Source organism: Rhodanobacter geophilus (assembly GCF_040812275.1).
Classification (GTDB): Bacteria; Pseudomonadota; Gammaproteobacteria; order Xanthomonadales; family Rhodanobacteraceae; genus Rhodanobacter_A; species Rhodanobacter_A geophilus.
This window is the reverse complement of sequence record NZ_JBFOHL010000003.1, coordinates 222,609-276,200: the sequence shown is the minus strand read 5'-3', so window position 1 is coordinate 276,200 and position 53,592 is coordinate 222,609. Positions and strand designations below refer to the sequence as shown.

Here is a 53,592-nt window from a genome sequence, read left to right as displayed (position 1 = left end):
TGGAGGCGCAAGATAAAGCAAACGAGAATGATTCGCAATATGAAATGGCGACAAAAGGAGGGCACGCCGACCAAGGTCGGCTCGGCAGCGGTTGCGGGTCGCGTTACCCTGACTGACGCACTGGCGAGGGTCGCCACGAGGAGAGAAGGCATGCGGATTCTGGTTGTCGGCGCCGGCGCCACCGGAGGCTATTTCGGCGGACGCCTGTTGCAGGCTGGACGGGATGTGACCTTCCTGGTGCGGGAAGCGCGTGCGGCCCTGCTGGCGCGGAACGGCCTGCATATCCGCAGCGCCTTGGGCAACGCCGACATCGCCGCGCCGCCCACCGTCACGGCGCCCATGTTGCGCGAGCCGTTCGACCTCGTGCTGCTGGGCTGCAAGGCCTGGGACCTGCCGCGGGCGATCGAGGACATCGCGCCGGCCATGGGCGGGCACAGCGCGGTGCTGACCATTCTCAACGGCATGCGCCAGCTCGACCTGCTCGATGCGCGCTTCGGCGCCGCGCGGGTGCTGGGCGGGCAATGCGTGATCGCTGCCACGCTGGATGCCGACGGCGTCGTGCACCACCTCAACCGCTCGCACAGCCTCGGTTTCGGCGAGCGCGACGGCAGTGATTCGGAGCGCGTGCGGCGCATCGCGCAGGCGATGGCCGGCGCGAACTTCGAGCCGCACGCCAGCACCGCCATCGTGCAGGACATGTGGGACAAGTGGGTGTTCCTCGCCAGCCTCGCCGGCATCACCTGCCTGATGCGCGCCCCGGTAGGCGACATCATGGCGGCCGCCGGCGGCCGCGAGGCCACGCTGGCCCTGCTCGACGACTGCCGCCGCGTCGCCGCCGCCTGCGGCCACGAACCGCATCCGGCGGTGCTGCAGCGCGCCCGCGAAGTGCTCACCGAAACCGGCTCCGCGCTCAGCGCCTCGATGATGCGCGACCTCGAGCGCGGCAATCGCATCGAGGCCGACCACGTGATCGGCGACCTGCTGGCGCGCGGGGAGGCGCATGGTGCGGAGACGCCGCTGCTGCGGCTGGCGCATGCGCACCTGAAGGCCTACGAGGCGCGTCGCGCGCACGCGTGATCATGCGTGACCGCGTGGAGAGGGCTTCCCGCCTTTCCCGCGTGCGGGAGAGGCTGCCCGCAGGATGCCCGGCATGGGCAGCCGGCACAAAAATCGTCAGGAACGATTTTTGACGCCGCATTGGCGATGGCCCGAAGGGTGGCCACAGGGATGGTGGTCGCAAAAAAACGCCGCGCTTGCGCGCGGCGTCGAGGAGACTGCGGGCCGCGACGGAATCCGTCGCGACCCGCAGGGACTTACCAGATCTTCACCTGCTTGTCGCCCGAGCGCACCATCGCGTCGCCCGGCTTGCACTGGAAGGCGGTGGCGAAGGCGGTCATGTCCGACGGCGAGGCGATCGCGCGGACCGCGATCGGCGAGTGCGGATCGATGTTGAGGTACAGCTCGGCCTGCTTGTCGCGCACGCTGCCGCGCCACACGCGCGCCCAGTTGAGGAAGAAGCGCTGGTCCTGGCTGTAGCCGTCGATCTTCTGGTCGGCCTCGGATGGATCCTTCTTCAGCGCGGCCTGCAGCGCGTCGTAGGCGATGTTGAGGCCGCCCAGGTCGGCGATGTTCTCGCCCAGGGTCAGCTTGCCGTTGACGTGCAGGTCGGGCTTGCCCGCGACCGGCACATAGCCGTCGTACTGGTCCACCAGCGCCTTGGCGCGCGCGTCGAACTGCTTCTTGTCCTGCGGCGTCCACCAGTTGGCGCGGTTGCCGTCGCCGTCGAACTGGCTGCCCTGGTCGTCGAAGCCGTGGCTGGACTCGTGGCCGATCACCGCCCCGATGCCGCCGTAGTTAATCGCGTCGTCGCCCTTTGCATAGAAGAACGGCGGCTGCAGGATCGCGGCCGGGAAGTTGATGGTGTTGGTGCTGGGGTCGTAGTAGGCGTTGACCGTCTGCGGGGTCATGCCCCATTCCTTGCGGTCGGTCTTCTTGCCGATGTGCGACAGGTCGTACTGGTAGTTGTACTTGCGCGCGGCCTGCAGGTTGGCGTACCAGTTGTCCGGGCTGATGGTCAGGCCGGACCAGTCGCGCCACTCGCCCGCGTCGGGGTAGCCGATCTTGGGCAGGAACTTGTTCCACTTGTCGATGGCCTTGGCCTTGGTGGCGTCGCTCATCCAGTCCAGGTGCTCGATGCGGTTCTTCAGCGCGTCGCGCACGTTGGTGACCAACTCCTCGGCGCGTTGCTTGGTTTCCGGCGTGAACACCTTGGCCACGTACAGCTGGCCCAGGCCCATGCCCATCGCGTGGTTGACGCCACCCAGCACCTGCTTCCAGCGCGCCTTCTGCTCGGGCTGGCCGGACAGGGTCTTGCCGTAGAAGTCGAACTTGTTGTCGCGGAACGCCTTGGACAACGCAGTCGAGGCGTCGTCGATGGTGTGGAAGCGCAGGTAGGCCTGCCACTCCGAGGCCGGCGCCGTGGCCAGCAGCTTGTCGAACTCGGCGAAGAACTTCGGCTGCGACAGCGAGAAGCCCTTGTCGATGGTCACGCCCTGGGCCTTGAAGAACTGCTCCCAGCTGAAGTGCGGGGTGACCTTGTCGGCTTCCTTGACGCTGACGAAGTGGTACTGGTTGTCGAGGTCGCGCATCTCGGTGGGCGCCAGCGAGGCGCCGGCCAGCGCGGTCTCGAACTTCATCACCGCGTCGGCCTGCTGCTTGGCATCGGCCTCGGACACGCCGGTCAGCTGCAGCGTCTTGGCGACGTAGGCGACGTATGCGGCGCGCAGGTCCTTGTACTCGGGCTTGGAGTAGTAGTCCCTGGTGGGCAGGCCCAGGCCGCCCTGCATGGCGAAGCCGATCTGCTGGGTGGCGTCCTTGAAGTCGGCGCCGGAGCCGAAGTTGAACACCTGGCCGTCGCCGTCGGCGGCGCTCTGGTCGAGGTAGTTCACGATGTCGGCGGTGTTCTTCAGGCCGTCGATGGCGGCGAGCTTCGGCCTGATCGGGTCGAAGCCGGCCTTCTCGATGGCGGCGTCGTCCATGCCGGACTTGTACAGCCAGCCGATCTTCTGATCGACCGAACCGGCCTTGGCGCTGTCGGCGTTCTTGGCGGCGTCTTCGACGATCTGGTGCTGGGTATCCAGGCTCTGCTCGGCCAGCTGGTTGAACGCACCCCAGCTGGTGTGGTCGGACGGGATCGGGTTGGCGGCGACCCACTTCGCGTTGACGAAGCTGTTGAAGTCCGTGCAGGCCTCGTTGCTCGCGCCCAGCTCGCTGACGTCGAACACGCTCTTCGGCGCGGCGGCCGCAGCGGTGGTGGCGGCCGCGGCTGGCGCGGCGGCGGTGGCCGCCGGCGCCGGGGCGGCGGCCTGCTCGCTCTTGCCGCAAGCGGTCAGCGCCAGCGCGACGGCGGCGGCCAGTGCCAGAGGCTTCAGATACTGCTGGGTCATGGACTTCCCTCTCTATGGTGTGTGTGGTTCCGCCGAGGCGGTGTTCTGCGCATGCCGACCGGCAGCGGGCCGATACCCCCGTACCGGCCATGACCGGCCACGCTAGGCCGATCGTCATGGTCGGCACAGTGTCAAAGGTCAGGGGGTGCGCCGGCAAGCGGCCGGCCTGTTCAACGTGCCGGCGGAGCCGGGCGCGGGGCGGGCAGGTTGTCCGGCGACACCGCGCCGCCGGAGATGATGAAGGCCATCGCCTGGTCCATCGTCCAGTCGGTGGGCGTGAGCTCGTCCATCGGCACCAGTTCCAGGTAACCGCCGGTAGGGTTGGGCGTGGTGGGGATGTACACCGCCGCCATCTCGCGGCCGCTGCCTTCCTCGATCAGGATGCGGGTGACGAAGCCCACCACCTTCATGCCCGGCCGCGGGAACTCCACCAGCACCACGCGCTGGGTGCCGCCAGGCTTGTTCTGCAGCACCGCCGTGAGCTTCTTGGTGCCGCCGTAGATCGTCTGCACCAGGGGGATGCGCTGCAGCAGGCCGTCAAAGGCGTCGAGCAGGCGCCGTCCGATCACCCGGTTCGCCAGCCAGCCCACCGCATACAGGCCACCCAGCGTCAGCAGCAGGGCGAGCACGAACACCAGCCCGCTCTTGTTGAGCGTGTCGGCGACGTGCGGCGCCACCAGCCCCAGTGCTTCCGTCAGCGCCACCACCAGCGGCGCGCCGATGCCGGCCAGCAGGCCCAGCACGAACTTGAACACCAGCACCGTCACCCACAGCGGCAGGAAGGTCAGCAGGCCGGTGATCAGATAGCGTTTGAGTCGCAGAGGGGGCATGGCGGCACGCACGGGGAAGGGCAGCCCATTGTAGGGAACGGCTCAGGGTTGCGGATGCATGCCGCGACGCCACCCCTTGCGGTACAGCCGGCGCAGCCCGATCAAGGCCACCAGCAACCACACCGCCAGGCTCACGTACACGCCCGCGGCGGGGATCGCCAGCAGGAAGTCCGCGTGCAGCGCGCGCGCCAGTTCGAACGTGCCCACGGTGTACATGCCGATCGGGAACACGATGTCCCAGTCGTCCGTCTCGTAGCGCAGCGGCACGTGGCGCCACACGTGCCGCCACACTTCCAGGATCACCAGCAGCGGAATCCACCAGGTGGCAGTGGCCCAGAAGAACAGGGTGAACCCCTTCACGAACGGCAGCAGCTCGGCCAGCGCGCCGTGCGCGGGCGCGTGGATCACGACCAGGCTGCCGGCGAGCGTGGTCACCGCCAGCGCGCCCATGTCGATCCAGTACGGCGGGGTGAACTCGCGCGCGCGCAGCGGGAAGAACACCATGCGGTACACCACCAGGGTGATGATGAGCAGGTACAGCGCCGCGCCCAGCATGTAGAGCGAGAGCGCCACGAACTGCAGGCGGTCCGGGTCGGCGCGGCTGGCCGCGACCAGGGTCAGCAGCGCCGACAATGCCTGGGTGGCCACCACCGCCACCAGCCAGCCGCCGTTGATGCTGCGGGTGAAACCGGGCTTGAAGCGCGCGGTGATGGTGGCGGCGAAGAACAGGTAGATCAGCACGACCCACAGCAGCGCGCCGGCCACCGCCAGCACCGTTGCCAGCACGGGCAGCAGCTGCACCAGCACGCACTGGCTGCCCAGTACGCAGGTGGCCGCGGCCAGGGTGAGGAAACCGGCGCCGCGCGAGGGATCGGTGAAGTCCGCCACCACCTCGCGGCGGAAGCGCGCCAGCCGCAACAGGCTCAGCGCCAGCAGCCACGCATAGGCCAGCAGGTTGAGCACGAACAGCGCCTGCGCCAGCCGTGGCAGGCCGTGCTGGCTGGCGTCCACCGACACGATGCCGGTGGCCATCACCAGCGCGAAGCAGCCCGGGTCGAGCCGGCGCACGCGGATCAGCAGGATTTCGGCCAGCGCCATGGATGGGTTCCATTCTGGAAGCACGATCGGGCCCGGGCACCGCTGCCGCTCGCGCCGAGCGTAGCCTGCGTCGGCAGGCGGAGTCGGAGCGCTTGCCACGACCCTTCGACTACGGCCCTGCGGGGCTGCGCCCAGGGCGAACGGTGCGATGCGACCGGCACCTTGCGGCGATTATGCGGACGCGCCATGTCGTTGCCCGGTGACGTCGTGTGACTTTTCCCGCGTTCTTGCGAATCATGCTGGCAACGACGGGGGAGTACGGCCGGCATGGGTGGCAAGGCGGACCAGCAACGCTTCGAGGCACTGTGGCGCGAACACCGCGGCATCGTGCTCAAGGTGGCCGGCGTCTACGCGCGCGGTGCCGAGGAACGACTGGACTTGGCGCAGGAGATCGGCGCGCAGCTGTGGCGTTCCTTCGCGTCGTTCGACGAGCGCAAGGCGAAGTTCAGCACCTGGCTGTACCGCATCGCGCTGAACGTGGCGATCTCGCATCTGCGCCGCGCGGGTGGCGAGGCCGGGCGCTTCGAGCCGCTGGACGAAGCGCATCTGGAAACCCTTGCGGGCGAACCCGCCGCGGAACCGGACGAACGCCTCGCCGCGCTGCACGCCTTCATCGGCGAGCTCGACGCACTCAACCGCGCGCTGATCCTGCTGTACCTCGAAGACCGGAGCTATGCCGAGATCGCCGACGTGCTCGGCATCAGCGCCACCAACGTGGCGACCAAGATCAACCGCATCAAGACCAGGCTGCGCGGCCGGATGACCGCCGCGGCCACCACCGGAGCATGAGCATGGAACTCGACGAGATGAAACTCGCCTGGCAGGCCCTGGGTGATCAGCTGGAGCGACAGCAGGCGTTGAACATGCAGTTGTTCCGGGACAGCCGCCTGGACAAGCTGCGCCGCGGCCTGCGGCCGCTGGTATGGGGGCAGATGCTGCAATTGGCGTTTGGCGTGATGTTTGCCGCGATGGCCGCCATGTTCTGGGTCGGCCACCGGCATACCGTCGACCTGCTGGTGTGCGGACTGCTGGTTCACGCTTACGGATTGCTGCTGATCGTGATGGCCGCGAAGGTGCTGCACCTGGTCAGCCGCATCGACCACGCATCGCCGGTGCTTGCCATCCAGCGCCAGGTGGCGGACTTGCGCGCATGGCGCGTCCGCGTCGAGTCACCGGTCAACGTTGTCATGGGCTGCTTCATCTGGATACCGGTGCTGTGGATGAATCTGGCCTGGTATGGCATCGACCTGTGGTCGCCCGGGTTCATGTCCTGGACGGTGTCCAGCGCCCTGGTGGGACTGGCCGGCTGCGTGCTGGTGGTGTGGCTGATGCGCCGTGCCGGCATGGGGCGCAAGCTCGATGACAGCGCGGCGGGGCGCAGCGTGCAACGGGCCGAGGCGGCACTGGAGGAGATCGCCCGTTTCGAGCAGGAATGAGCCCGCAGGAAACCGCTCCTACAACTGGCGGGCTTTGGGTTTCAATCGGACGTAGATCTGCTTGCGCACGCGGGCGATGACTTCGCCGGAGGCGGTGGTGATCTCGTTCTCGAACCAGCGCAGCACCTTCCCGCCGCCGGCCGCGGCCTGACGCAGTTCGTCCAGCGTGGCGTCGTCCAGGTGGAAATGCGCGTAGACATCCTCGCGCCCGGGCGCCACGAAGTCGATCATGCCGGCCTGGTCCCACACGTAGTAGTCGGGGCCGAGCCGGTGCATCGCCAGCAGCATCCAGAACGGGTCGACCATCGCGAACAGGTTGCCGCCGAATTGGCTGCCCACGTAGTTGCGGTTGCGGCGGCGCAGGCGCAACACCACTTTCGCCTCGGACCAGTCATCGCTCAGCGACTGCAGGCGGATGGCGTTGACCAGGAACGGCGGCCACAGGTTGAGCAGCCGCCGGAAGGTGGAAGCCTTCAAGGGATGGGCGCTCAGAACAGCAGCGAGGCCATGCGGCGGCGGTAGCGGCCGACCAGCTCGGCATCGTCCAGCGTGCCGAAGGCGGCGAGCAGGCGCTTCTTCGCGGCGCCGTCGTTCCAGTCGCGGGCCTTTTCGAGGATGGCGAGGAATTGTTCGAGGCCGGCGGCGGGATCGTCGCCCAGCAGCAGGCGCACGCCGAGCAGGTCGCGCGCCTGCCAGTCGGCGGCATCGGCGGCGATGCGTTGCTCCAGTTCGGCCTGGGCGGGCGCGTCCTTCAGCGCGCGCGCCAGTTCGAGCTGCTGGCGCAGGCGCACGGCGCGCGCGTCGGTGGCAAGGTTGGCGGGCAGGGCGTCGAGCTCGGTGGCGGCGGCATCGCTCTGGCCAGCCTGGGCCAGCGCCGCGGCGAGGTCGAGCTTGAGTTCGGCGTTGTCGGGTTCGGCGGCGATGGCCTGCTGCAGGCGGTTGATCGCCGCTTCCGGCGTTTCGGCGGGCGTCTCGACGACTTCGTCCCCGTCGCCTTCCGGCGGCTGCACATGGCGGTCGAGGAATTCGCGCAGCTGGCCCAGCGGCAACGCGCCGGCGAAGCCGTCGGCGATCTGGCCGTCCTTCACCAGCACCACGGTAGGCACGCTGCGGATGCCGAACATCGCGGCGAGCTGCTGGTTCTTGTCCACGTCCACCTTGCCGAGGCGGAACGCGCCCTTGTATTCGGCGGCAAGCTGTTCCAGCAGCGGGCCCAGCGTCTTGCACGGGCCGCACCAGGTGGCCCAGAAATCCACCAGCACCGGGGTATCCAGCGAGGCGTTGATGACCTCGGCCTCGAAGTTCTGTTCGGTGACGTCGAAGACGTGGTCGAGGGTGGCGTCGGTCACGGCGGATTCCAGCGGACGGGAAACTCCCCAGATCGGGGCGCCGGCGAGCATATCAAGGGAATCGGCGGGGCTTCAGCCGCAAGCCGGCCGGATTTGCGAGAATTGCCGCATGGACGCGTCATCCCCGCACTGCATCGACACGACCGCTCCGGCGCTGCTGGTCTGCGAGCACTGCGACACCGTGCATCGCCGCCGCCCGCTGGCGCGGGGCGAGGTGGCCGAGTGCGCACGCTGCGGCGCGGTGCTGGAGCGTTGCCGCGGCATGCCCGCGGGCACGATGCTGGCGCTGTTGCTGACCGGGCTGGTGCTGTTCGTGCAGGCCACGCTGTGGCCGATCGTGACGCTGGGCCTGAACGGCCAGTACGTGGCCGCCACGCTGTGGGACATGATCCACATGATGTGGGTCGACCACTCGCAGGTGGTGGCGGTGCTGGCGGCGGCCACGCTGTTCGTGTTCCCGCTGGGCAAGATCCTGATCCTGGGCTGGCTGCTGCTGTATGCACGCAGCGGCCGTCGCGCGCCGGGCTTCCGCCGGCTGATGGTGGCCTTGCATCACCTGGGGCCGTGGACGATGAGCGAGGTGTTCGTGCTGGGTGCGCTGGTGTCCATCGTCAAGGCGCACCTGTACTTCGACGTGATCCCGAATCCGGGCATCTATGCCTACGCTGCGCTGATGCTGCTGATCACCGTGTTCGCCGGCATCGACCTGACCCGGCTGTGGGACGAGACCCGCGACGAGGACGCGGAGGTGGCGTCGTGAGCGCCCTGCCGCGTGCCGACGAGCTCGGCCTGCTCGGCTGCCACGTCTGCGGCCAGGTCTGCCGGGCAACCGGCGGCGAGGACGGCGACGGCACTCTGGCCTGCCCGCGCTGCGGCTCGACGCTGCACCGGCGCAAGCAGGCGGTGTACACGCGCACCTGGGCGCTGCTGGTCGCCGCGTTCCTGATGTACATCCCCGCCAACGTGCTGCCGATCATGCGCACGGCGAGCCTGGGCGACATCGACGACAACACCATCCTCAGCGGCGTGGTGGAGCTGTGGGTGAAGGGCTCGCCGGGGCTGGCGGTGATCGTGTTCTGCGCCAGCATCATGGTGCCGATGCTGAAGTTCCTCGCGCTGGGCACCTTGCTGGTCACCTGCCGCCGCGGCAGCAACTGGGCGCGGCGGCAGCGCGCGCAGCTGTACCGGCTGGTGGAGCTGATCGGCTACTGGTCGATGCTGGACGTGTTCGTGGTGGCCCTGCTCACCGCGCTGGTACGCTTCGGCTACTTCAGCCTGGTGGAGCCGCTGCCTGGCGTGGTGTTCTTCGGCCTCACCGTGGTGCTGACCATGTTCGCCTCGATGTGCTTCGATCCCCGGCTGATCTGGGACGGCAAGGAAGATTCCGATGACTGACGAACAATCCGGCACGCCGCAGCCGCCAAACGGCGGCGCCTTGCCGCGCCCGGTGCTGCGCAAGCGGCGCACGAACGCCTCGCTGATCTGGCTGGTGCCGATCCTGGCGGCGATCGTGGGCGTGTCGCTGGTGGTGAGCAACTGGTTGCAGGCCGGCCCGGACATCACGATCAGCTTCCAGAGCGCGCAAGGCCTGGCCGCCAGCAAGACGCCGGTGAAGTACAAGGACGTGGTGATCGGCAAGGTGGACAAGATCCGCCTCAGCGGTGACCGCAGCCACGTGCTGGTGACGGTGGCGCTGGACAAGAGCGCGAAGGCGTTCGCCACCAAGGACACGCGCTACTGGGTGGTGCGCCCGCGCATCGGCCTGGGTGGGGTCTCCGGCGTGGACACGCTGTTCTCCGGGGCCTACATCGGTGCCGACACCGGCGATTCCAGCGAGCCGCAGGACGAGTTCAAGGGTCTGGAGAACCCGCCGGCGGTGACCCACGGTGAGCCGGGCAAGAGCTTTACCCTGCATGCCGACGACCTCGGTTCGCTGGACATCGGCTCGCCGGTGTACTTCCGCCGCATCCAGGTGGGGCGGGTGGTGTCCTACCAGTTGGACAAGGACGGCAAGGGCGTGTCGCTCGCGGTGTTCATCGACAGCCCGTACGACCGTTTCGTGGATGCCGCCACGCGCTTCTGGAACGCCAGCGGCGTGGACGTGTCGCTGGGCGCGAACGGGCTCAAGCTCAACGCGCAGTCGCTGGCCACCGTGCTGGCCGGCGGCGTGGCCTTCCAGGATCCGGCTGGCCCGCACGACACCACGCCGGCGCCCGACGGCGCCAGCTTCAGCCTGTTCGGCGACGAGACCACCGCGTTGGCGCCGCCGGACGGCGAGCCGCACTACATCCGCATGCGCTTCGACCAGTCGCTGCGCGGGCTGGCGGTGGGCGCGCCGGTGGAATTCCTCGGCGTGAACTTCGGCAGGGTGGTGTCGATCCGCATGGATTACGACGAGAAGACCCAGCGCTTCCCGTTGATCGTCGGTGCCGTCGTCTACCCCGACCGCCTTGGCCAGGCGCACGACAAGCTGGTGGCGCTGGCGAAGCGGCACGGCGACAACGCCGACATCTCGCACATGATCGGCAAGCTGGTCGAACACGGCCTGCGCGCGCAGGCGCGCACCGGCAACCTGCTCACCGGCCAGCTCTACATCGCGATGGACTTCCTGCCGCACGCGGCGCAGGTGCATTACGACCCCGATGCGCGGCCGCTGGAGATTCCCACCGCGCCCGGCAGCTTCGACAAGCTGCAGGAGCAGATGGCCGACATCGTCGACAAGCTGGACAAGATCCCGTTCGACCAGATCGGCAACCATCTCAACGACTCGCTGGCCAACCTCGATGCCACGCTGAAGCAGGTGAACGGCCAGACCCTGCCGTCGCTCAACGACACCCTGCATGACGCCCGCAAGACGCTGGGCACGGCCAACGACACGTTCTCCGCCGACTCGCCGCTGCAGCAGAACCTGGGCAGCACGCTGCAGGAGCTGCAGCGCACGATGCGCTCGCTGCGCGTGCTTACCGACTACCTCGGCGTGCATCCGGAGTCGCTGCTGCGCGGTCGCCAGGCCGACCCGGCGCCGGCCGCACCGAAGCCGGCCACCCCTGCTACCCCTGCGAACAGGAGCCGGCCATGAGCCGTCTGCATTCGTGTCTCCTTGCCGGCGCCGTCACGCTGGGCCTTGCCGGCTGCGCCTCGGCGCCGCTGCATTACTACACGCTGGTGGCGCCGCCCGGCAGCGCCGCCCTCGCGGCGCCGACGCCCGCGCCGTACCCGTTCGAACTGCTGCCGGTCAGCGTGCCGGCCCAGGTCGACGTGCCGCAACTGGTGGTGCGCGAAGGCGGCCAGGGCATGCTGCCGCTGCAGGACCAGCGCTGGATCGCGCCGCTGGGCGACGAGATCCGCGGCGCGCTGGCCGCCGACCTCGCCCGTGCCATGGGCGTGCCGGACATGAGCGGTCTGCCCGGCAACGGCCAGCCGCGGCTGCGCGTCACGGTGGATGTGCGCCGTTTCGAATCGGCACCTGGCGACCACGCGCTGATCGACGCGGCGTGGAGCCTGCGCCTGGTGGGCGGCTCCGGCGGGCAGGATGCGCTCACCTGCACCAGCCGCGTCAGCGAGCCGGTGGCGGCAGGCTACGACGCGCTGGTGGCCGGCCATCAGCAGGCGCTGTCCGCGCTGGCCGCCCGCATCGCCGCCGCCGCCCGCGCCTACGAGTCGGGCCAGGCACCGGCTTGCCCCGCAGATTGAAGGCATCGAATTCCTCCCGTGAGTGCATGGGAGGAGCGGGGCGCGGTGTTTTTCGGCCAGGCGTGGGCCGGGGTGCGGGCCCATTCTGCTAATCTGCCCCGTTCTCCCGGCAGCCCGCCATCCCGCGTCACGCTGCCTGCAAAGACCACGGTTACGGACCCATGCAAGACAGCCACGATCCCAGCAAGACCGAGCAGGACTACCAGCCTCAGGCGGTGGAAGCCGCCGCCCAGCAGTACTGGAGCGCGCGGCACGCCTACGAGGTGAAGGAAGACCCAGGCAGGCCGAAGTTCTACTGCCTCTCGATGCTGCCGTATCCGTCGGGCGCGCTGCACATGGGCCACGTGCGCAACTACACCATCGGCGACGTGATCAGCCGCTACCAGCGCATGCAGGGTCGGAACGTGCTGCAGCCGATGGGCTGGGACGCGTTCGGCCTGCCCGCCGAGAACGCCGCGATCAAGAACAGGACCGCGCCGGCCAAGTGGACCTACGCCAACATCGAGCACATGCGCAGCCAGCTCCAGTCGCTGGGCTACGCGATCGACTGGAGCCGCGAGTTCGCCACCTGCCGCCCCGAGTACTACCGCTGGGAACAGCTGATGTTCACCCGGCTGATGAAGCAGGGCCTGGCCTACCGCAAGAACAGCGTGGTGAACTGGGACCCGGTCGACCAGACCGTGCTGGCCAACGAGCAGGTGGTGGACGGCCGTGGCTGGCGCTCCGGCGCGGTGGTGGAGAAGCGCGAGATCCCGCAATGGTTCCTGCGCATCACCGACTACGCGCAGGAATTGCTGGACGGCCTGGACACGCTGCCCGGCTGGCCGGATGCGGTGAAGACCATGCAGCGCAACTGGATCGGCCGCAGCGAGGGCCTGGAGATCCATTTCGCCGTGGAAGGCGAGGACGCGCCGCTCAGCGTGTTCACCACGCGCCCCGACACGCTGATGGGCGTCACCTTCGTCTCCATCGCCGGAGAACATCCGCTGGCGCTGAAGGCCGCGCAACAGGATCCGCGGCTCGCCGCCTTCCTCGACGAGCTGAAACACGGCGGCGTGTCCGAAGCCGAGCTGGAGACCCAGGAAAAGCGCGGCATGGCCACGGGCCTGTACGCCATCCATCCGGTCACCGGCGACAGGCTGCCGGTGTGGGTGGCCAACTTCGTGCTGATGGGCTACGGCACCGGCGCGGTGATGGCGGTGCCGGGCCACGACGCGCGCGACTTCGAGTTCGCGCACAAGTACCACCTGCCGATCCGGCAGGTGATCGCCGCGGGCGACGAGGCCTACGACCCGGCGCAGTGGCAGGAGTGGTACGGCGACAAGACCCGCGCCGACATGCGCGTGATCAATTCCGGCGCGATGGACGGCAAGGACTACCGCGCCGCCTTCGACTACATCGCCGGCGTGCTCGAAGCGGACGGCAAGGGCCAGCGCCGCGTGAACTGGCGCCTGCGCGACTGGGGCGTCAGCCGCCAGCGCTACTGGGGCTGCCCGATCCCGGTGATCTACTGCCCGAAGTGCGATGCGGTGCCGGTGCCGGAAGACCAGCTGCCGGTGGTGCTGCCCGAGGACGTGGCCTTCAGCGGCGTGCAGTCGCCGATCAAGGCCGACCCCGAGTGGCGCAAGTGCGCCTGCCCGCAATGCGGCGGCCCGGCCGAGCGCGAGACCGACACCTTCGACACCTTCATGGAGTCGAGCTGGTACTACGCGCGCTACACCTCGCCGGGCGCGAACGGCCAGGTCGACGAACGCGCGAACTACTGGCTGCCGGTGGACCAGTACATCGGCGGCATCGAGCACGCGATCCTGCACCTGCTGTACTTCCGCTTCTATCACAAGCTGCTGCGCGACGCGGGGCTGGTGAAGTCGGACGAGCCGGCCACCAACCTGCTGTGCCAGGGCATGGTGATCGCCGAGACGTTCTACCGCGACCACGCCGACGGCTCGAAGGACTGGATCAACCCGGCCGACGTGGAAATCCAGCGCGACGACAAGGCGCGCGTGACCGGCGCGGTGCTCAAGGCCGACGGCCAGCCGGTGAAGATCGGCGGCACCGAGAAGATGTCGAAGTCCAAGAACAACGGCGTCGACCCGCAGGCGATGGTGGGCAAGTACGGTGCCGACACGGTGCGCCTGTTCTCCATGTTCGCCGCGCCGCCCGAGCAGTCGCTGGAGTGGAACGAGGCCGGCGTGGAAGGCATGGCGCGCTTCCTGCGCCGCTTCTGGCGCGAGGTGACCACGCACGCGGCGCAGCCCGACCATCCGGTGGTCGACCCCGCGCGGCTCGACGCCGGCCAGAAGGCGCTGCGCCGGCAGCTGCACGAGACCATCCAGAAGGTCAGCGACGACTTCGGTCGCCGCCACTCCTTCAACACCGCGATCGCCGCGCTGATGGAACTCTTGAACGCCGTGGGCAAGTTCGCCGACATGGGCGAGCAGGGCCGCGCGGTGCGCCACGAGGCGCTGGAAACCATGGTGCTGCTGCTGAACCCGGTGGTGCCGCACGTGAGCCACCACCTGTGGCAGGTGCTGGGTCATGCCGAAGCCGTGCTGGAGGACCAGCCCTGGCCGACCGTGGACGAAAGCGCGCTGGTGCGCGACAGTCTGACCCTCGCGGTGCAGGTCAACGGCAAGCTGCGCGGCACCATCGAGGTGCCGGCGAACGCCGGCAGGGAAGAGGCCGAGGCGCTGGCGCTGGCGCAACCGCAAGTCGCGGCCTTCCTCAAGGAGCTGACCGTGCGCAAGGTGATCGTGGTGCCGGGCAAGATCGTCAACATCGTCGCAGGATGAAAGTCATGAACCGCATGCTCCTTGTCGTGTTGCCGCTCGCCGCCACCCTCGTGCTCTCCGCCTGCGGCTTCCACCTGCGCCGCAATGCCGCCCTGCCGCCGTCGATGAGCCGCGTGCACCTCACTGTCTCCGGCGGCGGCGACCTGGAGCGCAAGCTGACGCGCGCGCTGGAAAACGCCAATGTCGACGTCGAGGACGCCGCCGGTCCCGGCGTCGCGGAACTGCGCGTGCCGGTGGCTTCGTTCGGCACCGAGTCGCTGACCCAGGGCGGTTACGTGCGCATCACCGAGTACGCGGTGCGCTACCAGGTCGAGTTCGACGTCACCGGCGCGGACGGCGCCACCCTGCTGCCGCATCAGAGCATCAACATGCAGCGCGAATACAGCTACGACTCCACCGACACCATCGGCAACGCCTCGCAGGTGCAGCAGATCGAGGGCAGCCTGATCGACGACATGGTGCAGGCGATCATGTTCCGCCTCGAAGCCGCCGGCCAGCACCCGCAGACCGCACCGGCGCCGGCATCCACCACCGGCAAGCCCTGATGCCGCTGGCCCCTGCGCAATGGCAGAAGGCGCTGGCCGCCGACAGCCTGGCGCCGGTCTACCTGCTCGCGGGCGAGGAGTTGCTGGTGCTGGAGGCGGCCGACGCGCTGCGCGCGCAGTCGAAGCGGCTCGGTTACACCGAGCGCGAAGTGCTGGAAGTCGAGCAGCGTTTCGACTGGGACGACCTTGCGCGCGCCGCCGCCGGCATGTCGCTGTTCGCCGCGCGCCGCCTGCTCGACCTGCGCCTGCCCACCGGCAGGCCCGGCGTGGAGGGCGCCAAGGCGATCGGCGAGTTCTGCGCCGACCCGCCGCCCGGCGTCACCTTGCTGATCACCGCGATGGAGTGGAGCAGCAAGCACGACGGCGCCTGGAGCAGGAAGCTCGACGCCGCCGGCACCATGGTGGTGTTCAATGCGCCCCGGCCCAACGAATGGGCGGCCTGGATAGGCGCCCGGCTCGCCGCGCGCGGCCTTGCCGCCACCCCTGAAGCCGCGGCGCTGCTGGCCGAACGCGTGGAAGGCAACCTGCTCGCTGCAGCGCAGGAAGTGGACAAGCTCGTCGTGCTGCGCGCGGGCGACGACAGCCGCATCGACGCCGACGCGATGGAAAGCCTGGTCGCCGACAGCGCCCGCTACGACGTGTTCAAGCTCGCCGACGCCGCGCTGGCGGGCGAAGGCGCCCGTGCGCTGCGCATCCTCGCCGGGCTGCGCGCCGAAGGCGACGAGCTGATCGCCCTGATGGGCTGGCTGGTGAACCAGTTGCAGCTCGCGCTGCGCCTCGCCAATGCGCCCGACCTCGCCGCGCAGGCGCGCGCCGAGCGCCTGTGGCCGGCGCGCGAGCAGCTGTTCCGCAAGGCGCTGCGCCGCGCGCCGCGCGAGCACTGGCTGGCCTGCCTGGCGCGGGCTTCGCGCATCGACCGCATCGCCAAGGGGCGCGAGCAGGGCGAGGCCTGGCGCGAGGCGGAACGGCTGATCGCGGCAATCGCCGAACCGCGGGCGGCGCGGGCGCTGGCATAAGGTCCCGCACATGAGCACGCGTCCGCTCGCCATCTTCGGCGGCACCTTCGATCCCATCCATATCGGCCATCTCACCGTGGCTTGGGAGGCGGCGGAGTTGCTGGATGCGGAAGTGCGGCTGATGCCGGCGAACGTGCCGCCGCACCGGTCGCCGCCGCTGGCCTCGGCTGCCGAGCGCGTGGCGATGCTGCGCGCGGCCCTGGCCGGGCAGTCGCGGCTGGTGCTGGACGCGCGCGAGCTGGAACGCGACGGCCCGTCGTACACCGTCGACACCTTGCACGAGCTGCGCGCGGAGCAGGGCGCGCGGCCGCTGGTGCTGCTGCTCGGCGCCGACGCCTTTGCGGGCCTGCCGACCTGGAACCGCTGGCGCGAGTTGTTCGACTTCGCGCATGTCGGCGTGTTGAGCCGGCCCGGCGCGGAGGTCGCGCGACCCGCGGTGCTGGCGGAGGAAGTCGCTGCTCGCCGCGTTGACAACGTGGCGGCGCTGCATGCGGAGCCCTGCGGCAAACTGGTCGAGCTCGCGGTGACGCCGCTGGAGGTCTCCGCCACCCGCATTCGCGAATTGCTCGCCGCGGGGCGTGATCCGCGCTATCTGTTGCCGGCAGGGTTGTTCGACGATCCGGTGCTGTTGGCGCCTTATCGTCGCTGAAGCGGTTTTGCTGGATGCAAGGCGGTTTCGAGCGCCTGGCGGCGCCCGAGTTAGTTTTCTCCGCGGGGCCAGAGAAAAGTAACCAAAAGAGAGGCCACCCCGATGGCGCGCCCTTCGGGCATCCTGCCTTCCGGGTGCGCGGGTGGGCTGCGGGGTTTTTCGACGGGACTCCTGTCCCGGCGAAAAACTGGCCCGCATCCCTGCGGGCCATCCTGCGGACTTTCCTTCGCCCACCCGCCGCGCCATAGGGGCCCCGGGTAGAGCAGCGCGCTCCCAGCGCGCAGAAGCAACAGCAGCAGCCACGAGCTTGCGGCGTCTTGGTTTCTGGCGTGCACGATGCGCGTCACCCCGTCCGCGCCACGAACCGCAACGCCACCGAGTTCATGCAGTAGCGCAACCCGGTCGGCGGCGGGCCGTCGTCGAACACGTGGCCGAGGTGGCTGTCGCAGCCGGCGCAGCTGATGGCGATGCGTTCCATGCCGAACTGGTCGTCGCGGCTTTCGATCACGTTCCGTTTCGCGATGAGCCGCCAGAAGCTGGGCCAGCCGGTGCCGGAGTCGAATTCGGTGGCGGCGTCGTAGAGCGCGGTGGCGCAGGCGATGCAGCGGAAGATGCCGGCTTGCGCCGAGCGTTCGTGCGGTCCGCTGAAGGCGCGCTCGGTGCCGTCGCGGCGCATCACCTCGTAGGCCAGGGGCGAGAGGCGCGAGCGCCATTGCGCGTCGCTGAGCACCAGCCGGTGCACCTTGCAGGCGCCGAGGTCGCGGCCGTCGTCGGCGTAGCACTCCAGCAGCGCGTCGCCGGGCATGCCGTGGACCAGTGCAGGCAAGCCGCCTTCGGCGCCGGCGGCGAGCAGGCGGGGCAGGGCGAAGCTGCCGCCGGCCGCGAGCAGGGCGCCGCCACTCAACGCGGCGCGCAGGAAACGGCGGCGATCCATCGCGAGGGTTTCGTCGATGCGGGACATGGCCAACCTCCAACGCTGATGTACACGAAGGGTTCGCATGTGTTCGCGGCACATGGCATGTGCCGCATGCCGCATGCGATCAAGTACGTCGTGCTTGATCGGCGGAGGCGGGTCCGGACATGCGCCGGACCCGCCGAGCCGGGTATCCAGGAAGCTCAGCCGAACGTGAACGCGTAGGCGCGCACGCCGGGATCGAGGAAGGTGATGGTGAACGTGCGTTCGCCGGTGCCGTGGGCCTGGCGCACCAGCTGGTACAGGCGCTGCGCGGTGACCGTGCCGTTGCCATCCGCGTCGGTGTCCATGCCGTGGTCGGCACCGGGCGCCTGGCCATCCAGCGTGACGCGGAAGCGCACCGGCTTGCCGTCGCTGCCGGGGCCCAGCACCAGGTGCAGGTCGCGGCCGCGGAAGCGGTAGGTGATGCTGCCGTCGGCGGCGTCCAGCGTGGCGTCCTGCGCATGCACGGTCCAGCGTCCGGCCAGCCCCCACTGGTTGGTGGCCAGCGTGGCGGGCGCGCGGTAGCCGAACGCGTCGTCGTGCGCGACCTGGCCGCTGGCGAAGTGGTCGGCGCGCGCGTAGCCCACGTAGGTTTCCGGCGAACGGTCGTAGTCGCCCGAACTGGCCGCCTCGGCGCCCTTCGCGCCGGGTTGCACGTAGCCGCCGGGGAGGTCCTTGTAGCCCGCCTCGGTGAGCAGCTGGCGGATCACGTCTTCGTCTTCGGCATAGCCGCCTTCGCCGAAGCTGTGGTGGCGGATGCGGCCCTGCGCGTCGATGAAGTATTCCGCCGGCCAGTATTCGTTGTTGAAGCCCTGCCAGATCGCATAGTCCGGATCCAGCGCCACAGGATAGCGCACGCCCAGCCGCTGCACCGCCGCGGCCACGTTGGCCGGATCCTTCTCGAACGCGAATTCGGGCGAGTGCACGCCGATGATGACCAGGCCGTGGTCCTTGTACTTGTCGTGCCAGGCTTCGACGAAGGGCAGCGAGCGCAGGCAGTTGATGCAGGAGTAGGTCCAGAAATCCACCAGCACCACCTTGCCGTGCAGCGCGGCGGGCGTGAGCGGCGTGCTGTTGAGCCAGCCGGTGGCGCCGGCCAGCGACGGCAGCGTGCCTTCCACCGGCAACGCCTCGCCGGGCTTCGGCGCGGGTGCCGCCACGGCGGCGGGCATCGGGCGCACGGCGTCGATCAGCTTCTGCTCGATGCGGTTGGTACTGGCCAGCGAGACGCGGGTGAGCACGCCGGTGTCCACGCCCGAGGCGATGGCGGCCACCCCGGCCAGCACCAGCGCGCCCAGCGCGCGGCGCACCCACTGGCCCGCGCCCAGCGAGCGCTTCATCAGCGCGAACACCTTGCCGCCGACCGCCAGCGCCAGTGCCAGCGAGGTGGCCGCGCCCAGCGCATAGGTGAGCAGCAGCAGGGTGGTGGTCACGCTGGCGCCCTTGAGCGCCGCGCCGGTCAGCAGCAGGCCGAGGATCGGCCCCGCGCACGGTGCCCACAGCAGGCCGGTGGCGATGCCCAGGCCCACCGCGCCCCAGATCGACTCGTGCTCACCGTCACTGTGCTGCGACAGCCGGTTGCCCAGTGCCACGAACGGCCGCGTCAGCCACTCGGCGACATGGCTGGAAAGCAGGGTGAGGCCGAGCAGGGCCAGCACCACCAGCGCCACGGCGCGGCCGTACTGGTTCGCGTGCACCGCCCAGCCGCCGCCCACCGCCGCCAGCGTGGCGACCAGGGCGAAGGTGGCGGCCATGCCGATCAGCATCGGCAGGCCGCTCTTCAGGAACGGGCGGTCGGCGCGGGCGAACACGAAGGGCAGCACCGGCAGGATGCAGGGGCTGAGGATGGTGAGCACGCCGCCGAGGTAGGCAAGGATCAGCAGGAGCATGGTGGTGGTCCGGGCTTGGGATGTGCTGGTGATTCGCCGCCATGGCGCCGCCGGTTACATCGGCGGATGCGGGGTAACCCGGGTGGCGGATGCGGCGAATCACCCGGCGGAACCCTTGCACAGGACAATACGCCCTTGACCGCGGATGGCAGCTTGGTATGGGATGGGGGCTTCGCCCCGCCACCGGATTGCCGCGCCCCCGTGTCCGCCGAACCTGCCAGTGCCAGTGAACAGGCCGACCACCGGCGTGCCGCGTGGATGGCGGCCGCGCAGGCGGGTGACCGGCGCGCCTACGAGCGCGTGCTGGCGGATTCGGTGGCGTTGATCCGTGCGGTGGCGCGGCGGCAGGGGGTGGCGACGGATGCGCTGGACGACGTGGTGCAGGAGACCCTGCTCACCGTGCACCGCGTGCGCCACACCTACGACCCGACGCGCTCGTACGATGCGTGGCTGGGCGCGATCGCCGGCCGCCGTGCGATCGACGCGTTGCGCAGCCGCGGCCGGCGCGATCGCCGCGAGCTGCACGACGAGGTCGCGCTGGACCGGCAGCCGGATCGCGACGACGCCAGTGCGGATGCCGAACGCCGCCAGCAGGCGCGGCAGTTGCGCGACGCGATCGCGCAGCTGCCGCCCGGCCAGCGCGAGGCAGTGGAACAGCTGGGCCTGCGCGAGCAGTCGCTGGCCGAGGCCGCCGCGCAGACCGGCCGCAACGCCGGCGCACTGAAAGTGAACCTGCACCGCGCACTGAAGGCCTTGCGCGGCCGCCTGCATGGAGAAGACTGAGTCATGGCCGATCCGCGTTCCAACGACAGCCTGATTGCCGCGCTCAGCGCCGAGCTGGTGCCGGTACGGCGCCTGCTGCCGCCGTGGCTGCGCACCGTGGGCTGGCTGGCGCTGGTGGCGACGTTTGCGGTGCTGCTGTTCGCGCACTATGGCGATGAACCCATGCTGCGTCGCTGGGCCGGTGCGCCGGATCTCGCGTGGGCCGCGCTGGGCGCGGCGGTTACCGCGATCACCGCGGCCTGGGCCGGGTTCGCGCTGGCCGTGCCGGGGCGTTCGCGCGCCTGGGCCTGGCTGCCGCTGCCGCCCGCGCTGCTGTGGATCGGCGCCAGCGGCCTGGGCTGCCTGCGCACCTGGCTGGCGCCCGGCACCAGCATTGCCACCGTGCATCAGTCGGCCGACTGCCTGGTCTTCATCATCGCCTTCTCGATTCCCCTGTCGGCGCTGCTGGTGTGGCTGCTGCGCCGCGCCTGTCCGTTGCGCCCGCTGCTGGCCGCGCTGCTGGTGGGCCTGGCCAGCGCCGCCGCCTCGGCCTGCCTGCTGGAGATATGCCACGCCTACGACGCGGCCGTCACCGACCTGCTCACGCATGCGCTGGCGGTAGGCATCGTGGTCGCGGCGAACGTGGCCATGGGCGGACGGCTGCTGTCGCGGCGTTGAAGTAACCGTTCGCGCGTTCGTGGCGAAGGAAGGAGCGGAAGCGCTGTGGCTGCTTCCGTCCCTTTCCTCACTCAAGGATCCACCCATGAACGCACGCACGCTTGCCGCCCTTGCGCTTTCCGCCGCCGTCGGCGCCTTCGCCTTTGCGCCCGCCTTCGCGCAGGACGCCATGCCCGCCAGTGCCGGCACGGCGATGTCGCACCAGGCCATGTCGTCCAAGGATGCGATGAAAGGCTCCATGCACAGGGACGACATGATGAAGAACGACGCGATGAAGCCTGGCGCGATGAAGTCCCGGGCCATGCAGCACGGGGACAAGATGAAGAAGGACGGCGCCATGAAGATGAAGCAGGACGCCGGTGGCGCCATGAGCAGCGGCGGCTGATGCCGCGGCGGCATGGCGGGTGCCGGCGCGTCCGCCATGCCGCGCTTCATGCCGCATGGACGCGACAGGTCGATAATGGCGGGGCTTTTCGCAACGGATGACGTGCATGGCCTCGCTGGCAGAACGGTTCGGCATCGAACTCCCGCTGGTCCAGGCGCCGATGGCCGGCGCCACCACGCCGGAGCTGGTCGCCGCGGTATCGAACGCCGGCGGCCTGGGTTCGCTGGGCGCGGGTTATACCGAGCCGCAGGCCATCCTCGACCAGGCGGCACGGGTTCGCGCGCTGACGGACAGGCCGTTCGCACTGAACCTGTTCGTGCTGCCCGACGATTTCGCTCCCGACATGGCCGCGGTGGCGCGGGCACGCGAGCGCCTTGATGCATTGATGGAGCGCGAAGGCCTGGCCGCGCGCAGCACCGTGCCGGCGCGCTGGGCGCCGCGCTACTCCGAACAGTTCGCCGCGCTGTGCGAGGCGCGGCCCGCGCTGGCCAGCTTCGCGTTCGGCCTGCCCACGCCCGCGCAGATGCAGGAACTCAGGCGGCGCGACATCCGCGTGATCGGCACCGCCACCACGGCGGCGGAGGCGCGCGCCTGGGCCGAGCATGGCGCCGACGCGGTATGCGTGCAGGGCGCCGAGGCCGGCGGCCACCGCGGCGGCTTCCTGCACGCGGGCGAAACGCCGCTGGTCGGCCTGTTCGCCCTGGTCCCGCTGGCCGTGCAGGCGGTTGCGGCCAGCGGCCGCGGGATTCCGGTGATCGCCGCGGGGGGCATCATGGACGGCGCCGGCATGCTCGCCGCCGAAGTGCTGGGTGCCGCGGCCAGCCAGCTCGGCACGGCCTTCCTCGCCTGCCCGGAATCGTCCGCGACGGCGGCGTGGAAGCACGACCTGGCGAGCGCAGAGGATCATCGCATCGCCACCATCCGCAGCTTCTCCGGCCGCGCCGCGCGCGGCCTGCGCAATCGTTACGTCGAGGCGATGGAAGATGCGGCGGACGAGCTGCCGCCCTATCCCGTGCTCAACGCGCTGACCGCGCCGCTGCGGCGCGCGGCCGCCGCGGCCGGCCGCGCCGACCTCATCTCCGAATGGTGCGGCCAGGCCGCCGCCCTGGCGCGCCCGCAGCCCGCCGCCGAACTGGTGGCGCGGCTGATGCACGAATACCGGCTGGCACGGCGGGCACTGGCGCATTGACTTGTGCCAGAGCATCCCTTGCGCCACGGGCGTTATACTGCCGCCGCGCCGCTCAGGCGCGTGATTCCGCACCGAGGCTCCCCCATCTTGAGCACTAGCCGCAAGACCAAGGCCGACTCCACGGCCGAACTGCGCAAGACCGTCGTCGCCGCGCTGGAAGAACTGAAGGCCAAGGACGTCCGCGAGATCGACGTCCGCGGCAAGACCTCCATCGCCGACCTGCTGGTGATCGCCTCCGGCACCTCCGCGCGCCATGTCAAATCCATCGCCGACGAAGTGGTGAAGTTCGCCAAGAAGGCGGGCGTGATGCCGCTGGGCGTGGAAGGCGAGCAGGAAGCCGAATGGGTGCTGGTGGACCTGGGCGACGTGATCGTCCACGTGATGCTGCCGCGCATCCGCGAGTTCTACGGCCTGGAGCGGCTGTGGACGGTAGGCGACCGCGAGCCGGACGCCGGCGCCGCGAGCGCGGGGTGAGCACTGGCTGGGCTTTACCCTCTCCCCAAGGGGGAGAAGGTTGGTTTCCTCCCTCTCCCCCTTGGGGAGAGGGTCAGGGTGAGGGGCCAACCTCGCGACGAACCGGCAACGAAGCGAAGCGCCGCCTTGCCGTATCCCATCGCGAGCCCCGACCCCTCACCTCAATCCTCTCCCCGCCGGGGAGAGGAGGCGAACGCAGGCGCTGCGCGCCGGCTTTTCCCGTTGAACCGCGATCATGCGCGCGCGCCTGATCGCGGTTGGCGAACGCATGCCTTCGTGGGTGGCGGAGGGCCTTGCCGAATACCGCAAGCGCCTTTCGCACGAATTGCCGCTGGAACTGGTCGAACTGAAGCCCGGCGCGCGCGGCAAGGGCCGCGATGACGCGAAGGCGATGCAAGACGAGGGCGCCGCGATCCTCGCCGCGCTGCCGCGCGATACGCACGTGGTCGCGCTGGACGGCGGCGGCAAGGCCTGGTCCAGCGAGGAACTGGCCGGGCAGCTGAAGGCATGGCGCATGGCCGGCCGCGACCTGGCCTTCCTGATCGGCGGTCCCGACGGCCATGCGCCCGAGGTCCTCGTGCGTGCCGACCAGCGCTGGTCGCTGGGCCCGCTGACCCTGCCGCACATGCTGGTGCGGCTGGTGCTGGCCGAACAGCTCTATCGCGCCGCTACCATCGTGGCGGGGCATCCCTACCACCGCGCCTGAAGCCGGCGCCGGAGCATCGTGCGAAGCCGGAGGAAAAGCCCATGTCGTTCGAGATACGCCGCGCCACGTTCCACGACATCGATGCGCTGGTGCCGCTGTTCGACGGCTACCGACGGTTCTACGGCAAGCCGTCCGACGAGGCGGGGGCGCGCGAATTCCTCACCGCCCGCCTGCGCCTCAACGAATCGATGATCCTGCTGGCGCACGATGCGCACCGCGCGGCATTGGGCTTCACCCAGCTCTATCCGCTGTTCTCCTCGGTGCGCATGGTGCGCACCTGGCTGCTCAACGACCTGTTCGTGGCCGCCGCGGCACGGCGGCAAGGCGTCGCGAAGGCCTTGCTGGAAGCTGCCGCCACGCAGGCGCGGAACCAGGGCGCGGCCAGCCTCTCGCTCTCCACCGCGCACGACAACCTGGCCGCGCAGGCGCTGTACGAATCGCTGGGCTGGCAGCGCGATACGCAGTTCCGCGAATACAGCCTCACGCTCTGAGGGGGCGCGCGCATGCTCCATCTCGCCTCGCAATCGCCGCGCCGCCGCGAACTGCTGACCCAGCTCGGCGTGGCGTTCCGGGTGGTCGACGTGGACGTGCCCGAGCTGCGCGCCGCGCAGGAATCGCCGCTGGAGTACGTGAGCCGGGTCGCCCGCGACAAGGCGCGCGCCGGCCTGGTCGCACTGGCCGGTGGTGCCGATGCGCAGGTGCTGGGGGCCGACACCGAAGTGGTGCTGGACGACGAGGTGTTCGGCAAGCCGCGCGACGCGAGCGATGCGGCGGCGATGCTGCGGCGCCTGTCCGCCCGCACGCATGCGGTGGTCTCGGTCGTGTGGCTGGTCGACGCGCGCGGCGAGCGCAGCGCCAGCTCCGTGTCGCGGGTGCGTTTCGCGGAACTCGACGAGGCTGCGATCGCTGCCTATGTCGCCACCGGCGAATCCTTCGGCAAGGCCGGCGCCTACGCGATCCAGGGCCGCGGCGCGGCCCTGGTCGAGCATCTGGAAGGCAGCTATTCCGGCGTGATGGGCTTGCCGCTGTTCGAGACGGCGCGGCTCCTGCGCGAGGGCGGCGCCCCCGGCTGAATCCGTCACTGATGGGCCAGCGACACGAACAGCGCCAGCATCGCCAGCAGGTTGTTGATGGCGTGGGCGAGCACCGCCGGCCACAGCGAGCCCGAGCGCAGCCGCAGCCACGCCAGTACCACGCCGAGCAGCGCGAGGTTGGGCAGCGCGTACCACAGCCAGTGCAGGTCGGGCAGGTGCACCAGGGCGAACAGGGCGGCACTGGCCAGCACCGCCCAGGCGGTGCGCAGGTGGCGCAGCAGGGCGGACAGCAGCACGCCGCGGAACAGCAGTTCCTCCACCAGCGGGCCGATGCTCGCCACTACCAGCGTAAGCGCGATGCGGAAGCCGGTACTGGCGCCCTCGCCCAGCTGCTTCACGTCCTGCGGCACGGCATGGCCGTGTGCCAGCAGCTCGGTGAGCTTGCCGCCGAGCAGGGGCACCACCAGCCCCAGCGCCACCGCGGCGACGCAGTACGCAGCCGCGGGCGCGGCAAAACCGAAGCCGGGCGGCACGGCCTGCGACCACAGCCGTGGCCAGCGTGCTCGCACTGCCCACAGCGCGCCCAGTGCGGCACCGAGCAGGGTGACGATCACCACCATGCTGCTGGCGTCCGGTCGCGTCAGCAGCGCGACCGGATCGGCGGCCGTGGCACCGTGCAGGAGGCGATAGCCGAAACCCAGCAGCAGCGCCGTGGCGAAGCCCACCACCACCTGCAGCACGAAGTACAGCGCGATCAGGCCCAGCGCGCCGCCGATGCCGGGCCACGGGGGCTGCGACGGAACGGCGAGGGCGGGCGGCAAGCTGTGGCGTGGTGCATCCATCGGACGAAGAACCCGGGCGCCTGACGGACGGCATCGCCGGAACGCGCGGCGCCGCGCTCCGATGCGCCATCTTGGCGGCCCCGCACGAACAGGCGCAATCCTCCCTTCGGCAGGGGCAGGCTTGCGGCGACCGGATCGGTGCTACGCTCTGGCGCAACCTGGTGACGCGGCCACGTGGCGGCGTCCAGCGTAAGGGCGGCTTGCGCTGCAAGGGAGGGGCAGTGAACGAGGATCAAGTGCGCAGCGCGCCCGAGCGCCTGCGAGCGGTCACCGAGTTTCCCGAAATCTTCTTCGAGCGGGTGCTGGCCGACGGCAGCCTGCAGCCGGGCAGCGCCGTGCTGGACCTGCACTGCGGCGGCAGCAACATCGCGCGCGGTTTGGCCATGCGTGGCTGCGTGCTCACCGGCGTCGACCATTCCGCGCCCCTGCTGGCCCATGCCGCCGAACTCGACCGGCTCGCCGGCGTGACGGTGAAGCAATGGCGGGCGCGGGTGGAGAACGCGGATTTTCCGGCCGCCTCGTTCGACGCGATCACCGCCGGCCAGTGCTGGCAGGCCTGCGAGCGGCCGCGCACGCTGGCGTTGGCGCGTGGCTGGCTGCGCCCCGGCGGGCACCTGCTGATCGCGCAGTACGAATGGCTGCCGCTGGCCGGCAACGTGGTGCAGGACAGCGAGCGGCTGATCCTGGCCTGCAACCCGGGCTGGACGGCGCACAGCGGCAGCGGGCTGCATCCGCTGTGGCTGAAGGAAGTGTCCGAGGCCGGTTTCGTCGACCTGCGCACCTGGTCGCTGGACATCGAGGTGTCCTGCAGCCATGCGGCCTGGCGCAAGCGCGTGCGGGCCAGCACCGGCGTGGCGGCGCTGAACGACGAGGCGCGGCTGCAGCGGCTGGACGTGGAGCTGATGGCGATGCTGGCCGGGCGCCACGCGAACGAGCCGATGGCCGTGCCTTACCGGCTGTGGGTGGTGAGCGCGGCGGCACCGGGCGAGCTGGCCTGAGATCCGGCGGCGCTTGCTATAGTGGCCTGCCCTGTCCGGGAGGACCACGGCGCCACGGCGCTTCCCCATGCTCGCATTCGACTGGCTGACCGATCCCGCCGCCTGGGCCGGTCTCCTCACCCTGGTGGTGCTGGAGATCGTGCTCGGCATCGACAACCTCGTCTTCGTCGCGATCCTCGCCGACAGGCTGCCTGCGCAGCAGCGCGACCGCGGCCGCCTGATGGGCCTCGGCCTCGCGCTGGTGATGCGCCTCATGCTGCTGGCGGCGATGTCCTGGCTGGTGCAGCTGACCGCGCCGATCCTCAGCTGGCACGGCGTCGCGCTGTCCTGGCGCGACATCATCCTGCTGCTGGGCGGCGCCTTCCTGCTGTTCAAGGCCACGCTGGAACTGCACGAGCGGCTGGAGGCCGGCGACGGGCATGGCGCCGGCGAGCGCGCCCGGGGACGCTTCTGGCTGGTGGTGGCGCAGATCGTGGCGCTGGACCTGGTGTTCTCGCTGGATTCGGTGATCACGGCGGTGGGCATGGTCGACCACCTCGCGGTGATGATGATCGCGGTGGTGATCGCGATGGTGCTGATGATCGGCGCCAGCAAGCCGCTCACCGCCTTCATCAACGCGCGGCCCACGGTGGTGATCCTGTGCCTGTCGTTCCTGCTGATGATCGGCTTCAGCCTGGTCGCCGAAGGCTTCGGGTTCCACATCCCGAAGGGGTATCTGTACGCGGCGATCGGCTTCTCGATCATGATCGAGGCGTTCAACCAGACCATGCGCCGCAACCGCCGGCGCGGCCTGTTCAGCAGTCCACGCAGCCTGCGCGACCGCACCGCGCAGGCGGTGCTGCGCCTGCTCGGCGCCGGCGGCGAGGACGAGGAGGATGCCGCCAGGGCCGCCGCGGCCACCGCCGAGAGCGGCGGCCCGGTGTTCGGCAAGGACGAGCTGGTGATGGTGCAGGGCGTGCTCGACCTGGCGCACCGGCCGGTGCGCTCGATCATGACCCCGCGCCCGGAGATCAGCTGGATCGATCCACGCGAGGACGCCGACAGGCTGCGCGCCGAGGTCACCGCCTCCAGCCATCACTGGCTGCCGGTCGCCGGCGACGATCTCGACCAGCTGATCGGCGTGGCCACTTCGCGCGACCTGCTGGCCAGCCTGCTGGAACACGGCCGCATCGACACCGGCAGCGTGGTGCGCAAGCCGATGAGCGTGCCGGAGTCGCTGAGCGTGCTGCGCCTGATCGACGCGTTCCGCCGCTCGCCGCTGCAGGTGGCGCTGGTGGTGGACGAGTACGGCAGCGTGCTTGGCCTGGTCACCCCGGCCGACGTGCTGGAGGTGATCGCCGGCGAGTTTCCCGACGAAGGCAGCGGCGACCCCGCCGCGGTGCAGGAGGGCGACGGCGCCTGGCTGCTGGACGGCAGCCTCGACCTGCGCCGGGTGGAACACCTGCTGGGTCACCGCCTGAGCGGCGACGACAGCTTTTCCAGCCTGGCCGGCTACGTGCTGCAGCAGCTGGGCCGGCTGCCTGCGGAAGGCGACCGTTTCACCAGCGAGGGCCTGCAGTTCGAGGTGGCGGCGATGGACGGCGCGCGCATCGGACGCCTGCGCGTGCTGCCCGCTCCTGGCGCTTGACGGCTCAGCCGCCCAGCAGCGCGCGCAGCGTGCCGAAGGCGGCCAGCAACAACACCGCGACCAGGGCCAGCGCACTCAGCGCGAAGCCGCCCTCGCGCTTGCTGGCTTCCTTGAGATAGGCCAACGCGTACCACACGCGGCCGAACACCCACACCAGGCCGGCCAGACCCGCCCAGCCGCCCAGGCCGAAGTGCGTGGCCAGCCACAGCAGGGGCAGGAACATCATGCAGGCTTCCAGCGTGTTCATCTGCACCCGGAACGCACGCTCGAAGTCCGGGTGGCCGCTGGTGGCCGGCGCCTTGATGCCGTAGCGCGCCCGCGCGCGCCCGACGGCGTACGCGGTGCCGGCCATCAGCAGCACGGCGAGCAGGACGACCAGGGCGGGCAGTTGCTGGAGCATGGCGCATCTCGTCCGGAGGAAGGCGCCACTGTAGCGGTTTGGTGCCGCGGCGGGTGAGGCGCTATCGTCGCCACGGGCATCGGCACGGGAGCGCGGACATGGACTGGCAGAAGGGCGAAAACAGCGACAATGTCGAGGAAGGCAGCGGCGGCGGTGGTGGCGGCTTTCGGCCCGGTGGAGTCCACCTCGGCCTGGGCGGCTTGCTGGTCCTCGTGGTGCTCAGCCTGATCTTCAAGCGCGACCTCATCACCCCCTTCCTCGGCGGCGCCGGCGACGGCGGGGTGCAGGCCAGTGGGCAAACGCAGCCGGTCCAGGCCGTCAGTTGCCAGAATCCCGCCAGCGAACAGATCTCGTTCGCCTGCCACATCATGGGGTCGACCGAGAAAACCTGGGGCGATTATTTCGCTGCGATGGGCCGGACCTATGCCGACCCCAAGCTGCATCTGTTCCAGGGCCAGGTGGCGACCGCGTGCGGCGCCGCCTCCACTGCGGTGGGGCCGTTCTATTGCCCGGGAGACCGCAAGGTCTACCTCGACCTGGGCTTCTTCCAGGAGTTGCAGGACCGCTTCCACGCTTCCGGCGATTTCGCGCGTGCCTACGTGATCGCGCACGAAGTCGGCCACCACGTGCAGGACCTGCTCGGCGTCTTCGACAAGGTGCGGCAACTCCAGCAGCAGGGCTATCCGATGGACGGGGCCGATGGCCTGTCCGTGCGGCAGGAACTGCAGGCCGACTGCTTCGCCGGCGTGTGGGCCAACCGCACGCAGCAGCGCCTGGCCTGGCTGAAGCCCGGCGACGTGGAGTCCGCGCTCAACGCGGCCAGCGCGGTAGGCGATGACACGTTGCAGCAGGAAACCCGCGGCACGGTGATGCCCGACACCTTCACCCACGGCACCTCGGCGCAGCGCGTGAAGTGGTTCAAGGCCGGCATGGCCAGCGGCGACGTCCAGAGCTGCAACACTTTCGCGGGCGAGCCCTGAGATCGCCAAACCGTTTGCCCAGAGCGCAGGCCGCAAGGCCGGAATCGAAGGGCCTTGGGCGTGGTGCGTTGCGCGCCTTTCGACTTCCTCGCTGCTCAAAGCTGCGGCCATCCTTGGCCGCTCCCCGCGTGCGCTGCGCTACGCTCAAGGCGAACGGTGATGGCACCATCTTCCGTGCAGCACCGGCCGGCCCTAGAATCCCTGCGCCGCGCGCCTCGGGGTGCGCTTTCGCCGGCCTGCATGAGCCATCCCTGCCTGAGTTGCGGCGCCTGCTGCGCCCATTTCCGCATCGCCTTCCACTGGTCCGAGACCGACCCTTCCCTGGGCGGCACGGTGCCCGTCGAACTCACCGAAAAACTCGACCCGCACCGCGTGGGGATGCGCGGCACGCAGTCGCCGCCGATGCGCTGCGTGGCGCTGGTGGGCGAGATCGGCAAGGCCGCGCACTGCGGCATCCACCCGATCAAGCCCTCGGTGTGCCGCGAGGTGGAGCCGTCCTGGGAATTCGGCCGGCACAGCCCGCAGTGCGACAAGGGTCGCATCGCCCATGGCCTGCGTCCGCTGACGCCCGGGGACTGGATCGATCCCCCGGGTTCGAACCACGCGCCCTTGCCGAAGAGCGCCTAGACGTCCGGACACCTAGTGCGCGTCGCTGCGCAGCTACCTCGGCATCCGCAGCGTGCGGCACGTGCGGGGCAGGGATGCGCGGGCCGTCACCGAGGAGGTGATGGCATGAACCGGCGCATCGTCCATGCGGCATGCGCGTTGCTGGTCTTCGGCGGCGGGCTGGCGGCGGCTGCCGCCGCGCCGGCGGCGAACCGGATCGAGATCCGCAACTTCATGTTCATGCCGAAGACGCTGACTGTGCCGGTCGGCGCGGAGGTGACCTGGATCAACCGCGACGAGGAGCCGCACACCGTGGTCAGTGCGAACGGGCAGTTCGCGCCGTCGAAGGCGCTGGACAGCAACGACCGCTACGTGACCCGCTTCAGCAAGCCGGGCACCTATACCTACTACTGCACGGTGCATCCGTTCATGACCGGCACGGTCGTCGTCAAGTGACGGCGTCCGCGTCGTCGAAACGGTAGATGTCCATCGCTAGGAAGCCGAGGTCGATGCCGGCGTCGATGCGTTGCGCGCGAGCGCCGTCGCCGGCCGCGCCCAGTGCGAAGAACAGCGGCAGCAGGTGCTCGTCGGTGGGATGCGCGCGTTGGGCGAACGGCGCCTGGCGGCGGTAGTCGAGCAGGGTGTCGGTGTCGCCCGCGGCGAGTTTCTGCTCGATCCAGGCGGTGAACGGGCGCACGTAGGGCGCCTCGCGCTCCACGCCGTAGCCGGCGCGGAAGTCGTGCAGGTTGTGGGTGATGCTGCCCGAGCCGATCAGCAGCACGCCTTGCCCGCGCAGCGGCGCCAGCGCGCGGCCCAGGGCGTACTGGTGCGCCGGACCGAGCCCAGGCTGGATGGAAACCGGCACCACCGGAATGTCGGCCGCGGGATAGAGCAGGCGCAGCGGCACCCAGGCGCCGTGGTCCAGCCCGCGTTGTGGATCGAGCCGCGGCGCAAGGCCGGCATGGTCGAGCAGTTCCGTCACGTGGGCCGCGAGCGCCGGTGCGCCGGGTGCGGGATAACGCAGCTCGTACAGCTCGCGCGGGAAGCCATGGAAGTCATGGATGGTTTGCGGCTGCGCCGCGCCGCCCACCAGCGGCGTGTGCGCCAGCCAGTGCGCGCTGGCGATCACGATGGCGGTGGGGCGCGGCATCGCCTGCGCCAGTTCCGCCAGGCGCGCGCCGGTGGCGCCGGGCTGCAGCGCGGTCATCGGCGAACCGTGGGAGATGTACAGGCTGGGCAGGGTGGGCATGACGGGTTGCCTCGCGGGGAACCTGCCCAAGATAGGGGTGTTTGCGCGGTTTGCAGCGGCGGCAGGGGCGAACGCTGCGTTGCCGTGTGGCAACGATGAAAAGGGGCGTGGCTCCGCTTGCGAACGCCGGGCCCGGTATCGGCGGAGACGTCATCCCGGCCTTCACCGGAATGGCGGACACCGGCTACTTGTGCCGCGGCGGCTTGCCGTCGTGCGCGTGCGGCTTGCGCGCACCGGGCTTGAAGCCGGCGTTCTTGCGGAAGGCGCCGGGGCGGCGCGCGGGGTGCGTGCCATGCTCGCCGGCATCGTCGTCCTTGCCGTCCCATTCGCGGATGTTCAGCTGCTGGCGCGCCACCCACACCTTTTTCAGGTGCGCGAAGATTTCCTTGGGCATGCCTTCGGGCAGGTCGATCAGGCTGTGGTCGCCGCGGATGCTGAGGCGGCCGATGTACTGGCTGTCCAGCCCCGCCTCGTTGGCGATCGCGCCGATGATGTTGCCGGGCTTCACGCCGTGGTCGTGGCCCACGTCGATTCGGTAGGTGAGCTTGCCGGCTTCCGTGGAGTGCGGGCGTGGCGCAGGGGAAGCGGCGCGCGGACGGCCCTGATCCCGGTGTTCGCGCTCGGCGCGCTCGCGGTGCTGGGCGCGCTCGGGCTTGTCTTGGTGCCCGGCCTGCTCGCGCGGCGCGTATTCGCGCTTCGGCGGCGGCGCCAGCAGCAGCGGGCGCTCGCCCTGCGCAATGTGCGCCAGCGCGGCGGCGATCTCGACGGCGGGGATGTCGTGCTCCTGTTCGTACTGCTCGATGAGCTGGCGGAACAGGTCGAGTTCGCCCATCGCCAGCGTGTCGCTGATGCGCTGCTTGAACTTGGCGATGCGCTGGTCGTTCACGGCTTCCACCGTGGGCAGCTTCATCTCGTCGATCTTCTGCCGGGTGGCGCGTTCGATCGCGCGCAGCATGCCCTTCTCGCGCGGCGTGACGAACAGGATCGCCTCGCCGCTGCGGCCCGCGCGGCCGGTGCGGCCGATGCGGTGCACGTAGCTCTCGGTGTCGTAGGGGATGTCGTAGTTCAGCACGTGGCTGATGCGCTCCACGTCCAGGCCGCGCGCGGCCACGTCGGTGGCGACCAGGATGTCGAGCTTGCCGTCCTTCAGCTGCTGGATCACCCGCTCGCGCTGTGGCTGGGCGATGTCGCCGTTGATCGCGGCGGCGGCGAGGCCGCGCGCCTGCAGCTTCTCGGCCAGTTCCTCGGTGGCCTGCTTGGTGCGCGCGAACACGATCATCGCGTCGAACGGCTCGGCCTCGAGGATGCGCGTCATCGCGTCCAGCTTGTGCAGGCCGCTGACGAACCAGAAGCGCTGGCGGATGTTCGCCGCGGTGGTGGTGGCCGCCTTGATGGCGATCTCCACCGGCTCCTTCAGGTGCCGCTGCGCGATCTTGCGGATCGGCGCGGGCATGGTGGCGGAGAACAGCGCCACCTGGCGGGTGGGCGGTGTCGCCTCCAGCACCTTCTCCACGTCGTCGACGAAGCCCATGCGCAGCATCTCGTCGGCTTCGTCGAGCACCAGGTACTTCAGCTCGGAAAGATCCAGCGTGCCCTTGTCCAGATGGTCGATCACGCGGCCCGGCGTGCCGACCACGACCTGCACGCCGCGGCGCAGCGCGTGCAGCTGCGGGCCGTAGCTCTGCCCGCCGTAGATCGGCAGCACCTGCAGGCCGGGCAGGTGCGCGGCGTAGCGCTGGAACGCCTCGGCCACCTGGATCGCCAGCTCGCGCGTGGGCGCCAGCACCAGCGCCTGCGGCTTGCCGGGCTTGAGGTCGATGCGCGAGAGGATCGGCAGCGCGAACGCGGCGGTCTTGCCGGTGCCGGTCTGCGCCTGGCCCAGCACGTCGCGGCCTTCCAGCAGCGGCGGGATGGTGGCGGCCTGGATCGGCGAGGGCGCTTCGTAGCCCACGTCGGCCAGCGCTTTCTGCACCTCGGGCGAAAGCGCAAGCGCGCCGAAGCCGGCGGAGGCCGGGGCGGAATCGGGAGACGGGGCGGACATGGAGAACCTCGGGGTGGCACGCGCGGCGGCATGCGGGAGAATGGCCGTATTGTAACAGTCCGCACGCCATCCATCGGGAGACGAACATGCAGAACCGTCTGAAAGACCGCATTGCGCTGGTGACCGGCGCCTCCTCCGGCATCGGCGAGGCCACCGCGCTGGAACTGGCCCGGCAGGGCGCCAGGGTGGCGATTGCCGCTCGTCGCCGCGAGCGGCTGGATGCGCTGGCGAAGGAGCTGGCCGCGCTCGGCGCCGAGCCGCTGGTGCTGGTGGCCGACCTCGCCGACGAGGCCGATGCGCAGCGCATCGTGCACGAGACCGAGCAGCGGTTCGGCCGTCTGGACATCCTCGTCAACAACGCCGGCGTGATGTACCTGGAGCCGATCGCCGAGGCCGACCTCGGCCGCTGGCGGCACATGCTGGAACTCAACGTGCTGGGCCTGATCGCCGCCACGCAGGCGGCGCTGGCCGGCATGCGTGCGCGGCGCGAGGGCCACATCGTCAACGTCTCCTCCACCGCCGGCCGCATCGCCAACCCGAACGCGGGCGGCTACGCGGCCACCAAGTTCGGCGTGGTGGCGTTCTCCGAAGCGCTGCGGCGCGAGGTGTACAAGGACAACATCCGCGTCAGCGTGATCGAACCGGGCGCGGTGGCCACCGAGTTGCGCGAGCACATCGGCCATGCCGCGACCAAGGACGCGCTCAATGCCTGGGCCGACAGCATGCGCCAGTTGCAGAGCCGGGACATCGCGGAGGTGATCGCCTTCTGCGTGGGCCGGCCAGCACACGTCAACATCAACGAAGTGCTGGTGCGGCCGACCGACCAGGAGCGCTGAGGTGGGTTTTTCGCCGCGGCTGCACACCGAACGCACGCGCATCCGCCTCGCCGGGGAGGCGGATGCGCCGGCGCTGCTGCGTTACCGCGTGGCGAACCGCGCGCATCTCGCACCGTGGGAACCGTTGCGCGAGGAGGCGTTCTACACGCTGGAGCATTGCGTGCAGGCCATCGCCGAGGGCCGCGAACATGCGCGGCTGGATCGTGGCTATCCGTTGCTGGTGTTCGATCCCGGGGAAACGGAAATCCTCGCCAGCTTCACCCTGGCCAACGTGGTGCGCGGCGCCTTCCAGGCCTGCCACCTCGGCTATGGCGCCGCGGCGCGCGCGCAAGGGCAGGGGTTGATGCACGAGGCCCTGCAGGCCGGCCTGGCCTGGGCCTTCGGCGAGCTGGACCTGCATCGCGTGATGGCGAACCACCTGCCGCGCAACGAACGCAGCGCACGCCTGCTGGCCAGGCTGGGCTTCGAGCGCGAGGGCTACGCGAAGGGCTACCTGCAGATCGCCGGCGTGTGGGAAGACCACGTGCTCACCGCCCTGGTGAGGCCGGAGGCGCCGTAGGAGCGCACCCCGCGCGCGAAGGCCCTGGCGCTTGATCGAAGCGGAAAGCCGTCGCGCACGGGGCGCGCTCCTGCACGAAGGCGCCGGTCAAGCCTTCGCGGCGGGGCGCGGGCGGCGATGGCGCTTGCGGTTGCCTGCGGCGTGTTCGCCGCTGCTCTTTTGGGCATGGCCGTGCGGGCGATGCGCCTGCGACGAACCCTGCGGGCGCTGCGACTGTCCGCCTTGCGAACGCTGCGGCGTACGCGACTGGCGCTGGCCTCCCTGCTTGGGGCGCGGTGCGCCGGCATCCAGGCGCAGCGGCGTGGAAGGCTCGAAGCCGGCCACGTTGTCGACGGCGATCTCGTCCTTGAGCAGCTTGCGGATGTCGCGCAGCAGGCCGGATTCGTCGTGGCTGACCAGCGACACCGCCATGCCTTCGCTGCCGGCGCGGCCGGTGCGGCCGATGCGGTGCACGTAGTCTTCGGCCACCATCGGCAGGTCGTAGTTGATCACCATCGGCAACTGGTCGATGTCGATGCCGCGCGCGGCGATGTCGGTGGCCACCAGCACGGTGATGCGGTTGTTCTTGAAATCGCCCAGCGCCTTGGTGCGTGCGTTCTGGCTCTTGTTGCCGTGGATCGCGGCGGCGCGCAGGCCGGCGTGTTCCAGGTACTTCACCAGCTTGTCGGCGCCGTGCTTGGTGCGGCTGAACACCAGGGTCTGGCGGCGGCTGTCCTGCGCCAGCACGTGCAGCAGCAGGTCGCGCTTGCGCTCGGCGTCCACCGGGTGCACGTGGTGGCTCACCGTGGCGGCCACGGTGTTCGGCGGGGTCACCGTGACCTCGCGCGGCTCGCGCATGAACTGCATCGCCAGCGCCTTGATCTCGGGCGCGAAGGTGGCGGAGAACAGCAGGGTCTGCCGCTGCTTCGGCACCGCGCCGAGGATGCGCTTCAGCGCCGGCAGGAAGCCCATGTCCAGCATGCGGTCGGCTTCGTCCAGCACCAGCGTCTCGACGCCGGAGAGGTCGAGCGTGCGCTGCTGCATGTGGTCGAGCAGGCGGCCGGGCGTGGCGATCACGATGTCCACGCCGCGGCGCAGCGCGTTGATCTGCGGGCCCATGCCGACGCCGCCGAAGATGGTGGTGGCGCTGACGCGCAGGTACTTGCCGTAGACCTGCGCGTTGTCGAGGATCTGCGCGGCCAGCTCGCGGGTGGGCGTGAGCACCAGCGCGCGCGGGCGGCGCGTCATGGTCGGGCCGGCATCGACGAGCTTGTGCAGCAGCGGCAGCGCGAACGCGGCGGTCTTGCCCGTGCCGGTCTGCGCGGCGGCGAGCAGGTCGTGGCCGGCCAGCACCAGCGGGATGGATGCGGCCTGCACCGGGGTAGGTTCGGCGTAGCCCTGTTCGGCAAGCGCACGCAGCAACGCGGGCGCGAGGCCCAGCGATTCGAAAGACATGAAAACACTCCTGTGCAACCCGGAGCGTTCATGCGGAACCGTGTTGCGATCTTGGGGGATGGGGGCAGCGAAGCCGCCAACGGCAGAGAGCCGTCCGGCGATTATAGCCGATATCGGTGCCGGCCGTCGGGTCGGGCGGCAAGGCGTTCCGGACAGGGCTGCCGCGAGGCCATGCTAGCCTGCGCCATCACTTTGCGGAGTGCCTGCCATGTCGTTGCTGTCGTCCCTGCGCGAGCTGAACCATGAGCAGCGCCACACCGTGCTGGCGAGCTTCCTCGGCTGGACGCTGGATGCGTTCGACTACTTCCTGCTCACCCTGGTGATCGTGGCCATCGCGAAGGAGTTCGACGTCGGCAATACCGAGGTCACCTTCGCGCTGACGCTGACCCTGGCGGCCCGGCCGCTGGGCGCACTGATCTTCGGGCGGTTGGCGGACCGTTACGGGCGGCGGCCGGTGCTGATGCTGGACGTGATCCTGTTCTCGCTGTTCGAGCTGGCCACCGCGTTCTCCACTTCGCTGGCGATGCTGCTGGTGCTGCGCTTCCTGTTCGGCGTGGCGATGGGCGGCGAATGGGGCATCGGCGCCTCGCTGGCGATGGAGGCCATCCCGCCGAAGTCGCGCGGGCTGGTCTCGGGCCTGCTGCAGAGCGGCTATCCCTGCGGCTTCTTCCTCGCCGCGCTGGTGAACTGGCTGCTGGTCGACGCGATCGGCTGGCGCGGCCTGTTCGTGGTCGGCACGCTGCCGGCGCTGCTGGTGCTGTACATCCGGCGCAAGGTGCCGGAGTCGCCCGTGTGGCAGGCGGGGCGGCACGCGCACGGCAAGGTTGGCGTGCGCGAGGCGATGCGCGGCCACTGGAAACTGTTCGCCTACATGATCGTGCTGATGTGTGCGTTCAATGCCTTCAGCCATGGCTCGCAGGACATGTACCACACCTTCGAGGAAGTGAACCTGCACCTGCCCACCGGCTCGGGCACGGCCTTCCTGCTGGTGGCGCTGCTCAACCTCGGCGCGCTGGCGGGCGGCCTGTTCTTCGGCGCGTGGTCGGAAAGGGCCGGGCGGCGTCGCGCGATGGTGGTGGCCGCGCTGCTGGCGATCCCGGTGATCCCGCTGTGGATGCACGGCGGCTCGCTGCTGCTGCTCGGCCTCGGCGCCTTCCTGATCCAGGTGATGGTGCAGGGCGCCTGGGGCGTGGTGCCTACCCATCTCAACGAACTGTCGCCCGATGCCGTGCGCGGCACCCTGCCGGGCTTCGCCTACCAGCTGGGCAACCTGCTCGCCGCCGGCACCGCCACTGCGCAGACCTGGCTGGCGCATCGCCACGGCGGCGATTTCGCCTGGGCGATGTCGTTGTGGATCGCGGTGGTGGCCGTGGTGCTGGCCGTGCTGGTGTGGCTGGGGCCGGAGGCGCGCGGGGTAGGCTTCGGCAGGTCGGGCTCCTGATAGAATCGCTCTTTTGCACCCATTCGAGAGACAGGCAATGAAGGCTGGCAAGGACAAAGTCGTCGCGCTGCACTACACGCTGGGCGTGGACGGCGGGAAGGTCGAGAGTTCGCACGATCGCGGCGAACCGCTGTGGATCCTGCTTGGCCACGGCCAGCTGATCCCGGGGCTGGAGAAGGCGCTGGAGGACCACGCCGCCGGCGACGAGCTGCAGGTCTCGATCGCCCCCGCCGACGGCTACGGCGAGCGCCAGGCCGGTCAGGTCCAGCGCGTGCCGAAGAAGTACTTCCGGGACGCCAAGTACCTCAAGCCCGGCATGACCACCGTGCTGGCGCTGAAGGAAGGCGGGCAGCGCGCGGTCACCGTGCACAAGGTCGGCATGAGCGCGATCGACGTCGACCTCAACCACCCGATGGCCGGCAAGACCCTGCACTTCGACGTGAGCATCCAGGAAGTGCGCGACGCCACCGAGGAAGAACTCAAGCACGGCCACGCGCATCCGCCGGGCAGTGCGGAGCACTGATCGGCGGATCAAAGGTCAAAGCAAAACGGCGCCCGCGGGGCGCCGTTTTCGTTCGCTCCCTCTCCCGCTTGCGGGAGAGGGTTGGGGAGAGGGTGCGGCCTTGCGATAAGCCAGACAGGGCACCGACCAGCAGCGGATCAACAGTCAAACCCAAACGGCACTGCAAGGCACCATTTCACGTTCGCTCCCTCTCCCTCCGGGAGAGGGTACGGCCTCGCGATGAACCAGCAGGGCGCCGATCGGCGGATCGACGATCCGGGTCGTCCCGAGCCGGGAGTCAGACCAGGCCGATCTGCACGTCCACGTTGCCGCGCGTGGCGTGCGAGTAAGGACAGATGTCGCGATGGGCGGTGTCGACGAGATCCTGCGCCACGCTGCGGTCGAGGCCCGGCAGGCTCACCTCCAGTTTCACCGCGATGCCGAAGCCGGTCGGCTCGCGCGGGCCGATGCCGACGTGTGCTGTCACCGAGGCCTCCTTCAGCGCGATCTTCTTCTCGCGGGCCACATGGCGCACCGCACCCTCGAAGCAGGCCGCATAGCCGGCGGCGAACAGCTGCTCCGGGTTGCTGCCGTGGCCGCCCGGTCCACCCAGTTCCTTCGGTACCTTCAGGTCGAAGTCCAGCACGCCGTCGCTGCTGTGGACATGGCCTTCGCGGCCGCCCTTGGCGGTGGAGGTGGCGGTGTACAGAATCTTGCTGATATGCATGGAGCGATCCTCGGTGGGGAGTGGCCCGGGCTGCCGGGACGGCATCGCGCAGGCAGGAAACGGCAGGCCGTGCCGCCGGATGCCGCGCCGGCTTGTTCGCACAAGGCTAGGCTCGCGCCCGTGAGGTAAATGTCCACTCCGCGTCCGCGTCCGCATCCGGATGCGACGGGTATCAATCCAGCACCCGCCTCCCGAACGCGAAGTGCCCGCCCCAGTACGGTCCGTCGATGTCGTCCAGCCGCACCGTGCCGCCGCTGTTCGGCGCGTGCACGAAGCGTCCCTTGCCCACATAGACGCCCACGTGGCTGATGCGGCCGCCGATGTCGAAGAACACCAGGTCGCCGCTGACCAGCTGGGTCATGCGCTTGACCTTGCGCGCATCCATGTCGGCCATTTCGCCGGAGGTGCGGGGCAACTGCAGGCCGGTGGCGCTGCGGTAGATGTAGTCGACCAGGCCGCTGCAGTCGAAGCCGCCGGCCGGCGTATTGCCGCCCCAGTGGTAAGGCGTGCCGACCAGGGCCATCGCGCGGAACAGCACGTCGTTGGCGGCCGCGGCCTCGCCGTCGGGCGCGCGCGCGGGTTCGTTGGCGAGGGCGGACTGGGTGGCGGCGTGGCGGGGAGCGCTGGCGCAGGCCGCCAGCAGGGCGATCGCGAGGGTCAGCAGCACCAGGCGGGCGATGCGCGCGGGCGTGGCGGCGAATCGGGCGGCGGGCTGCGGATTCACGAGACAACCTCGGCGTGGGATGTGCCGAGGTTATCAATTCAATAATTCACATGCAAATCAATTGGCTTTCTGCTATTTCGAACTTCGTTTCTCAGCTTTGTCCTGACCCGTCTTGCTGGGCAAGGGCGTCAGGTTGAATTCGACGGGCACGCGGGCAGAACCCTCAACCGGCTTGCCGTTCTTCAGAGCCGGGTTGAAGCGCCATTGCATGGCGGTTTCACGGGCGGACTCCACCAAGTCCGGTGCGGCCTTGGTCGCCGGGTCGACATCGATCCTGAGTGGCCTGCCGTCCTTGCTCACCAGTACCTTCAGGACCACCGTGCCCTGCTCTTTGTTCTTGATTGCCGCTTCGGGATAGCGCGGCTGGATGCGCGCGTTGAAGGTGAGGTTCGAACTGGCCTTCCGGTTGTTGGTCGCGGCCTGTGCCACGAACACGCTGCCGGCCACGAGCACGGCAAGCGCGGCAACACCCGCACGACGGCGCAGCGCGCCGGGACGATGACGCTGGATCATGGTGAGTCGCTCCTTGAGTTGGGGCTCGGCGAGCCAGGGAATCAGCGCCGGCATGGGCGACAGGCCGACGCTGTGCAGCAAGGTGTGGGCGTAGGCGGTCTCGTCGCGCGGTGCGTCGCGCAGCACGCGTTCGTCGCAGGCCAGCTCCTGGTCGAGCCGGAAGCGCGGCAGCGCCACCCAGGCCAGCGGGTGGAACCAGAGCAGCGCCGCCGCCAATCCGGCGATGAGGCTCCACAGCGCGTCGCCGCGCCGCAGATGGGTCAACTCGTGGCGCAGTACCAGACGCTGCTCGGCGGCATCGAAGCGGTCGAGGAAATCCGCCGGCAGCAGCACCAGGCTGCGTGGCGCCCACAGTACGGCGGGGCCGGCGGGATGCAGGCGCAGACGGCGCGGGTCGAAGTCGTCCAGTGCGTGCCGCAGGCTGGCCGCGATTGCCATCGGCAGTGCGCGGCTCTGCCGGCGCAGGCGCAGGTAATGCACGGCGAGCCGCAGCAGCATCACGCTCGCGCCGGCCAGCCAGAGCCAGCGCAGCCAGGGCATCGACATGGCTGCATCGGTGCCCGCCGTGCCGGTGGCCATGCTGTCGGGCAATACCCGGAGGGCCGGCAGCACGGACCAGCGCGCGGGCAAGCCCGGCAGGCATGGCAGCACCAGTGCCAATGCAGGCAGCAGCCACAGGCCGAAGGCGGGACCGGCGCCGAAGGCCCTGCGCAGGAGGCGGCGCACCAGCAGCACCAGGGCCAGCGCCGCAGTCGCGTACAGCAGGCTGAGCGACAGGATCGCGTCCATCTCAGCGCCCCTTCTTCTCGATGCGCTCCAGCAGCCTGCGCAGCTCGGCCACGTCCTTCGCGCCGAGTTTCTCGTGTTCGCTGAAATGCGCCAGCAAGGGTGAGAGGCGACCGCCGAACACGCGGTCGAGCAGGCTGCGGCTTTCCTGCGATTGCCACTGCTCGCGGCTCAGCGTGGGCGAGTACAGATAGCGTCGGCCGTCCTTCTCCGCGCTCACCGCGCCCTTGCCGAGCAGGCGGCCGAGCAGGGTGCGGATGGTCTTCTCGTGCCAGTCGCTGTCCCGTTGCAGGATCGCGACGATCTCTTCGGAGCTCTGCGGCGACTTGCGCCACAGCGCTTCCATCACGCGGCTTTCGGCTTCGCTGATCGCGGGCGGGGGATGGGGCATGGTTGCACCTGCAAGGGATTACGGGCGTAGTTCCATGAAAGACTACACTCGTAATCCTTTTGGTGCAAGGGTCACGGGGGCGCTATCCTGATGTCGCTTTCCGACAATGCATGGCCATCGCTGTCGCTGGCGCGCAGCTGGTATGAACCGGGGCGCAGATAGAGCTTGCTCGTTTCGATAGGCCCCATGAAGGCGTAGCGGTCGGCGGCGATGGCGTCGTTCGGTTCGCCAGGGTAATACGCACCGACCACGCAGGGGATGGTGCCTCGGCACAACGACGAGTCGATCGCATAGGGGCGGCGTTTGCCGCCCAGCGAGAGCCAGGCTGCCCGCTGCATTTCGTTGCGCTCGAGAACGTGCGGCAAGCCGGATTCGTAGGCGTTGCTCCGGAATCCGTATTTGTATTTGCCGAAAGCTTCGATGCTGAGGCTGGGCGGCAGGATCACGTCGACATCGTAAGCCGCCGGCCGCGCGCTCCACGGCTGGCCGGACTGGCGGTTCAGCAGGACTTCGGGCTTGTCGGATGGAAACGCATGCACGAGCCGATGGTAGGCATCCGAGGCATCCAGGTCGGTTTCGAGAAAGTCGGTCTGGTCGATGCACAGCGGCACCAGCCCGGTAAGCTTTTGCAGTTGCATCGCCATTGGACGCCATTTGCCCAGGCGGCCCGGCGCCTTGTCGATATGCGCGTAGCCGGCATGCACGAACAGCCGTGCATGGGGGTCTTTCGCAAACACCTTCTGGTACAAGGCCTCGGCCTGCGCGGTTTCACGTGCCTGCCCGGCGAGTGCGTTGTCGTAGGGGACGAGGGTGAAGCCCAGCCGGATCGCTTCGCGCAGGATGTCGCCGTACAGCGGGTCGCGCAGGTATTCCGTGCCGCTCTTGCGCAGGGGATAGCCGCGCTTGGCGAGGTCGGGATCGTTTTCGCCCAGTGCTTCGGCGGCGAAGTAGGTGAAGCCGAGTGCGCGCAGCCGCGGCAACAGTTCCAGCGTGAGTTGCCGGGTGTGTCCGTCGTGGTGCGCCTCGTTGACCATCACGATGTGCCGTTGCGTCGCGAGCGCGGCGATGGTGTCGACGGCATCCGCCGATCTCCACTCCCCGGACGCAGGCAGCTTGAAGTCATTCGGCAGGCTGTTCTTCAACGGGAAATCGAACACCGCCTGGTCGTAGAGGCCGAGCTCGTCCTGCGAAAAGGCCATGAACTGCAGCGCCAGCAGCTGGTTGCCGGGAGACAGCGACGGCTCCTTCCGGATGAGATAGCTGTAGCGTGCCAGCGTGGTTGGCGCGCGCCCCATGTCCCGCAGCAGTTTCAGCGCGGAAGGATCGAACGACTGCGCGGCAGCGCTGGCGCAAACCAGCAGAGCGGCGATGAAGCCTGCACGAACGGCGAGTCTGGCCAGCATGGTCATGCCTTTGGGAAACAGGCGCCTCGCATCGTGCCCGTTGCCGCCAGTACACGCATGACGCGACGCAGCAGACCGCTACAATGGCCGGATGGATACGACTCGCGGGGACGTACTGATACTCGGCGGCGGCGTGATCGGCCTCGCCTGCGCCTTGCAGCTGTTGCGCAAGGGGGCTGCGGTGCGCGTGCTGGAGCAGGGCACGCCGGGCTGCGGCGCATCGCACGGCAACTGCGGCACGATCACGCCAAGCCACGCCGCACCGCTGGCGATGCCGGGCACCCTCGGGGTGGCCTTGCGCTCGGTGCTGCGCGCCGACGCGCCGCTCTACCTCAGCCCGCGCTTCGACGGTCCGCGCCTGCGCTGGCTGCTGGGCTTCGCCCGGCATTGCAACTGGGCAGACTTCCACCGTGCCGCCACGGCCCGCGCGGCGATCCTGCAGCGCTCGCGACGGCTGCTGGGCGAACTGGTGCGCGACGAAGCGCTGGATTGCGAATTCGCCGAGGAGGGCGAGCTGTACGTGTACCGCAGCGCACAGGCGCTGGCGGCCGACGAGCGACACCACGCGGCCGTGCTCGACTGCCTCGGCATCGAAGTGCAGCGCCTGCGTGGCGACGCGGTGGAGGCGATGGAGCCGGCGCTGAAGCCCGGCGTGGCCGGCGGCCTGTTCCATCCCGGTGACGCGCGGCTGCGGCCGGATCGCTATGTCGACGAGCTGGCGCGGCGCGTGCGCGAACTGGGCGGCACGATCGAGTGCGGCGCGCGCGTCGAGGGCTTCGCTACCGACGGCAAGCGCATCGCGCAAGTGCACACCACGCGCGGCGCGTTTGCGGGCGAACGCGTGCTGCTGGCGCTGGGCGCGTGGTCGCCGCTGCTGGGGCGCTCGCTGGACCTGCGCCTGCCGATGCAGCCGGGCAAGGGCTATTCGATCACCTACACGCGGCCGGCGCGGCCGCCGCGCCACGCGCTGGTGCTGCGCGAGGCCCAGGTTTGCGTGACCACCTGGGCCAGTGGCTACCGGCTGGGCAGCACGATGGAGTTTTCCGGCTACGCCGAGGGCCTCAATCGCGCCCGCCTCGACGCATTGCGTCGCGGTGCGGCCGCGGGACTGCACGAGCCGGAGGGTCCGCAGCAACTGGAGGAGTGGTGGGGCTGGCGGCCGATGAGCGTGGACGAAGTGCCGATCATCGGTCCCAGCACGCGCTGGACCAACCTGCACCTGGCCACCGCGCACGGCATGCTCGGGGTGAGCATGTCGGCAGCCACCGGCGAGCTGGTGGCTGCACAGCTGGGTGGCAACACGCCGGCGCTCGATCCGCAACCCTACGCACCGGCGCGCTTCGGTCTCTGAGAGCCGGTTTACAGCCACATCCCGTTGCCATCGGGCGGCCTGCGGAACGATGGCGGCGAGTGCCGTGCAGGATGGTTTGTTATACGCGTCGTCACCTTGCTGAAGCTCGGGTGTCCGCGATCGGCGTATTCCGGAAAACGTGCGTCGTGTTCAGTGCCGGTGCGCCTGCGTTGCTGCTATTGTGACGCCGTCGCGCCACCCGCGTTGCCGGGTTCCGGCCGGGTTCGCGATACAACAATATCGTCGAGGTTCACCATCATGATGCGTAAACTTGCGATCGCTTCCCTGATTGTCGCGGGCGTTGCCCTGTCCGGTTCCGTGCTGGCCCAGGAGGCTGCTCCGCAGGCTGCCGCTCCGGCTGCGCAGGCCGCTCCCGCCGCCGCTCCGCAGACCACCGCTCCCGCCGCCAGCAATGCCATGAGCAGCACCGAACACAAGACTGCCAGCCACCACAAGGCCAAGCACCACAAGAGCCACAAGAAGGCTGCCAAGAAGGCCGCGGCGCCTGCCACTGCCTCCAGCGGCGGTTGATCACGAGTCGCCGGAGTCTCCTTCCTGAAAAGCCCGCCGGTTCGCCGGCGGGCTTTTTTGTGCAGTCAGGAATGGTCGCAGCGGGCAAGCACGGCCACGCATTTCAGCTCGATCGCGATCGGCGTGGGCAGCGCGGTGATGCCCAGTGTGGTGCGGCAGGCGCCCACGCCGGCGAAGTGCTCGGCGTACAGCTTGTTGTAGGCGTCGAAGTCGCGCGCCATGTCGGTGAGGAACACGGTGATGTCGACCAGGTCCTCCCAGCGGGCGCCGCTGGCTTCCAGCACCGCGCGCACGTTGGCGAACACCTGCCGGCATTGCGCCTCGATGTCGTAGGCCACCAGCCTGCCGTCGGCATCATGCACGTTGCCGGGAATTGCGTTGCTGCCCGGCTGGCGCGGACCGACGCCGGAGAGGAACAGCAGGTTGCCCACGCGCCGCGCATGCGGATAGGCACCCACCGGCGCCGGTGCCGCGTCGGTGCGCACTACGTCGCTCATGCCGGCGTATTCCAGCGTTCGGTCATCCGCGCCAGCGCGGCTTCACAGGCGGCCGGCAACTGCTCGCGGCCCGGAACGTCAAGGCCGAGGTCGTGCATGTGGCCGTCGGAGAGACCGTAGACCCAGGCGTGCACGGCGAGCTTCTGGCCACGCTCCCAGGCGTCCTGGACGATGGTGGTGCCGCAGACGTTGATCGCCTGCTCCATCGCGTTGAGCTCGCACAGCCGCGCATGACGCAGCTCGAACGCCACGCTGCGATCGAGCACCCTGGCATGCTTGCCGGCCACGTCGGTGACGTGCCGCAGCCAGTTGTCGATCAGGCCCAGGCGGCTTTCCTGCAGCACCGCGCCGATGCCGCCGCAGCCGTAGTGGCCCACCACCAGGATGTGCTCGACCTTCAGCACGTCCACCGCGAACTGGATGGTGCTGAGCGCGTTGAGGTCGGTATGCACCACCACGTTGGCCACGTTGCGGTGGACGAAGATCTCGCCCGGCGGCAGGTCGACGATCTGGGTGGCCGGCACGCGCGAATCGGAGCAGCCGATCCACAGGTATTTCGGCGCCTGCTGCCGCGACAGGCTCTCGAAAAAGTGCGGATCCTGCGCGGTGACGCTGGCGGCCCAGCGCCGGTTGCTTTCCAGCAGGTCTTTCAATGAATGCATCGACGGTCCCGTATCAGTAGCGAATGCAGACGTTCTTCGGCTCGGTGAAGAAGCGCAGCGCCTCGGCGCCGCCTTCGCGACCGACGCCGGAGTGCTTCACGCCGCCGAACGGCGTGCGCAGGTCGCGCAGCATCCAGCAGTTGATCCACACGATGCCGAATTCCAGTTGTGCGGCGAGCCGGTGCGCGCGGGCGAGGTCGCGCGTCCACAGCGAGGCGGCCAGGCCGTAGCCGGTGCCGTTGGCGATGGCCAGCGCTTCGGCCTCGTCCTCGAACGGGATCAGCGTCACCACCGGGCCGAAGATTTCCTGCTGGTTGGTGGCGGCTTCGTTCGGCAGGCCCTCGATCACCGTGGGCGCCACGAACCAGCCGCCGGCGCAACGGCCGTCCACGCGCACCGCCTCGCCGCCGCACAGCACGCGGCCGCCTTCCGCGCGCGCCGTGGCCAGGCCGGCCAGCACCTTGTCGTAATGCGGTTTCGAGACCAGGGCGCCGAGGTCACTGGCCGCGTCGTTCGGGTCACCCACGCGCAGCGCGCGCACGCGCGCCAGGTAGCGCTCGCGGAAACCGGCATAGACCGAGCGTTGCACCAGCAGGCGCGAACCGCACAGGCAGATCTCGCCCTGGTTGGCGAAGCCCGAACGCACGATGGTGTCGAGGTGGGCGTCGGAAAGCTCCGCGTCGGCGAACACGATCGCCGGGTTCTTGCCGCCCATCTCCAGCGACAGCTTCTTGAAGCGCGCAGCGGCCGCTGCCGCGATGTGCGCGCCGGTGGCGGTGCTGCCGGTGAAGGAGACCGCCTTGACCTGCGGATGCTCGACGATGGCCTGGCCCACCGAGGGTCCGCGGCCGTGCACGATGTTCAGCACACCGGGCGGCAGGCCGGCCTCGATGGCCAGCTCGCCGAGCAGGGCGGCCGTGCATGGCGTCACTTCCGAGGGCTTGGCCACCACCGCGTTGCCGGCGGCCAGCGCGGGCGCGATCTTCCAGGTGAACAGGTACAGCGGCAGGTTCCACGGGCTGATGCAGCCCACCACGCCCAGCGGCTGCCGCAGCGTGTAATTGATCGCACCCTGATCCGCTGGACCCAGCGCCATCGCGTGCGACTCGCTGCCCCATGCCGTGACCGCGGCGGCGAAGAAACGCAGGTTGCTGACCGCGCGCGGGATGTCCACGCCGTGCGCGAGCTTCACCGGCTTGCCGCTGTCGCGCGATTCCAGCGCGGCGAGTTCCTCGAGCCTGGCCTCGATCAGGTCGGCGAGGCGCTGCAGCAGGCGGGCGCGCTGCTCGGCCGGCATTGCGGCCCAGTCCGGCGCGGCGCGGTGCGCGGCCTCGACCGCGGCGGCGACATCGCCGGCGTCGGCATCGGGGCAGCGGGCAAAGACTTCGCCGGTGGCCGGCTCGAACACGTCGAGCCAACGATCGGCCCGCGGCGGCACGAGGCGGCCGTCGATCAGATTGGCGAGGCGCGGTAGGGGCATCCGGCCAAGCTTACGCTGCGAAGCCCGTGATTGCACCGGACGCAGGGGTACGTTCGAGGCGGGAGGTCGGGCGTGGCGGATACGGCAATGCCGGGGCCGGACGCATGCTTGCGGTGCCTTGGCGTATCCCGAATCCCGCCCTCCTAAAGCGAACGCATGCGCCCGCCATCCACCGGCAGGCTGACACCGGTGATATAGCTCGCGGCAGGCGAGGCGAGGAAGGCCACTGCGGCGGCGATTTCCGCCGGCTCGGCGAAGCGGCGCATCGGCACCTCGGCCTCCATTGCCTGCTGCACCTCGGCGGCCGCCTTGCCGCTCTTCTGCGCGCGCGCCGCGACGATCTGCTCGATGCGCGGCGTGCGGGTGGAACCGGGCAGCACGTTGTTGACGGTGATGCCGGACGGTGCCAGTTCGCCAGCCAGGGTCTTGGCCCAGCTGGCCACCGCACCGCGCGTGGTGTTGGACACGCCGATGCCGGGAATCGGCTCGCGCACCGAGGTGGAGATCACGTTGACGATGCGACCCCAGCCGGCCGCACGCATGCCGGGCACCACGGCCTGCGCCAGCGTGTGGCAGGCCAGCAGGTGCTGGCGCCAGGCGGCGAGGAAATCCTCGGGCGTGGCGTCGAGCACGCTGCCGGGCGGCGGGCCGCCGCTGTTGTTGACGAGGATGTGCACCGGCGAGGCCGCGACCAGCGCCTCGGCCTGCGCGCGCAGCGCAGAGGCATCGCCCACGTCGACGGCAAGATAATCGTGGCGTTGTGCAGCGTGCGTGCGTGGCAGCTCGCCAGCGAGCGCTGCAAGCATTTCGGCGCGACGTGCCAGCAGGGTGACGCTCGCGCCCAGCGCGGCCAGCTCGATCGCGCTGGCGCGGCCGATGCCTTGCGAGGCGCCGCAGACCAGGGCATGACGGCCGTCGAGTTGCAGTTGCATGGGCGTTGCTCCGTGGTCGTGTACGGCGGTCAGCCCCAGCGCAGCCGCATCGCCAGCGCGGCCAGCCAGCACAGCCAGCCCAGCCACTGGCTGTAGCGCCAGACGCCGCGCCAGCGGTCGATGTCGCGGTCCTGCAGTGCCGGCAGTGCCGGTGAGCGCAGCACGTACTGCATGCGCATCCAGGTCTGCAGCGGACCGGTCCGGCCCTTGGCGGACTCGGTCACCACCTGCCAGTGCTGCGGGTAACGCAGGCGCATCAGCGTGGCGACCCGGAACGGCGCCACGTAGGAGAGCACGAACAGCGCGACGCCGGCGAACAGCAGGCCCAGGTAGATGGCCAGCACGCTCAGCTCCCCTTGGCCTTGGCGGCGTCGCCGCTGCCGGTGTTGCTGGTACTGGTGTTGCTGGTACTGGTGTTGCCGTTGCCGTTGCCGTTGTTGTTGCTGCTCCATGGCAGCGGCAGGGCGCTGCGCAAGGTGTTCAGCACGCCGTCCCCTGCCTGCGGTTTCTTGCAGACCGCGTTGTCCACCGCCTTGGCATAGGTGCTGTTCATCATGCCCACCCAGACGGTGCCATCAGGGCCGTGCGGCACGCTGAAGGAACCGCTGGGGTTCATGTCCAGCGTGGGCATGCTGGTCGAGGTGGCCTGCGTGGAGAACGTCGTGGGCGACTGTTCCCAGTAGGTCTTGCCGGTCTGCTGGTCGGCCGAGCTGTAGACCAGCAGGTAGCGTGCCTGCTTGGTGTCGACGGTATAGCTGCCGAACGCACCGGAGGTCGCATCGCTCCAGCCCATGTGCTCGCACAGCGAGATGTCGCCGGAGCCGATCGGCTGGAAGCCGCTGTCCAGCAGTACCACGGTGGGTGCGAACAGGTAGCTGGACTTCAGCCAGCGGCCGTTCAATTCGGACTTGAACGCCACGCGGTAGGGCAGCTTGGCGCCTTCGGGCAGGCGGAAAGCGAGGAAGTAGCTGTGCGTGCCGTTGATGCTCGCCACGCTGCTGCCGCTGCCCAGGGTGAACGGCTGTGGTTGCCGCGGCAGCAGGTTCTGGTAGGAGAAGTCGGCAAAGCTGGTGCAGCAGGGTGTGGCATCGAGCAGGCGCTGCTGCGCCTGCTTGAGCGGGTCGTCGTTGTTCTCCGGCGGGCGCAGATTCGGCGGCACCAGGCTCGTCGGCACCAGGTCCTTCACGGTATGGCAGCCGGCCAGCAGCAGGGGGGCGGCAAGGGCGAGGGCCAGGGTGGGGAACCGATGCTTCATGGCAGTACTCAGAATTCGGCCGTCCCCGCGGCACGCGGATAGGGGATGGCATCGCGGATGTTGGAGAGGCCGCAGACGTAGACCAGCAGGCGCTCGAAACCGAGGCCGAAGCCGGCATGCGGCACCGTGCCATATCGGCGAAGGTCACGGTACCAGCCATAGGTGGCAGGATCGAGTCCGAATTTGGCCATCCGGGCGTCCAAATGATCCAGGCGCTCCTCGCGCTGGGCACCCCCGATGATCTCGCCGATGCCCGGCGCCAGCACGTCCATCGCCGCCACGGTCTTTTCGTCGTCGTTGAGGCGCATGTAGAAGGCCTTGATCGCCTCGGGGTAGTTCATTACGACCACCGGGCGGCCGATATGTTTCTCGGCGAGGTAGCGCTCGTGCTCGGTCTGCAGGTCGATGCCCCAGGCCACCGGATACTCGAATTTCTGTCCCGACTTCTTGAGGATTTCCACGGCCTCGGTGTAGTCGATGCGCTCGAACGGCTGGGCGATGAAGGTTTCCAGCCGGGAGACGGCCTCGGGCAGCACGCGCTCGGCGAAGAACGCCATGTCGTCGGCGCGTTCCTCCAGCACGGACTTGAAGATCGCCTTGAGGAAGCCTTCCGCGCAGTCGGCATTGTCGTTGAGGTCGGCGAAGGCGATCTCCGGCTCCACCATCCAGAATTCGGCGAGGTGGCGCGGCGTGTTGGAGTTCTCGGCGCGGAAGGTGGGGCCGAAGGTGTAGACCTTGCTCATGGCGAGGCAATATGCCTCCACGTTGAGCTGGCCGGACACGGTGAGGAAGGCCTCGCGGCCGAAGAAATCCTTGCGGAAGTCGATCTTGCCGTCCGGCGTGCGTGGCAGGTTGGCCAGGTCCAGCGTGGACAGGCGGAACATGTCGCCGGCGCCTTCGGCGTCCGAGGTGGTGATGATCGGCGTGTTGATCCAGAAGAAGCCCTGCTCGGTGAGATGGCGATGGATCGCCGTCATCATGGTGTGGCGCACGCGGGTGACCGCGCCGAACAGGTTCGTGCGCGGGCGCAGGTGGGCCACCTCGCGCAGGAACTCCATCGAGTGCTGCTTGGGCTGGATCGGGTAGGTTTCCGGATCGTCCACGAAGCCGGTGACTTCGACCCTGTCGGCCTGGATCTCGAACGCCTGCCCCTTGCCCTGCGAAGGCGCCAGCGTGCCCGAGACGATCACGCCGGCGCCGGCGGTGAGGTGCTTCACCTCGCTCTCGTAGTTGGAAAGCGTGGCCGGCACCACCGCCTGGATCGGGTCGAAGCAGGAGCCGTCGCTGACACTGACGAAGGACAGGCCGGCCTTGGAGTCGCGGCGGGTACGCACCCAGCCGCGCACGGTCACGGCGCTGCCGGCCTCGAGCTTGCCGGAAAGTGCCTGCTTCACACTGCATGCCGTGGGGCGGACCGCCGTCATGGATTGAAACTCCCGTTGGTGCACCACATCTCGTAGGTGCATGAAATCGCTGGAACGCGCATCCCGCGGAGCGCGTGGACAAACCAGCATGATAATGTAGCCCTTGCCCGCGCCGCGACCCGTCCGGCGTGCGCGATTCCCGCTTTTCGCACGAAGCCCTGCCTGCCATGACCATCACGATCACTCCCGCCGCCAGCGAACGCATGCGCCAGTTCCTCGCGCAGACCCCCGGCGCCGCCGGCGTCCGCTTCGGCGTGAAGCGCACCGGCTGCTCCGGCTTCGGCTACGTGGTGGACCTGGCCCAGTCGGTGGGCGAGGGCGACCGGCTGGTCAGCATCGACGGCGTGCCGCTGGTGGTGGACGACAAGAGCCTGCCGCTGGTGGACGGCACCGTGATCGACTTCCAGCGCCAGGGGCTCAACGCCAGCTTCGTGTTCCACAACCCCAACGCCACCGGCGAGTGCGGCTGCGGCGAGAGCTTCACGGTGGGTTGAGCGCGGTACTTGTGCGCCCACCCGTGAGCGCACAAGTCAAACGGGTGGCCGCCCATGGCCGCACGCTTCAAGTCTCGTGCGCTCGTCCCTGATCGCGAAGGCCGAACGGGCGGCCATCCCTGGCCGCACTATTGAATTCAATCGCTTGCGCGATACCCGCGCTCCACTTACAATTCCGCTTCTGTCCGCCCCGCAAGGGGTGTGACGGACACTTGCCTCACCGCATCCGGCGGGAGGCTGCGAGGCCATTCCGGCCGCATCCACAAGGAGTCGAACCACGATGTCCCTGCGACATTACGAAGTCGTGTTTCTGGTCCACCCTGACCAGAGCGAACAGGTCCCGGCGATGATCGAGCGCTACAAGGCGCTGATCGAGACCGACGGCGGCAAGATCCACCGCCTGGAGGACTGGGGCCGCCGCCAGCTGGCCTATCCGATCGTCAACCTGGCCAAGGCGCACTACGTGCTGCTGAACATCGAAGTCGGCCAGAACGCGCTGAACGAGCTGGAGTCGGGCTTCCGCTTCAACGACGCGGTGCTGCGCCACCTCGTCATCAAGCGCGACGCCGCCGACACCGAGCCGTCCTTCATCCTCAAGAGCAAGGAGAAGGATGACGCCCGCTCGTCGCGCCGCCGCGACGACGACAGCGACGGCGACGGCGACAGCCGTGGCAATGATCGCGACAGCGACGACTGAAAGGAGCCCAGACCATGTCCAAGTTTTTCCGCCGCCGCAAGTTCTGCCGTTTCACCGCGGAGAAGGTGAAGGAGATCGACTACAAGGATCTCAACACCCTGCGCCAGTACATCACCGAGAACGGCAAGATCGTGCCGAGCCGCATCACCGGCACCAAGGCGCGCTACCAGCGCCAGCTGGCGACCGCGATCAAGCGCGCACGCTTCCTCTCGCTGCTGCCGTACACCGACAACCACGACGTCTGATGCTCCGGCTCCCTTCTTCTTTACGGAGGAGGGGCCGAAAGCAGGACCTTCGGACAACCGTCCACGGCTGCGCCGGCCCTCCCGGCGCTAACGAAAAGGAATACCCATGGAACTCATCCTTCTGCAGAAAGTGCGCAATCTGGGCGACCTCGGCGACAAGGTCAGCGTGAAGCCCGGCTACGGCCGCAACTACCTGATCCCGCAGGGCAAGGCGGTGCGCGTGAATGCCGCCAACCTCGCCGCGTTCGAGCAGCGCCGCGCCGAGTACGAGGCCCGCGCCAACAACATGCTGAGCGAGGCCGAGGCCCGCAAGGCGAAACTGGCCGGGGTGTCGGTGACGATCGAGGCGCACGCCAGCCCCGAAGGCAAGCTGTACGGTTCGGTGGGTCCGCGCGACATCGCCGAGGCGCTGCAGGCGGTCGGCCACGACATCCACAAGGGCGAAGTCATCCTGGGCGAAGGCCCGCTGCGCAACACGGGCGAGTTCGAGGTGGCGATCCACCTGCACGCCGACGTGCAGACCAGCGTCAAGGTGATCGTGGTCGGCGAGAAGAAGTAAGGCCGCCGCCACACGTTCTGCGAACGGGCGCCTTCGGGCGCCCGTTCGTTTTGGATGACCGGAAGCGTGCGGGCACCGCTTTATCCCCAACTTTCCCCAGCTTTTCCACAGGATTCCATCTCGACCCGTGAGACGCCGCCGCGCATCATGTGGGTCTTGTCCGCTGCCGCGCGTCAGCGCCTGCCGCGGCGGCGGCCGGTTCGTCTTTCCGAGGTAGTCCGATGTCCTTCGTGCCCGAACGCAAGCCTTCGTCACCGGCCATCGAGGCGCTGCGTGTGCCGCCGCATTCGATCGACGCCGAGCAGGCGGTACTGGGCGGCCTGATGCTGGCCCCCGACGCGCTGGACAAGGTGGCCGACCGCCTGGGCGAGGGGGATTTCTACCGTCGCGACCACCGCCTGATCTGGCGCGCGATCAACGAGCTGGCGAACAAGGGCATGCCCTGCGACGCGGTGACCCTGGGCGACTGGTTCGAGGCCA

59 protein-coding genes (1 of these 59 cut by a window edge) are annotated in these 53,592 nt (G+C 69.4%); 35 read left to right on the top strand and 24 right to left on the bottom strand.

Annotated elements, in window-relative coordinates; all coding sequences use genetic code 11:
• Positions 1–150 precede the first annotated feature (150 nt).
• Positions 151–1,077 carry a 2-dehydropantoate 2-reductase gene (gene panE, locus ABQJ56_RS05425; RefSeq protein ID WP_367843966.1) on the top strand — a complete coding sequence of 309 codons (927 nt, stop codon included), beginning with the start codon at positions 151–153 and terminating at the stop codon, positions 1,075–1,077.
• A 236-nt stretch (positions 1,078–1,313) separates the two neighbouring features.
• Here panE and ABQJ56_RS05420 read toward each other — a convergent pair whose 3' ends face one another.
• The 3 genes from ABQJ56_RS05420 to ABQJ56_RS05410 all read right to left on the bottom strand — a co-directional run bounded on the left by ABQJ56_RS05420 (position 1,314) and on the right by ABQJ56_RS05410 (position 5,374).
• Positions 1,314–3,446 (bottom strand): M13 family metallopeptidase, encoded by a 2,133-nt coding sequence (locus ABQJ56_RS05420; RefSeq protein ID WP_367843965.1) that lies wholly within the window; start codon positions 3,444–3,446, stop codon positions 1,314–1,316.
• A gap of 170 nt (positions 3,447–3,616) precedes the next feature.
• Positions 3,617–4,276: a DUF502 domain-containing protein gene (locus ABQJ56_RS05415; protein ID WP_367843964.1), complete on the bottom strand. Its 660-nt coding sequence runs from the start codon at positions 4,274–4,276 to the stop codon at positions 3,617–3,619.
• A 42-nt stretch (positions 4,277–4,318) separates the two neighbouring features.
• Positions 4,319–5,374: a tellurite resistance/C4-dicarboxylate transporter family protein gene (locus tag ABQJ56_RS05410; RefSeq protein ID WP_367843963.1), complete on the bottom strand. Its 1,056-nt coding sequence runs from the start codon at positions 5,372–5,374 to the stop codon at positions 4,319–4,321.
• A 267-nt stretch (positions 5,375–5,641) separates the two neighbouring features.
• Between ABQJ56_RS05410 and ABQJ56_RS05405 the strand changes: the two genes are divergently transcribed.
• Positions 5,642–6,163 (top strand): RNA polymerase sigma factor, encoded by a 522-nt coding sequence (locus ABQJ56_RS05405; RefSeq protein ID WP_367843962.1) that lies wholly within the window; start codon positions 5,642–5,644, stop codon positions 6,161–6,163.
• Between the two features lie 2 nt (positions 6,164–6,165).
• Positions 6,166–6,810, top strand: coding sequence for a hypothetical protein (locus ABQJ56_RS05400; protein WP_367843961.1), 645 nt, complete (start codon positions 6,166–6,168; stop codon positions 6,808–6,810).
• A gap of 18 nt (positions 6,811–6,828) precedes the next feature.
• Here the strand turns inward: ABQJ56_RS05400 and ABQJ56_RS05395 are convergent, their stop codons facing one another.
• Positions 6,829–7,287: a DUF4442 domain-containing protein gene (locus ABQJ56_RS05395; RefSeq protein ID WP_367843960.1), complete on the bottom strand. Its 459-nt coding sequence runs from the start codon at positions 7,285–7,287 to the stop codon at positions 6,829–6,831.
• Positions 7,288–7,298: 11 nt separating this feature from the next.
• Positions 7,299–8,159: a thioredoxin gene (gene trxA, locus ABQJ56_RS05390; protein WP_367843959.1), complete on the bottom strand. Its 861-nt coding sequence runs from the start codon at positions 8,157–8,159 to the stop codon at positions 7,299–7,301.
• A gap of 109 nt (positions 8,160–8,268) precedes the next feature.
• On the opposite strand from trxA, the gene ABQJ56_RS05385 reads away from it, so the two are divergent.
• The 8 genes from ABQJ56_RS05385 (at position 8,269) to nadD (ending at position 16,854) form a co-directional block, all read left to right on the top strand.
• Positions 8,269–8,919, top strand: a complete 651-nt coding sequence (locus ABQJ56_RS05385; protein ID WP_367843958.1) for a paraquat-inducible protein A — start codon at positions 8,269–8,271, stop codon at positions 8,917–8,919.
• On the top strand, positions 8,916–9,554 hold the full coding sequence (locus tag ABQJ56_RS05380) for a paraquat-inducible protein A (protein ID WP_367843957.1): 639 nt from the start codon (positions 8,916–8,918) through the stop codon (positions 9,552–9,554). The genes ABQJ56_RS05385 and ABQJ56_RS05380 overlap by 4 nt, the downstream gene beginning before the upstream one ends.
• Positions 9,547–11,238 (top strand): PqiB family protein, encoded by a 1,692-nt coding sequence (locus tag ABQJ56_RS05375; protein WP_367843956.1) that lies wholly within the window; start codon positions 9,547–9,549, stop codon positions 11,236–11,238. Before ABQJ56_RS05380 ends, ABQJ56_RS05375 begins: the two co-directional genes overlap by 8 nt.
• On the top strand, positions 11,235–11,852 hold the full coding sequence (locus tag ABQJ56_RS05370) for a PqiC family protein (RefSeq protein ID WP_367843955.1): 618 nt from the start codon (positions 11,235–11,237) through the stop codon (positions 11,850–11,852). The genes ABQJ56_RS05375 and ABQJ56_RS05370 overlap by 4 nt, the downstream gene beginning before the upstream one ends.
• A gap of 161 nt (positions 11,853–12,013) precedes the next feature.
• Positions 12,014–14,644, top strand: coding sequence for a leucine--tRNA ligase (leuS, locus tag ABQJ56_RS05365; RefSeq protein ID WP_367843954.1), 2,631 nt, complete (start codon positions 12,014–12,016; stop codon positions 14,642–14,644).
• A gap of 5 nt (positions 14,645–14,649) precedes the next feature.
• Positions 14,650–15,189 (top strand): LPS-assembly lipoprotein LptE, encoded by a 540-nt coding sequence (locus ABQJ56_RS05360; RefSeq protein ID WP_367843953.1) that lies wholly within the window; start codon positions 14,650–14,652, stop codon positions 15,187–15,189.
• A complete protein-coding gene (gene holA, locus ABQJ56_RS05355) occupies positions 15,189–16,205 on the top strand; it encodes a DNA polymerase III subunit delta (protein ID WP_367843952.1) in 1,017 nt (338 codons plus the stop codon). Before ABQJ56_RS05360 ends, holA begins: the two co-directional genes overlap by 1 nt.
• 10 nt (positions 16,206–16,215) lie before the next feature.
• Positions 16,216–16,854 (top strand): nicotinate-nucleotide adenylyltransferase, encoded by a 639-nt coding sequence (gene nadD / locus ABQJ56_RS05350; RefSeq protein ID WP_367843951.1) that lies wholly within the window; start codon positions 16,216–16,218, stop codon positions 16,852–16,854.
• Between the two features lie 343 nt (positions 16,855–17,197).
• Here nadD and msrB read toward each other — a convergent pair whose 3' ends face one another.
• Entirely contained in the window at positions 17,198–17,815 is a 618-nt protein-coding gene (msrB, locus tag ABQJ56_RS05345; protein WP_367843950.1) for a peptide-methionine (R)-S-oxide reductase MsrB, read from the bottom strand.
• A 155-nt stretch (positions 17,816–17,970) separates the two neighbouring features.
• The gene (locus ABQJ56_RS05340; protein ID WP_367843949.1) at positions 17,971–19,698 is read right to left on the bottom strand and encodes a cytochrome c biogenesis protein DipZ; all 1,728 of its coding nucleotides are present in this window, start codon (positions 19,696–19,698) and stop codon (positions 17,971–17,973) included.
• A gap of 258 nt (positions 19,699–19,956) precedes the next feature.
• Between ABQJ56_RS05340 and ABQJ56_RS05335 the strand changes: the two genes are divergently transcribed.
• The 8 genes from ABQJ56_RS05335 to ABQJ56_RS05300 all read left to right on the top strand — a co-directional run bounded on the left by ABQJ56_RS05335 (position 19,957) and on the right by ABQJ56_RS05300 (position 24,965).
• Complete coding sequence (locus ABQJ56_RS05335) at positions 19,957–20,481, top strand: RNA polymerase sigma factor (protein WP_367844014.1); 525 nt, start codon at positions 19,957–19,959, stop codon at positions 20,479–20,481.
• A gap of 3 nt (positions 20,482–20,484) precedes the next feature.
• Positions 20,485–21,138 carry an NrsF family protein gene (locus ABQJ56_RS05330; RefSeq protein WP_367843948.1) on the top strand — a complete coding sequence of 218 codons (654 nt, stop codon included), beginning with the start codon at positions 20,485–20,487 and terminating at the stop codon, positions 21,136–21,138.
• A 19-nt stretch (positions 21,139–21,157) separates the two neighbouring features.
• Positions 21,158–21,523, top strand: coding sequence for a pentapeptide MXKDX repeat protein (locus tag ABQJ56_RS05325; protein WP_367843947.1), 366 nt, complete (start codon positions 21,158–21,160; stop codon positions 21,521–21,523).
• Positions 21,524–21,629: 106 nt separating this feature from the next.
• On the top strand, positions 21,630–22,712 hold the full coding sequence (locus ABQJ56_RS05320; RefSeq protein ID WP_367843946.1) for an NAD(P)H-dependent flavin oxidoreductase: 1,083 nt from the start codon (positions 21,630–21,632) through the stop codon (positions 22,710–22,712).
• A gap of 87 nt (positions 22,713–22,799) precedes the next feature.
• The gene (rsfS, locus tag ABQJ56_RS05315; RefSeq protein WP_367843945.1) at positions 22,800–23,186 is read left to right on the top strand and encodes a ribosome silencing factor; all 387 of its coding nucleotides are present in this window, start codon (positions 22,800–22,802) and stop codon (positions 23,184–23,186) included.
• A gap of 235 nt (positions 23,187–23,421) precedes the next feature.
• Positions 23,422–23,892 carry a 23S rRNA (pseudouridine(1915)-N(3))-methyltransferase RlmH gene (gene rlmH / locus ABQJ56_RS05310; protein WP_367843944.1) on the top strand — a complete coding sequence of 157 codons (471 nt, stop codon included), beginning with the start codon at positions 23,422–23,424 and terminating at the stop codon, positions 23,890–23,892.
• A 41-nt stretch (positions 23,893–23,933) separates the two neighbouring features.
• Positions 23,934–24,383: a GNAT family N-acetyltransferase gene (locus ABQJ56_RS05305; RefSeq protein WP_367843943.1), complete on the top strand. Its 450-nt coding sequence runs from the start codon at positions 23,934–23,936 to the stop codon at positions 24,381–24,383.
• A 12-nt stretch (positions 24,384–24,395) separates the two neighbouring features.
• On the top strand, positions 24,396–24,965 hold the full coding sequence (locus ABQJ56_RS05300; protein WP_367843942.1) for a Maf family protein: 570 nt from the start codon (positions 24,396–24,398) through the stop codon (positions 24,963–24,965).
• A gap of 5 nt (positions 24,966–24,970) precedes the next feature.
• Here the strand turns inward: ABQJ56_RS05300 and ABQJ56_RS05295 are convergent, their stop codons facing one another.
• Positions 24,971–25,768, bottom strand: coding sequence for a CPBP family intramembrane glutamic endopeptidase (locus ABQJ56_RS05295; protein WP_367843941.1), 798 nt, complete (start codon positions 25,766–25,768; stop codon positions 24,971–24,973).
• A 221-nt stretch (positions 25,769–25,989) separates the two neighbouring features.
• Here ABQJ56_RS05295 and ABQJ56_RS05290 point away from each other — a divergent pair, with 221 nt between their 5' ends.
• Both ABQJ56_RS05290 and ABQJ56_RS05285 read left to right on the top strand, forming a co-directional pair.
• Positions 25,990–26,766, top strand: coding sequence for a class I SAM-dependent methyltransferase (locus tag ABQJ56_RS05290; RefSeq protein ID WP_367843940.1), 777 nt, complete (start codon positions 25,990–25,992; stop codon positions 26,764–26,766).
• A gap of 67 nt (positions 26,767–26,833) precedes the next feature.
• On the top strand, positions 26,834–28,393 hold the full coding sequence (locus tag ABQJ56_RS05285) for a TerC family protein (RefSeq protein WP_367843939.1): 1,560 nt from the start codon (positions 26,834–26,836) through the stop codon (positions 28,391–28,393).
• A gap of 4 nt (positions 28,394–28,397) precedes the next feature.
• Here ABQJ56_RS05285 and ABQJ56_RS05280 read toward each other — a convergent pair whose 3' ends face one another.
• Positions 28,398–28,793, bottom strand: coding sequence for an MAPEG family protein (locus ABQJ56_RS05280; RefSeq protein WP_367843938.1), 396 nt, complete (start codon positions 28,791–28,793; stop codon positions 28,398–28,400).
• A 98-nt stretch (positions 28,794–28,891) separates the two neighbouring features.
• Here ABQJ56_RS05280 and ypfJ point away from each other — a divergent pair, with 98 nt between their 5' ends.
• From ypfJ to ABQJ56_RS05265, 3 genes are all read left to right on the top strand, one after another.
• The gene (gene ypfJ, locus ABQJ56_RS05275; RefSeq protein ID WP_367843937.1) at positions 28,892–29,773 is read left to right on the top strand and encodes a KPN_02809 family neutral zinc metallopeptidase; all 882 of its coding nucleotides are present in this window, start codon (positions 28,892–28,894) and stop codon (positions 29,771–29,773) included.
• 240 nt (positions 29,774–30,013) lie between these two features.
• Entirely contained in the window at positions 30,014–30,400 is a 387-nt protein-coding gene (locus ABQJ56_RS05270) for a YkgJ family cysteine cluster protein (RefSeq protein WP_367843936.1), read from the top strand.
• Between the two features lie 105 nt (positions 30,401–30,505).
• On the top strand, positions 30,506–30,835 hold the full coding sequence (locus ABQJ56_RS05265) for a cupredoxin domain-containing protein (protein ID WP_367843935.1): 330 nt from the start codon (positions 30,506–30,508) through the stop codon (positions 30,833–30,835).
• Here the strand turns inward: ABQJ56_RS05265 and ABQJ56_RS05260 are convergent.
• Together ABQJ56_RS05260 and ABQJ56_RS05255 are read right to left on the bottom strand one after the other, a co-directional pair.
• Positions 30,828–31,628, bottom strand: a complete 801-nt coding sequence (locus ABQJ56_RS05260; RefSeq protein WP_367843934.1) for a dioxygenase family protein — start codon at positions 31,626–31,628, stop codon at positions 30,828–30,830. The two genes, ABQJ56_RS05265 and ABQJ56_RS05260, sit on opposite strands and share 8 nt — an antisense overlap.
• Positions 31,629–31,812: 184 nt before the next feature.
• Entirely contained in the window at positions 31,813–33,669 is a 1,857-nt protein-coding gene (locus ABQJ56_RS05255) for a DEAD/DEAH box helicase (protein WP_367843933.1), read from the bottom strand.
• Positions 33,670–33,755: 86 nt separating this feature from the next.
• On the opposite strand from ABQJ56_RS05255, the gene ABQJ56_RS05250 reads away from it, so the two are divergent.
• Together ABQJ56_RS05250 and ABQJ56_RS05245 are read left to right on the top strand one after the other, a co-directional pair.
• Positions 33,756–34,505 (top strand): SDR family NAD(P)-dependent oxidoreductase, encoded by a 750-nt coding sequence (locus ABQJ56_RS05250; RefSeq protein ID WP_367843932.1) that lies wholly within the window; start codon positions 33,756–33,758, stop codon positions 34,503–34,505.
• 1 nt (position 34,506) lies between these two features.
• Positions 34,507–35,064, top strand: coding sequence for a GNAT family N-acetyltransferase (locus ABQJ56_RS05245; protein WP_367843931.1), 558 nt, complete (start codon positions 34,507–34,509; stop codon positions 35,062–35,064).
• Positions 35,065–35,151: 87 nt separating this feature from the next.
• Here the strand turns inward: ABQJ56_RS05245 and ABQJ56_RS05240 are convergent, their stop codons facing one another.
• On the bottom strand, positions 35,152–36,498 hold the full coding sequence (locus ABQJ56_RS05240; RefSeq protein WP_367843930.1) for a DEAD/DEAH box helicase: 1,347 nt from the start codon (positions 36,496–36,498) through the stop codon (positions 35,152–35,154).
• Positions 36,499–36,706: 208 nt separating this feature from the next.
• Between ABQJ56_RS05240 and ABQJ56_RS05235 the strand changes: the two genes are divergently transcribed.
• Positions 36,707–37,939 (top strand): MFS transporter, encoded by a 1,233-nt coding sequence (locus ABQJ56_RS05235; protein ID WP_367843929.1) that lies wholly within the window; start codon positions 36,707–36,709, stop codon positions 37,937–37,939.
• A 37-nt stretch (positions 37,940–37,976) separates the two neighbouring features.
• On the top strand, positions 37,977–38,462 hold the full coding sequence (locus ABQJ56_RS05230; RefSeq protein ID WP_367843928.1) for an FKBP-type peptidyl-prolyl cis-trans isomerase: 486 nt from the start codon (positions 37,977–37,979) through the stop codon (positions 38,460–38,462).
• A gap of 277 nt (positions 38,463–38,739) precedes the next feature.
• On the opposite strand, the gene ABQJ56_RS05225 is transcribed toward ABQJ56_RS05230, so the two are convergent.
• From ABQJ56_RS05225 to ABQJ56_RS05205, 5 genes are all read right to left on the bottom strand, one after another.
• On the bottom strand, positions 38,740–39,168 hold the full coding sequence (locus tag ABQJ56_RS05225; protein WP_367843927.1) for an organic hydroperoxide resistance protein: 429 nt from the start codon (positions 39,166–39,168) through the stop codon (positions 38,740–38,742).
• Positions 39,169–39,340: 172 nt separating this feature from the next.
• A complete protein-coding gene (locus tag ABQJ56_RS05220; RefSeq protein WP_367843926.1) occupies positions 39,341–39,892 on the bottom strand; it encodes a C40 family peptidase in 552 nt (183 codons plus the stop codon).
• Between the two features lie 72 nt (positions 39,893–39,964).
• Positions 39,965–41,194: a M56 family metallopeptidase gene (locus tag ABQJ56_RS05215; protein WP_367843925.1), complete on the bottom strand. Its 1,230-nt coding sequence runs from the start codon at positions 41,192–41,194 to the stop codon at positions 39,965–39,967.
• 1 nt (position 41,195) lies between these two features.
• Positions 41,196–41,582 (bottom strand): BlaI/MecI/CopY family transcriptional regulator, encoded by a 387-nt coding sequence (locus ABQJ56_RS05210; RefSeq protein ID WP_367843924.1) that lies wholly within the window; start codon positions 41,580–41,582, stop codon positions 41,196–41,198.
• Between the two features lie 71 nt (positions 41,583–41,653).
• A complete protein-coding gene (locus ABQJ56_RS05205) occupies positions 41,654–42,985 on the bottom strand; it encodes a hypothetical protein (protein WP_367843923.1) in 1,332 nt (443 codons plus the stop codon).
• A 91-nt stretch (positions 42,986–43,076) separates the two neighbouring features.
• Here ABQJ56_RS05205 and ABQJ56_RS05200 point away from each other — a divergent pair, with 91 nt between their 5' ends.
• Positions 43,077–44,336: an NAD(P)/FAD-dependent oxidoreductase gene (locus tag ABQJ56_RS05200; RefSeq protein ID WP_367843922.1), complete on the top strand. Its 1,260-nt coding sequence runs from the start codon at positions 43,077–43,079 to the stop codon at positions 44,334–44,336.
• A gap of 258 nt (positions 44,337–44,594) precedes the next feature.
• Positions 44,595–44,867: a hypothetical protein gene (locus tag ABQJ56_RS05195; protein WP_367843921.1), complete on the top strand. Its 273-nt coding sequence runs from the start codon at positions 44,595–44,597 to the stop codon at positions 44,865–44,867.
• A 65-nt stretch (positions 44,868–44,932) separates the two neighbouring features.
• Here ABQJ56_RS05195 and ABQJ56_RS05190 read toward each other — a convergent pair whose 3' ends face one another.
• The 7 genes from ABQJ56_RS05190 to asnS form a co-directional block, all read right to left on the bottom strand.
• Entirely contained in the window at positions 44,933–45,364 is a 432-nt protein-coding gene (locus tag ABQJ56_RS05190; protein WP_367843920.1) for a RidA family protein, read from the bottom strand.
• Entirely contained in the window at positions 45,361–46,026 is a 666-nt protein-coding gene (gene can / locus ABQJ56_RS05185; RefSeq protein WP_367843919.1) for a carbonate dehydratase, read from the bottom strand. Before can ends, ABQJ56_RS05190 begins: the two co-directional genes overlap by 4 nt.
• A gap of 13 nt (positions 46,027–46,039) precedes the next feature.
• Complete coding sequence (locus ABQJ56_RS05180; RefSeq protein WP_367843918.1) at positions 46,040–47,506, bottom strand: aldehyde dehydrogenase; 1,467 nt, start codon at positions 47,504–47,506, stop codon at positions 46,040–46,042.
• Between the two features lie 143 nt (positions 47,507–47,649).
• Complete coding sequence (locus ABQJ56_RS05175) at positions 47,650–48,438, bottom strand: SDR family oxidoreductase (protein WP_367843917.1); 789 nt, start codon at positions 48,436–48,438, stop codon at positions 47,650–47,652.
• Positions 48,439–48,467: 29 nt separating this feature from the next.
• The gene (locus ABQJ56_RS05170; RefSeq protein WP_367843916.1) at positions 48,468–48,782 is read right to left on the bottom strand and encodes a hypothetical protein; all 315 of its coding nucleotides are present in this window, start codon (positions 48,780–48,782) and stop codon (positions 48,468–48,470) included.
• A 2-nt stretch (positions 48,783–48,784) separates the two neighbouring features.
• Entirely contained in the window at positions 48,785–49,693 is a 909-nt protein-coding gene (locus tag ABQJ56_RS05165; protein WP_367843915.1) for a MalM family protein, read from the bottom strand.
• Between the two features lie 8 nt (positions 49,694–49,701).
• Complete coding sequence (gene asnS / locus ABQJ56_RS05160) at positions 49,702–51,117, bottom strand: asparagine--tRNA ligase (protein ID WP_367843914.1); 1,416 nt, start codon at positions 51,115–51,117, stop codon at positions 49,702–49,704.
• A 167-nt stretch (positions 51,118–51,284) separates the two neighbouring features.
• On the opposite strand from asnS, the gene ABQJ56_RS05155 reads away from it, so the two are divergent.
• The 5 genes from ABQJ56_RS05155 to ABQJ56_RS05135 all read left to right on the top strand — a co-directional run.
• Positions 51,285–51,611: a HesB/IscA family protein gene (locus ABQJ56_RS05155; RefSeq protein ID WP_367843913.1), complete on the top strand. Its 327-nt coding sequence runs from the start codon at positions 51,285–51,287 to the stop codon at positions 51,609–51,611.
• Positions 51,612–51,891: 280 nt separating this feature from the next.
• Positions 51,892–52,308, top strand: coding sequence for a 30S ribosomal protein S6 (rpsF, locus tag ABQJ56_RS05150; protein ID WP_077483438.1), 417 nt, complete (start codon positions 51,892–51,894; stop codon positions 52,306–52,308).
• Positions 52,309–52,322: 14 nt separating this feature from the next.
• A complete protein-coding gene (gene rpsR / locus ABQJ56_RS05145) occupies positions 52,323–52,553 on the top strand; it encodes a 30S ribosomal protein S18 (RefSeq protein ID WP_008213232.1) in 231 nt (76 codons plus the stop codon).
• A 106-nt stretch (positions 52,554–52,659) separates the two neighbouring features.
• A complete protein-coding gene (rplI, locus tag ABQJ56_RS05140) occupies positions 52,660–53,112 on the top strand; it encodes a 50S ribosomal protein L9 (protein ID WP_367843912.1) in 453 nt (150 codons plus the stop codon).
• Positions 53,113–53,333: 221 nt separating this feature from the next.
• A protein-coding gene (locus ABQJ56_RS05135; protein WP_367843911.1) for a replicative DNA helicase crosses the window boundary here: on the top strand, positions 53,334–53,592 show its 5' end (the start). Its footprint extends 1,136 nt past the window's final position; only the first 259 of its 1,395 coding nucleotides appear in the window; the start codon lies at positions 53,334–53,336; its stop codon lies off the right edge, out of view.

Coding starts and splice junctions, on each gene's coding strand:
- rlmH (WP_367843944.1), top strand. CDS start 23,422: ATGCGCGCGCGCCTGATCGCGGTTGGCGAACGCATGCCTTCGTGGGTG.
- ABQJ56_RS05285 (WP_367843939.1), top strand. CDS start 26,834: ATGCTCGCATTCGACTGGCTGACCGATCCCGCCGCCTGGGCCGGTCTC.
- ABQJ56_RS05225 (WP_367843927.1), bottom strand. CDS start 39,168: ATGCATATCAGCAAGATTCTGTACACCGCCACCTCCACCGCCAAGGGC.
- holA (WP_367843952.1), top strand. CDS start 15,189: ATGCCGCTGGCCCCTGCGCAATGGCAGAAGGCGCTGGCCGCCGACAGC.
- ABQJ56_RS05360 (WP_367843953.1), top strand. CDS start 14,650: ATGAACCGCATGCTCCTTGTCGTGTTGCCGCTCGCCGCCACCCTCGTG.
- ABQJ56_RS05420 (WP_367843965.1), bottom strand. CDS start 3,446: ATGACCCAGCAGTATCTGAAGCCTCTGGCACTGGCCGCCGCCGTCGCG.
- ABQJ56_RS05195 (WP_367843921.1), top strand. CDS start 44,595: ATGATGCGTAAACTTGCGATCGCTTCCCTGATTGTCGCGGGCGTTGCC.
- ABQJ56_RS05240 (WP_367843930.1), bottom strand. CDS start 36,498: ATGTCTTTCGAATCGCTGGGCCTCGCGCCCGCGTTGCTGCGTGCGCTT.
- ABQJ56_RS05175 (WP_367843917.1), bottom strand. CDS start 48,438: ATGCAACTGCAACTCGACGGCCGTCATGCCCTGGTCTGCGGCGCCTCG.
- rpsF (WP_077483438.1), top strand. CDS start 51,892: ATGTCCCTGCGACATTACGAAGTCGTGTTTCTGGTCCACCCTGACCAG.
- ABQJ56_RS05340 (WP_367843949.1), bottom strand. CDS start 19,698: ATGCTCCTGCTGATCCTTGCCTACCTCGGCGGCGTGCTCACCATCCTC.
- ABQJ56_RS05250 (WP_367843932.1), top strand. CDS start 33,756: ATGCAGAACCGTCTGAAAGACCGCATTGCGCTGGTGACCGGCGCCTCC.
- ypfJ (WP_367843937.1), top strand. CDS start 28,892: ATGGACTGGCAGAAGGGCGAAAACAGCGACAATGTCGAGGAAGGCAGC.
- ABQJ56_RS05400 (WP_367843961.1), top strand. CDS start 6,166: ATGGAACTCGACGAGATGAAACTCGCCTGGCAGGCCCTGGGTGATCAG.
- ABQJ56_RS05405 (WP_367843962.1), top strand. CDS start 5,642: ATGGGTGGCAAGGCGGACCAGCAACGCTTCGAGGCACTGTGGCGCGAA.
- ABQJ56_RS05205 (WP_367843923.1), bottom strand. CDS start 42,985: ATGCTGGCCAGACTCGCCGTTCGTGCAGGCTTCATCGCCGCTCTGCTG.
- ABQJ56_RS05305 (WP_367843943.1), top strand. CDS start 23,934: ATGTCGTTCGAGATACGCCGCGCCACGTTCCACGACATCGATGCGCTG.
- ABQJ56_RS05415 (WP_367843964.1), bottom strand. CDS start 4,276: ATGCCCCCTCTGCGACTCAAACGCTATCTGATCACCGGCCTGCTGACC.
- ABQJ56_RS05375 (WP_367843956.1), top strand. CDS start 9,547: ATGACTGACGAACAATCCGGCACGCCGCAGCCGCCAAACGGCGGCGCC.
- ABQJ56_RS05155 (WP_367843913.1), top strand. CDS start 51,285: ATGACCATCACGATCACTCCCGCCGCCAGCGAACGCATGCGCCAGTTC.
- ABQJ56_RS05210 (WP_367843924.1), bottom strand. CDS start 41,582: ATGCCCCATCCCCCGCCCGCGATCAGCGAAGCCGAAAGCCGCGTGATG.
- ABQJ56_RS05260 (WP_367843934.1), bottom strand. CDS start 31,628: ATGCCCACCCTGCCCAGCCTGTACATCTCCCACGGTTCGCCGATGACC.
- rplI (WP_367843912.1), top strand. CDS start 52,660: ATGGAACTCATCCTTCTGCAGAAAGTGCGCAATCTGGGCGACCTCGGC.
- ABQJ56_RS05370 (WP_367843955.1), top strand. CDS start 11,235: ATGAGCCGTCTGCATTCGTGTCTCCTTGCCGGCGCCGTCACGCTGGGC.
- ABQJ56_RS05300 (WP_367843942.1), top strand. CDS start 24,396: ATGCTCCATCTCGCCTCGCAATCGCCGCGCCGCCGCGAACTGCTGACC.
- ABQJ56_RS05200 (WP_367843922.1), top strand. CDS start 43,077: ATGGATACGACTCGCGGGGACGTACTGATACTCGGCGGCGGCGTGATC.
- ABQJ56_RS05330 (WP_367843948.1), top strand. CDS start 20,485: ATGGCCGATCCGCGTTCCAACGACAGCCTGATTGCCGCGCTCAGCGCC.
- ABQJ56_RS05385 (WP_367843958.1), top strand. CDS start 8,269: ATGGACGCGTCATCCCCGCACTGCATCGACACGACCGCTCCGGCGCTG.
- can (WP_367843919.1), bottom strand. CDS start 46,026: ATGCATTCATTGAAAGACCTGCTGGAAAGCAACCGGCGCTGGGCCGCC.
- ABQJ56_RS05235 (WP_367843929.1), top strand. CDS start 36,707: ATGTCGTTGCTGTCGTCCCTGCGCGAGCTGAACCATGAGCAGCGCCAC.
- ABQJ56_RS05270 (WP_367843936.1), top strand. CDS start 30,014: ATGAGCCATCCCTGCCTGAGTTGCGGCGCCTGCTGCGCCCATTTCCGC.
- ABQJ56_RS05265 (WP_367843935.1), top strand. CDS start 30,506: ATGAACCGGCGCATCGTCCATGCGGCATGCGCGTTGCTGGTCTTCGGC.
- leuS (WP_367843954.1), top strand. CDS start 12,014: ATGCAAGACAGCCACGATCCCAGCAAGACCGAGCAGGACTACCAGCCT.
- asnS (WP_367843914.1), bottom strand. CDS start 51,117: ATGACGGCGGTCCGCCCCACGGCATGCAGTGTGAAGCAGGCACTTTCC.
- ABQJ56_RS05255 (WP_367843933.1), bottom strand. CDS start 33,669: ATGTCCGCCCCGTCTCCCGATTCCGCCCCGGCCTCCGCCGGCTTCGGC.
- ABQJ56_RS05230 (WP_367843928.1), top strand. CDS start 37,977: ATGAAGGCTGGCAAGGACAAAGTCGTCGCGCTGCACTACACGCTGGGC.
- ABQJ56_RS05295 (WP_367843941.1), bottom strand. CDS start 25,768: ATGGATGCACCACGCCACAGCTTGCCGCCCGCCCTCGCCGTTCCGTCG.
- rpsR (WP_008213232.1), top strand. CDS start 52,323: ATGTCCAAGTTTTTCCGCCGCCGCAAGTTCTGCCGTTTCACCGCGGAG.
- ABQJ56_RS05190 (WP_367843920.1), bottom strand. CDS start 45,364: ATGAGCGACGTAGTGCGCACCGACGCGGCACCGGCGCCGGTGGGTGCC.
- ABQJ56_RS05335 (WP_367844014.1), top strand. CDS start 19,957: ATGGCGGCCGCGCAGGCGGGTGACCGGCGCGCCTACGAGCGCGTGCTG.
- ABQJ56_RS05165 (WP_367843915.1), bottom strand. CDS start 49,693: ATGAAGCATCGGTTCCCCACCCTGGCCCTCGCCCTTGCCGCCCCCCTG.
- ABQJ56_RS05180 (WP_367843918.1), bottom strand. CDS start 47,506: ATGCCCCTACCGCGCCTCGCCAATCTGATCGACGGCCGCCTCGTGCCG.
- ABQJ56_RS05410 (WP_367843963.1), bottom strand. CDS start 5,374: ATGGCGCTGGCCGAAATCCTGCTGATCCGCGTGCGCCGGCTCGACCCG.
- ABQJ56_RS05320 (WP_367843946.1), top strand. CDS start 21,630: ATGGCCTCGCTGGCAGAACGGTTCGGCATCGAACTCCCGCTGGTCCAG.
- ABQJ56_RS05280 (WP_367843938.1), bottom strand. CDS start 28,793: ATGCTCCAGCAACTGCCCGCCCTGGTCGTCCTGCTCGCCGTGCTGCTG.
- panE (WP_367843966.1), top strand. CDS start 151: ATGCGGATTCTGGTTGTCGGCGCCGGCGCCACCGGAGGCTATTTCGGC.
- msrB (WP_367843950.1), bottom strand. CDS start 17,815: ATGTCCCGCATCGACGAAACCCTCGCGATGGATCGCCGCCGTTTCCTG.
- nadD (WP_367843951.1), top strand. CDS start 16,216: ATGAGCACGCGTCCGCTCGCCATCTTCGGCGGCACCTTCGATCCCATC.
- ABQJ56_RS05215 (WP_367843925.1), bottom strand. CDS start 41,194: ATGGACGCGATCCTGTCGCTCAGCCTGCTGTACGCGACTGCGGCGCTG.